The organism is Lentzea roselyniae (assembly GCF_039537795.1).
GTDB classification, from domain to species: Bacteria; Actinomycetota; Actinomycetes; order Mycobacteriales; family Pseudonocardiaceae; genus Lentzea; species Lentzea atacamensis.
The window spans coordinates 111,825-169,495 of the sequence record NZ_BAABBE010000017.1 but is presented as its reverse complement, the minus strand read 5'-3'; the positions used below and the strand labels follow the sequence as shown (position 1 = coordinate 169,495).

At 69.5% G+C, this 57,671-nt stretch carries 44 protein-coding genes (2 of these 44 cut by a window edge); 20 read left to right on the top strand and 24 right to left on the bottom strand.

What is annotated here, in order from left to right:
* The 7 genes from ABFX45_RS28615 to ABFX45_RS28585 form a co-directional block, all read left to right on the top strand.
* A protein-coding gene (locus tag ABFX45_RS28615) for a carbohydrate ABC transporter permease (RefSeq protein ID WP_346133274.1) crosses the window boundary here: on the top strand, positions 1–679 show its 3' portion. It extends 131 nt beyond the left edge of the window; 679 of the gene's 810 nt are visible here — the last part of the coding sequence; its start codon lies beyond the left edge, outside the window; the stop codon is at positions 677–679.
* The gene (locus ABFX45_RS28610; protein WP_233439481.1) at positions 676–1,692 is read left to right on the top strand and encodes a hydroxyacid dehydrogenase; all 1,017 of its coding nucleotides are present in this window, start codon (positions 676–678) and stop codon (positions 1,690–1,692) included. Before ABFX45_RS28615 ends, ABFX45_RS28610 begins: the two co-directional genes overlap by 4 nt.
* The gene (locus ABFX45_RS28605) at positions 1,689–3,596 is read left to right on the top strand and encodes a DUF2264 domain-containing protein (RefSeq protein ID WP_346133222.1); all 1,908 of its coding nucleotides are present in this window, start codon (positions 1,689–1,691) and stop codon (positions 3,594–3,596) included. Before ABFX45_RS28610 ends, ABFX45_RS28605 begins: the two co-directional genes overlap by 4 nt.
* Positions 3,597–3,766: 170 nt before the next feature.
* Complete coding sequence (locus tag ABFX45_RS28600) at positions 3,767–5,224, top strand: glycoside hydrolase (RefSeq protein WP_346133220.1); 1,458 nt, start codon at positions 3,767–3,769, stop codon at positions 5,222–5,224.
* 137 nt (positions 5,225–5,361) lie between these two features.
* Positions 5,362–6,561 carry an MFS transporter gene (locus ABFX45_RS28595; protein WP_346133218.1) on the top strand — a complete coding sequence of 400 codons (1,200 nt, stop codon included), beginning with the start codon at positions 5,362–5,364 and terminating at the stop codon, positions 6,559–6,561.
* A 14-nt stretch (positions 6,562–6,575) separates the two neighbouring features.
* Positions 6,576–8,024 (top strand): ABC transporter substrate-binding protein, encoded by a 1,449-nt coding sequence (locus tag ABFX45_RS28590; protein WP_346133216.1) that lies wholly within the window; start codon positions 6,576–6,578, stop codon positions 8,022–8,024.
* The gene (locus ABFX45_RS28585; RefSeq protein WP_346133214.1) at positions 8,021–9,709 is read left to right on the top strand and encodes an ABC transporter permease subunit; all 1,689 of its coding nucleotides are present in this window, start codon (positions 8,021–8,023) and stop codon (positions 9,707–9,709) included. The genes ABFX45_RS28590 and ABFX45_RS28585 overlap by 4 nt, the downstream gene beginning before the upstream one ends.
* A 2-nt stretch (positions 9,710–9,711) precedes the next feature.
* Here the strand turns inward: ABFX45_RS28585 and ABFX45_RS28580 are convergent, their stop codons facing one another.
* The 4 genes from ABFX45_RS28580 to ABFX45_RS28565 form a co-directional block, all read right to left on the bottom strand.
* The gene (locus ABFX45_RS28580; RefSeq protein WP_346133213.1) at positions 9,712–10,617 is read right to left on the bottom strand and encodes a PucR family transcriptional regulator; all 906 of its coding nucleotides are present in this window, start codon (positions 10,615–10,617) and stop codon (positions 9,712–9,714) included.
* 156 nt (positions 10,618–10,773) lie between these two features.
* Positions 10,774–11,448, bottom strand: coding sequence for a DUF1345 domain-containing protein (locus tag ABFX45_RS28575; protein WP_109636407.1), 675 nt, complete (start codon positions 11,446–11,448; stop codon positions 10,774–10,776).
* A gap of 79 nt (positions 11,449–11,527) precedes the next feature.
* On the bottom strand, positions 11,528–12,418 hold the full coding sequence (locus tag ABFX45_RS28570; RefSeq protein ID WP_109636406.1) for an extracellular catalytic domain type 1 short-chain-length polyhydroxyalkanoate depolymerase: 891 nt from the start codon (positions 12,416–12,418) through the stop codon (positions 11,528–11,530).
* Positions 12,419–12,425: 7 nt separating this feature from the next.
* Positions 12,426–15,443: a glycoside hydrolase family 2 TIM barrel-domain containing protein gene (locus tag ABFX45_RS28565; RefSeq protein ID WP_346133210.1), complete on the bottom strand. Its 3,018-nt coding sequence runs from the start codon at positions 15,441–15,443 to the stop codon at positions 12,426–12,428.
* A gap of 260 nt (positions 15,444–15,703) precedes the next feature.
* Between ABFX45_RS28565 and ABFX45_RS28560 the strand changes: the two genes are divergently transcribed.
* Positions 15,704–16,465: a rhamnogalacturonan acetylesterase gene (locus ABFX45_RS28560; protein ID WP_346133208.1), complete on the top strand. Its 762-nt coding sequence runs from the start codon at positions 15,704–15,706 to the stop codon at positions 16,463–16,465.
* Here ABFX45_RS28560 and ABFX45_RS28555 read toward each other — a convergent pair.
* The 4 genes from ABFX45_RS28555 to ABFX45_RS28540 all read right to left on the bottom strand — a co-directional run bounded on the left by ABFX45_RS28555 (position 16,459) and on the right by ABFX45_RS28540 (position 20,773).
* Positions 16,459–17,187: an aspartate/glutamate racemase family protein gene (locus ABFX45_RS28555; protein WP_346133206.1), complete on the bottom strand. Its 729-nt coding sequence runs from the start codon at positions 17,185–17,187 to the stop codon at positions 16,459–16,461. The two genes, ABFX45_RS28560 and ABFX45_RS28555, sit on opposite strands and share 7 nt — an antisense overlap.
* Complete coding sequence (locus ABFX45_RS28550) at positions 17,184–18,629, bottom strand: NCS1 family nucleobase:cation symporter-1 (protein ID WP_346133204.1); 1,446 nt, start codon at positions 18,627–18,629, stop codon at positions 17,184–17,186. Before ABFX45_RS28550 ends, ABFX45_RS28555 begins: the two co-directional genes overlap by 4 nt.
* Positions 18,630–18,724: 95 nt before the next feature.
* Positions 18,725–19,438, bottom strand: coding sequence for a GntR family transcriptional regulator (locus ABFX45_RS28545; RefSeq protein WP_346133202.1), 714 nt, complete (start codon positions 19,436–19,438; stop codon positions 18,725–18,727).
* A 15-nt stretch (positions 19,439–19,453) separates the two neighbouring features.
* Positions 19,454–20,773, bottom strand: a complete 1,320-nt coding sequence (locus tag ABFX45_RS28540; protein ID WP_346133200.1) for a cellulase family glycosylhydrolase — start codon at positions 20,771–20,773, stop codon at positions 19,454–19,456.
* Positions 20,774–20,797: 24 nt separating this feature from the next.
* On the opposite strand from ABFX45_RS28540, the gene ABFX45_RS28535 reads away from it, so the two are divergent.
* The gene (locus tag ABFX45_RS28535; RefSeq protein WP_346133198.1) at positions 20,798–21,556 is read left to right on the top strand and encodes a hypothetical protein; all 759 of its coding nucleotides are present in this window, start codon (positions 20,798–20,800) and stop codon (positions 21,554–21,556) included.
* Positions 21,557–21,560: 4 nt separating this feature from the next.
* On the opposite strand, the gene ABFX45_RS28530 is transcribed toward ABFX45_RS28535, so the two are convergent.
* Both ABFX45_RS28530 and ABFX45_RS28525 read right to left on the bottom strand, forming a co-directional pair.
* Positions 21,561–22,871 (bottom strand): glycoside hydrolase family 6 protein, encoded by a 1,311-nt coding sequence (locus ABFX45_RS28530; protein ID WP_346133196.1) that lies wholly within the window; start codon positions 22,869–22,871, stop codon positions 21,561–21,563.
* 320 nt (positions 22,872–23,191) lie between these two features.
* Positions 23,192–24,265 (bottom strand): SGNH/GDSL hydrolase family protein, encoded by a 1,074-nt coding sequence (locus tag ABFX45_RS28525; RefSeq protein ID WP_109636399.1) that lies wholly within the window; start codon positions 24,263–24,265, stop codon positions 23,192–23,194.
* A gap of 199 nt (positions 24,266–24,464) precedes the next feature.
* Here ABFX45_RS28525 and ABFX45_RS28520 point away from each other — a divergent pair, with 199 nt between their 5' ends.
* Together ABFX45_RS28520 and ABFX45_RS28515 are read left to right on the top strand one after the other, a co-directional pair.
* Positions 24,465–25,040, top strand: a complete 576-nt coding sequence (locus ABFX45_RS28520) for a choice-of-anchor Q domain-containing protein (protein WP_346133194.1) — start codon at positions 24,465–24,467, stop codon at positions 25,038–25,040.
* A gap of 9 nt (positions 25,041–25,049) precedes the next feature.
* Positions 25,050–27,215 (top strand): beta-galactosidase, encoded by a 2,166-nt coding sequence (locus tag ABFX45_RS28515; protein WP_346133192.1) that lies wholly within the window; start codon positions 25,050–25,052, stop codon positions 27,213–27,215.
* Here the strand turns inward: ABFX45_RS28515 and ABFX45_RS28510 are convergent.
* The 3 genes from ABFX45_RS28510 to ABFX45_RS28500 form a co-directional block, all read right to left on the bottom strand.
* Complete coding sequence (locus ABFX45_RS28510) at positions 27,197–29,314, bottom strand: family 43 glycosylhydrolase (protein ID WP_346133190.1); 2,118 nt, start codon at positions 29,312–29,314, stop codon at positions 27,197–27,199. The two genes, ABFX45_RS28515 and ABFX45_RS28510, sit on opposite strands and share 19 nt — an antisense overlap.
* A gap of 4 nt (positions 29,315–29,318) precedes the next feature.
* Positions 29,319–30,641: a right-handed parallel beta-helix repeat-containing protein gene (locus ABFX45_RS28505; RefSeq protein WP_346133188.1), complete on the bottom strand. Its 1,323-nt coding sequence runs from the start codon at positions 30,639–30,641 to the stop codon at positions 29,319–29,321.
* A gap of 125 nt (positions 30,642–30,766) precedes the next feature.
* Positions 30,767–33,454 carry an exo-rhamnogalacturonan lyase family protein gene (locus ABFX45_RS28500; RefSeq protein ID WP_346133186.1) on the bottom strand — a complete coding sequence of 896 codons (2,688 nt, stop codon included), beginning with the start codon at positions 33,452–33,454 and terminating at the stop codon, positions 30,767–30,769.
* Positions 33,455–33,590: 136 nt separating this feature from the next.
* On the opposite strand from ABFX45_RS28500, the gene ABFX45_RS28495 reads away from it, so the two are divergent.
* The gene (locus ABFX45_RS28495) at positions 33,591–34,430 is read left to right on the top strand and encodes an SGNH/GDSL hydrolase family protein (RefSeq protein WP_346133184.1); all 840 of its coding nucleotides are present in this window, start codon (positions 33,591–33,593) and stop codon (positions 34,428–34,430) included.
* Here ABFX45_RS28495 and ABFX45_RS28490 read toward each other — a convergent pair.
* Together ABFX45_RS28490 and yicI are read right to left on the bottom strand one after the other, a co-directional pair.
* A complete protein-coding gene (locus ABFX45_RS28490) occupies positions 34,418–35,359 on the bottom strand; it encodes a beta galactosidase jelly roll domain-containing protein (RefSeq protein WP_346133182.1) in 942 nt (313 codons plus the stop codon). The genes ABFX45_RS28495 and ABFX45_RS28490 overlap by 13 nt on opposite strands.
* Positions 35,356–37,584 (bottom strand): alpha-xylosidase, encoded by a 2,229-nt coding sequence (gene yicI, locus ABFX45_RS28485; protein WP_346133180.1) that lies wholly within the window; start codon positions 37,582–37,584, stop codon positions 35,356–35,358. Before yicI ends, ABFX45_RS28490 begins: the two co-directional genes overlap by 4 nt.
* Positions 37,585–37,717: 133 nt before the next feature.
* Between yicI and ABFX45_RS28480 the strand changes: the two genes are divergently transcribed.
* A complete protein-coding gene (locus tag ABFX45_RS28480) occupies positions 37,718–38,860 on the top strand; it encodes a hypothetical protein (protein WP_346133178.1) in 1,143 nt (380 codons plus the stop codon).
* Positions 38,861–38,939: 79 nt separating this feature from the next.
* On the opposite strand, the gene ABFX45_RS28475 is transcribed toward ABFX45_RS28480, so the two are convergent.
* Positions 38,940–40,172, bottom strand: a complete 1,233-nt coding sequence (locus ABFX45_RS28475; RefSeq protein ID WP_109636391.1) for an ROK family protein — start codon at positions 40,170–40,172, stop codon at positions 38,940–38,942.
* A 136-nt stretch (positions 40,173–40,308) separates the two neighbouring features.
* Here ABFX45_RS28475 and ABFX45_RS28470 point away from each other — a divergent pair, with 136 nt between their 5' ends.
* From ABFX45_RS28470 to ABFX45_RS28445, 6 genes are read left to right on the top strand one after another with little or no spacing between them, the layout of a single operon-like run.
* Positions 40,309–41,967 carry an ABC transporter substrate-binding protein gene (locus ABFX45_RS28470; protein WP_346133176.1) on the top strand — a complete coding sequence of 553 codons (1,659 nt, stop codon included), beginning with the start codon at positions 40,309–40,311 and terminating at the stop codon, positions 41,965–41,967.
* Positions 41,968–41,969: 2 nt separating this feature from the next.
* On the top strand, positions 41,970–42,968 hold the full coding sequence (locus ABFX45_RS28465) for an ABC transporter permease (RefSeq protein WP_109636389.1): 999 nt from the start codon (positions 41,970–41,972) through the stop codon (positions 42,966–42,968).
* Positions 42,965–44,653 (top strand): dipeptide/oligopeptide/nickel ABC transporter permease/ATP-binding protein, encoded by a 1,689-nt coding sequence (locus ABFX45_RS28460; protein ID WP_346133173.1) that lies wholly within the window; start codon positions 42,965–42,967, stop codon positions 44,651–44,653. Before ABFX45_RS28465 ends, ABFX45_RS28460 begins: the two co-directional genes overlap by 4 nt.
* Positions 44,650–45,405: an ABC transporter ATP-binding protein gene (locus ABFX45_RS28455; RefSeq protein ID WP_109636387.1), complete on the top strand. Its 756-nt coding sequence runs from the start codon at positions 44,650–44,652 to the stop codon at positions 45,403–45,405. Before ABFX45_RS28460 ends, ABFX45_RS28455 begins: the two co-directional genes overlap by 4 nt.
* Positions 45,402–47,855 (top strand): glycoside hydrolase family 2 protein, encoded by a 2,454-nt coding sequence (locus ABFX45_RS28450; protein ID WP_346133171.1) that lies wholly within the window; start codon positions 45,402–45,404, stop codon positions 47,853–47,855. Before ABFX45_RS28455 ends, ABFX45_RS28450 begins: the two co-directional genes overlap by 4 nt.
* Positions 47,855–48,691 carry a LacI family DNA-binding transcriptional regulator gene (locus ABFX45_RS28445; protein WP_109636385.1) on the top strand — a complete coding sequence of 279 codons (837 nt, stop codon included), beginning with the start codon at positions 47,855–47,857 and terminating at the stop codon, positions 48,689–48,691. The genes ABFX45_RS28450 and ABFX45_RS28445 overlap by 1 nt, the downstream gene beginning before the upstream one ends.
* Here the strand turns inward: ABFX45_RS28445 and ABFX45_RS28440 are convergent.
* The 5 genes from ABFX45_RS28440 to ABFX45_RS28420 all read right to left on the bottom strand — a co-directional run bounded on the left by ABFX45_RS28440 (position 48,627) and on the right by ABFX45_RS28420 (position 54,241).
* Positions 48,627–49,268, bottom strand: a complete 642-nt coding sequence (locus ABFX45_RS28440) for a class I SAM-dependent methyltransferase (RefSeq protein ID WP_346133272.1) — start codon at positions 49,266–49,268, stop codon at positions 48,627–48,629. The genes ABFX45_RS28445 and ABFX45_RS28440 overlap by 65 nt on opposite strands.
* Positions 49,269–49,302: 34 nt before the next feature.
* Positions 49,303–50,319 carry a LacI family DNA-binding transcriptional regulator gene (locus tag ABFX45_RS28435; protein WP_109636377.1) on the bottom strand — a complete coding sequence of 339 codons (1,017 nt, stop codon included), beginning with the start codon at positions 50,317–50,319 and terminating at the stop codon, positions 49,303–49,305.
* 70 nt (positions 50,320–50,389) lie between these two features.
* A complete protein-coding gene (locus ABFX45_RS28430) occupies positions 50,390–51,304 on the bottom strand; it encodes a cellulose binding domain-containing protein (RefSeq protein WP_346133168.1) in 915 nt (304 codons plus the stop codon).
* 15 nt (positions 51,305–51,319) lie between these two features.
* Complete coding sequence (locus ABFX45_RS28425) at positions 51,320–53,302, bottom strand: RICIN domain-containing protein (protein ID WP_346133166.1); 1,983 nt, start codon at positions 53,300–53,302, stop codon at positions 51,320–51,322.
* Between the two features lie 168 nt (positions 53,303–53,470).
* Positions 53,471–54,241 (bottom strand): hypothetical protein, encoded by a 771-nt coding sequence (locus tag ABFX45_RS28420; protein WP_346133164.1) that lies wholly within the window; start codon positions 54,239–54,241, stop codon positions 53,471–53,473.
* A gap of 249 nt (positions 54,242–54,490) precedes the next feature.
* Here ABFX45_RS28420 and ABFX45_RS28415 point away from each other — a divergent pair, with 249 nt between their 5' ends.
* Positions 54,491–55,273 carry an alpha/beta fold hydrolase gene (locus ABFX45_RS28415; RefSeq protein WP_211337293.1) on the top strand — a complete coding sequence of 261 codons (783 nt, stop codon included), beginning with the start codon at positions 54,491–54,493 and terminating at the stop codon, positions 55,271–55,273.
* On the opposite strand, the gene araA is transcribed toward ABFX45_RS28415, so the two are convergent.
* The 3 genes in view from araA to araB are tightly spaced (at most 17 nt apart) and all read right to left on the bottom strand, a layout consistent with a single transcriptional unit that may run on beyond the window.
* A complete protein-coding gene (gene araA, locus ABFX45_RS28410; RefSeq protein ID WP_109636373.1) occupies positions 55,243–56,751 on the bottom strand; it encodes an L-arabinose isomerase in 1,509 nt (502 codons plus the stop codon). The two genes, ABFX45_RS28415 and araA, sit on opposite strands and share 31 nt — an antisense overlap.
* A gap of 17 nt (positions 56,752–56,768) precedes the next feature.
* Positions 56,769–57,422, bottom strand: a complete 654-nt coding sequence (locus ABFX45_RS28405) for an L-ribulose-5-phosphate 4-epimerase (protein ID WP_109636372.1) — start codon at positions 57,420–57,422, stop codon at positions 56,769–56,771.
* On the bottom strand, positions 57,422–57,671 hold the 3' portion of the coding sequence (araB, locus tag ABFX45_RS28400) for a ribulokinase (protein WP_346133161.1). It continues 1,433 nt past the right edge of the window; the window shows 250 of its 1,683 coding nt (coding positions 1,434–1,683); its start codon lies off the right edge, out of view — the gene reads right to left on this strand; the stop codon is at positions 57,422–57,424. The genes ABFX45_RS28405 and araB overlap by 1 nt, the downstream gene beginning before the upstream one ends.

The window sequence follows — 57,671 nt, the reverse complement described above, 5'->3', positions numbered from 1 at the left end:
GGCCAACGTCAAGGCGTTGTTCGCCCAGGAGAACGGGATCTTCTGGCACTGGCTGCTCAACTCCGTGCTGTACGCGGGCGGTGGAGCGGTGATCGGCGCGCTGATCTGCGCCGCCTGCGGGTACGCCATCGCCAAAACGAGCTTCCCCGGCAGGAAGCTGCTGTTCGCGCTCACACTCACCGGCGTGCTCGTGCCGACGACCGTGCTGGCGCTGCCGATGTACCTGCTCGCGTCCGAGCTGCGGATCGTGGACACGTTCTGGGCGGTGTTCATCCCGTTGCTCACCAACCCGTTCGGCGTCTACCTCGCCAGGGTGTACGCCGACGCGTCTGTGCCGGACGAGGTGCTGGAGGCGGCGCGCGTCGACGGGGCGGGCCAGCTGCGCACGTTCTTCACCGTGGCGCTGCCGATGATGCGTCCCGGTGTGGTGACCGTGCTGCTGTTCCAGTTCATCGCGATCTGGAACAACTTCTTCCTGCCGCTGGTCCTGCTCACCAACCCGAAGCTCTTCCCGGTCAGCCTGGGTCTCTTCCAGTGGAGCACCCGGCAGAACCAGTTCGCGCAGTACACACCGCTGGTGATCACCGGCTCGCTGCTCGCGGTGCTGCCGCTGGTGGTGGCGTTCCTCGTGCTCAACCGGCAGTGGCGCAAGGGCCTCGCGGCGGGGAGCGTGAAGTGACGCAGCACCGGCCGGAGGTCATGCTCGCGATGAGCCCGGACGTCGCCGACCAGCAGTTCGGCGCGCTCGAGCTCGCGCGGCTGCGCAGGCTGGCCAAGCTCGGCGATCCCCTGGTGGCGCACGACTTCTCGGCACCGGCCGTGCGCCGCCGCCTGGCCTCCGTGGAGGTGCTGATCACCTCGTGGGGCTGCCCGCCGATCGACTCCGACGTGCTGGCGGCTGCACCCCGGCTGCGCGCCGCCCTGCACGCGGCGGGCAGCGTGCGGTCGCACGTGGGTGACGCCGTGTTCGACCGCGACGTCCTGGTCACGACGGCCGCGCACGTCAACGCCGAACCGGTCGCCCACTACACGGTCGCGGCGATCCTGTGGGCGTTCAAGAAGGTGCCGTTCCTGGCCGCGGACGCCCGCCGGTTCCGCGAGGACTGGAGCTACCGCGAGCGGCGCGGCGAGCTGTCCGGCCTGGGCCGCACGATCGTGCTGGTCGGGTTCTCCCGGGTCGGCAGGCGGGTGGTGGAGCTGCTGCGGCGGCTGCAGGCGGGCCGGTTGCTCGTCGTCGACCCGGTCGTCGACCCCGTGCTGGTGCGGGCGGCCGGTGCCGAGGTCGTCACTCTCGCCGAGGCACTCCCCCAGGCCGACGTGCTGAGCCTGCACGCACCGGCGCTGCCGGAGACGCGCCATCTGATCGGCGCGGCGGAACTGGCCGCGCTGCCCGAGCACGCCACGCTGGTCAACACCGCGCGCGGGTCCCTCGTGGACACCGCCGCGCTGGAGGAGGCTTGCCTGCACGGGCGCCTGCACGCCGTGCTGGACGTGACCGATCCCGAGCCGCTGCCGGCCTGGTCGCGGCTGTACGACCTGCCGAACGTGGTGATCACGCCGCACATCGCGGGGTCGCTGGGCTCGGAGACACGGCTCATGGCCGCGGCGGCGCTCGACGAGCTGGAGCGCTATGCGGGCGGGCAACCGCCGCTGGAACCGGTGACCAGGCACGGGCTGACGGTGCAGGCATGATGCTCCCGCCGGAAGACCGCCGCCTCTCCCCGCGCACGGGCTGGACCCGCGCCCACTGGGAGGCGACCGCCGACCACATGCTCGACGCCGTCAACCGGCACTGGTCCCCACGCTGCGCGCGCATCGACCTGCCCGGCGAACCGAGCCGGTACGGCCTGGTGTCCGACGGCCTCGAAGGATTCGCCCGCACGTTCCTGCTCGCCGGATTCCGGGTCGCGGGCGGTGGCGATCCCGCGCTGCTGGAGCGGTACGCCTGGGGCCTGGCCGCCGGCACCGACCCGCACTCCCCGGAAGCCTGGCCGCGCCCGGACGAACTGGGACAGGCCAAGGTCGAGGCCGCGTCGATCGCGCTGGTGCTGCAGCTGACCAGGCCGTGGCTGTGGGACCAGCTCGACGACGGTGTGCGCGCACGGGTCGTCGACTGGCTCGCCACCGTGATCGGCCAGCCGTACCCGCCGATCAACTGGGTGTGGTTCCGGATCGTCGTCGAGTCCTTCCTGCGGGAGGTGGGTGGTCCCTGGTCGCAGGAGGACATCGAGCACGACCTCGCCCTGCACGCCTCGTTCCGGCGCGAGGGCGGCTGGCTCAGCGACGGCGAGGAACGCGCGTTCGACCATTACACGGGCTGGGCGCTGCATCTGTACCCGCTGCTGTGGACGCACCTGTTCGGCATCCCGGACTCGCTGTGCTCGCAGGAAACCCGCCGGACCTGGACGGACGACCTCACCCGCTACCTGGACGACGCGGTGGCGCTGCTCGGCGCCGACGGCTCGCCGCTGATGCAGGGCCGCAGCCTGACCTACCGGTTCGCCGCCGCGGCACCGTTCTGGGTCGCCGCGATCACCGGCACGCCGGGACCTGAACCGGGGCTGCTGCGCCGCGCCGCGTCCGGTGTGCTGCGGCACTTCGTCGACCACGGCTCGCTCGAACCGGACGGCGTGCTGCGCCTCGGCTGGCACGGCGACTGGCCCGCGATCCGCCAGGCGTACTCCGGCCCGGGCTCGCCCTACTGGGCCGCCAAGGGCATGCTCGGCCTCGCACTGCCCGCCGACCATCCCGTGTGGACGGACGTGGAACGCCCGCTGCCGGTGGAGACGCAGGACTTCACCCGCGTCATCTCCGCGCCCGGCTGGCTGGTGTCGGGCCGCCTCGCCGACGGCATCGTCACGACGATCAACCACGGCACGGACCACGCGCTGCCCGGCGACCGGCGAGCGGACTCCCCGTTGTACGCCAAGCTGGGTTACTCCACGGCGACGATGCCCGCCGTCACGGACAACTCGGTGGTGCTGCTCGACTCCGCGGGTGCGGCCAGCCACCGCGCGGGCTTCGAGACGGTGTTCACCGAAGAACTGCCCGGCGGTGTCGTCGCCGGAGCGTCGCGGGGACCCGTGCGCTGGGTGGACACCAGCGCGGACGATTCGCCGGACCACGGTTCCGGCCGCGAGGGCGAGATCGTCGAAGGGCCTGCCGTGCTGGTGGTCTCGGTGGTGCGCGGCGGCGTCGAGATCCGGCTCGTGCGCGTGGACGGCGAGACGGACGCCCGGCTGCGGCTGTCCGGCTGGCCCGTCGCCGCCGACACCCGGCCACGCGCCGAGATCGCGGACGGCGTGGAAGTCTCGGTCAGCGGCGCGCGGCTGCGTTCTGAACTGTGCGTCCTGCGCGGGTTCGACCAGGCAGGCGTGCACACCGGCACCGGCACGTCACCGCTGGGCAAGTACGTCGCGACGCCGTGGGTGGCGACAGCCGGGCCCGTCGCGCGTGGTGACGTGCTCGCTGCGGCCGTGCGCCTGGACCGGGGCCACGGCGTGATGACCAACCCGCTCCTCCTCTGGCACGGCAACGAGATCGTGCTGCGGTGGAGCGACGGACCAGACACGAGGATCACCCTGCCCGATCCCTAGGTCGTGTCCTGCAGGTCTCGTCCGCGATAGCCGCGCCCGAGGGGTTTTTCTGACGGCACCGCCGCAACCCCCGAATACGCCCGGGATGAGGGGATCGCGGCGGCACCGTCAGAAAACCGCTCGGACGTGGCTCTCATCGAACGGACCTACACCACGACCCAGGAGGAGAAATGGTCACCCGCAGGACAGTGCTGTCCGGTGCGGCGGCCGCCATCGCGGCGACAGCCATCGGCACGAACGCCGGCGCCGACCAGACCATCACCATCGACCCCGCCACGAGCTACGGCACGTGGGAAGGCTGGGGCACCTCCCTCGCCTGGTGGGCCAACGTGTTCGGCGATCGGGACGACTTCGCGGACCTGTGGTTCACCACGAAGTCCGTCACCTACAACGGAACGACCCTGCCCGGCCTCGGGATGAACATCGCCCGCTACAACCTCGGCGCGTGCAGCTGGAACACGGTCGACGGGGCGAGGATGGTCGCCTCGCCGAACATCCCGCGCTTCAAGCAGATCGAGACGTTCTGGCAGGACTGGCGCAACACCGATCCGAACTCGTGGCAGTGGGGCGCGGACGCGAAACAACGCGCGTCCGTGGTGAAGGCGGTGGCACGCGGCGCGATCACGGAGCTGTTCTCCAACTCCCCCGCGTGGTGGATGTGCATCAACCACAACCCCTCCGGCGCCGCCAACGCGAGCAGCAACAACCTCCAGTCCTGGAACTACCGCACCCACGCCGCTTACATGGCCGAGGTCGCCCGGCAGTTCCGCGACCGCTTCGGCGTCACGTTCCGCACGGTCGAACCGTTCAACGAGCCCGCGTCCAACTACTGGTCGGCCACCGGAAAACAGGAAGGCTGCCACTTCGACCCCTCGCTGCAGCGGACCGTGCTCCAGTACCTGCGGCAGGAGCTGAACAACCGCGGCCTGTCGGGCATGCGGATCGCGGCGTCCGACGAGACGAGCTACGACGTGGCGCGCAGCACGTGGAACTCGTTCGACGCCACGACGAAGTCCGTCGTCAACCAGATCAACGTGCACGGCTACCAGGGCTCCGGCGGCCGCCGGGACCTGCTCTACACGGACGCCAGGGCGGCGGGCAAGGTGCTCTGGAACTCCGAGTCCGGCGAGAGGGACGGCACCGGGCTCACCATGGCCAGCAACCTGTGCCTGGACTGGCGCTGGCTGCACCCGACCGCGTGGTGCTACTGGCAGGTGATGGACCCGACCCCGGAGTGGGCGATGATCGCCTACGACCCGAACACGCTGCGGCCGGGCGCCGTGCAGCGCAAGCTCTACGTGCTGGCACAGTTCACCCGGCACATCCGGCCCGGTATGCGGATCATCTCCGCGTCCACCGGAAACGCCGCGGTCGCCTACGACCCCGCCGCCCGCAGGCTCGTGCTCGTCGGCGTCAACACCGCGACCTCGGCGCAGACGATCACCTTCGACCTCAGCCGGTTCGGCACCCTGCCGACCGGGTTGATCACCAGGTGGTCCACGTCGACGACCAGCGGCAGCGACAGGTACACCCAGCGCACCGACGTCCGGCTGGACGGCAAGCTGCTGCGCGTGCCGTTCGCGGCGGGGCAGGTGCAGACGTTCCAGCTGGACGGGACGTCTGTCTGATCCGATGCGCACGTGCGCATGTGGCAACCCGAAAAAGACGGAAGATCTTTCGGCAACCACCCAACGGTGGCCAGAACTTAGGTAACGCTCACATACGCTCGCCGTGAATCATTTCGCAGGCGGGAACGAGGCAGAGCGTGGGCACAGCACTTCGCGGTCGTTCGCGAGCGCTGGGCCGGTTCGGCGCGCTCACCGGGACCGCCCGGCTGCTGGTGCTGAGCCAGCTGCTGTTCAACATCGGCTTCTTCCTCGTGCTGCCGTACCTCGCCGGGCACCTGGCCGACGACCTCGGACTGGCCGGATGGCTGGTCGGCCTGGTGCTCGGCGTGCGGACGTTCAGCCAGCAGGGCATGTTCGCGGTCGGCGGTGTGCTCACCGACCGGTTCGGCGCGAAGCCGCTGATCCTCGCGGGCTGCCTGGTGCGTGCGGCCGGCTTCGGCGTGCTGGCCGCCGCGACCGCGTTGCCCACCGTCCTCTGTGGAGTGATGCTCGTCGGGTTCGCCGGGGCGTTGTTCTCGCCCGCGGCGGAGGCGTCGCTGGCGCGCGAGGCGGGTCCGGACGCACGGGCGGACGCGTTCGCGATCCGCTCCATGGCGGGCGAGGTCGGCACGGTGATCGGACCGCTGCTCGGCGTCGTTCTCTCCGCGAGCTTTCCGGCCACCTGCGTCATCGGCGCGGTGCTGTTCGTCCTGATCGCGTTGCTGCACCTGAGGTTTCTGCCGCGCAGGCCGGGCGAGCACCGTGACGAGGGCATCTTCGACGGCTGGCGCGAGGTGTTCGGCAACCGGGCGTTCCTGCTCTTCGCGGCCAGGTACTCGGCCTACCTCGTCTCGTACAACCAGCTGTACCTCGGGCTGCCCGCCGAGCTGCACCGCGTCGGCGCGCCGGACCAGGTGCTGGGACTGCTGTTCGCGCTCGCGTCGGCGCTCGTGGTGTTCGGCCAGCTGCCGACGACCGGGCTCGCCAGGCGGCTGCTCGGCCGCGACCGGGCGCTGGTGGTCGGCTTCAGCGTCCTGGCGCTCGCGTTCGGCGTGGTCGCGCTGCGGCCGCCGGGACTGGTGGGCGCCACCGCGTTCGTCGTCCTGCTGATCTTCGGCCAGATGCTGGTCGTCCCGTTCGCCATGGAGCTCGTGCCGATGCTCGCGGGTGACCGCAGGCTGGGCGCACACTTCGGCGTGCTGGCGTCCGCGGGCGGCGTGGCGGTGCTCGTCGGCAGCACCGCGAGCGGTGCCCTGTTGGAACACGGCCGCGTCGCGTGGCTCCTGCTCGGACTCCTGCCGCTGGCAGGCGCCTGCGTGATGGCCTTCGCAGGCCGGCGACGCGCGCACCTCTCCTGATCGAAAGGCTCACCATGTTGTTGCGACGTACCCTGCTCGCCGCGGCGGTGCTCTCCGTGTGCGGGCTGACCGCGGGATGTTTCGCCGGCAGCCAGGCGGAAGGCCCGGCGCGGTTGCGTGTCGCACTGCCGTTCCCGCCCGTGCAGTCGTTGTCGCCCTGGGGAGATGACGGCGTCACGCTCACGAGGCTCGGCATCGCGGAAACCCTCGTGCGGCTCGACCCCGAGGGCAGGCCCCAGCCGCTGCTGGCGGAGAGCTGGACGCGCAAGTCCCCGACGACGTGGTCGTTCCGCATTCGCGCGGGCGTGAAGTTCCACGACGGCACCGCGCTCACCGCCGCTGCCGCCGCGGACGCGCTCAGCCGGGCGGCGGCCGCCAGCCCGGTGCCCCGCGCGATCAAGGGCGTCGGGGTGACCGCGAAGGCCGCAGGCGACCTCGACCTCGAGGTGAGCACCACCGCGCCCGATCCCACGCTGCCGCAACGGCTTTCGACGGCGAACCTCGTCGTGCTGGCCCCCGCCGCCTACCAGGGCGAACGGGTGAACCCGGCGAAGGCGGGCACCGGACCGTTCGTGCTGGCGGATCTCGAAGTGGCGAACGGCGCGGCGCTCGCGCGGTTCGACGGCTACTGGGACGGCGTTCCCGAGCTCGCGGGCGTCGACGTCCGGTTCGTGCCCGACGGCAACACCCGCAGCGCCACCCTGCGAGCGGGCGAGGTCGACGTCGCCACGAACGTGCCGATCAGCGCGCTCGCCAACGTCACCACGGAGGAGGTGCCGCTGCCGAGGACGGTGTCGGTGCTGCTCAACACGGCCAAGCCGCCGTTCGCGGACCCGCGGTTGCGGGCCGCGGTGCGCGAAGCGGTCGATCCCGCCGCTCTCGCGAAGGGCGTCTACGAGGGCCACGCCGACGCCGCCACCGGTGTCTTCCGGAACACGGCACCGCGGCAGGTCACGCCGACCGGTGCGACCGCGGGCGGCCAGAAGATCGCCCTGGCCACCTGGAGCGACCGGCCGGAACTTCCCGGAGTCGTCACCGCCGTCGCCGAGTCGTTGCGCGGCAAGGGTTTCGAGGTCGAGCAGGTGGTGCGCAAGTACAGCCAGCTCGAGCCCGACCTGCTCGCGGGCAACTTCGACGCGGTGATCTTCTCCCGCTCGTACGCGCAGGACAACGGTGACCTGGCCGCGAACCTCAACCTCGACTTCAGCTGTTCCGGCGGCTTCAACCTCGTCAAGGTGTGCGACCCGGCGCTGGACGCCGCCATCGGCCAGGCATTGGCGATCGAAGACGTCCCCGCCCGCCAGGCGGCGGCGATGCGGGCGCAGGACGCGCTGCTCGCCACCAACGCGGTGGTCCCGCTGGTGCACGAGCGCACCATCATCGGGCGTTCGGCCGGCGTCAGCGGCCTGTCCACCGACCCGTACGACCGCCTGCTGATCACCAGCAAGACCAGCGTTTCATGAGATTGCTCGGACGGCTCTGCGCCCTGCTGGGCCTCACGGCGGTGATCGGCCTGCTGCCGCTGCTGGCGGGCAGGGACCCGGCACTCTCGGTGCTGCGGGCCCGTTCCGCAGAACGCGAGCCCGACGCCGAGGCGCTCGCGTCGGTGCGGCGCGAGCTCGGTCTGGACGGCGGGCCGTTCGAGCTGCTCGGCCGCTGGTCGAGCCGGGCACTGCACGGCGATCTCGGCACCTCGTGGGTGTCCGGTGAGCCGGTGACGGGGCAGCTGGGGGCGGCGATCGGCGTGTCCGTCACGCTGACCGCGCTCGCGGCGCTGGTCGCGATCCTCGTGATGACCGCGCTGGTCGCCCGTCCGTTCGTGCGTGGCCTGCGCGGCCAGTCCGTTGCCGGTCGCGCGGGCTTCGCCGCCGTGCTCGCGGCCCTGCCCGAGTTCCTCATCGGCTCGGTGCTGCTGCTGGTGTTCGCCGTCCGGCTCGGGTGGCTGCCGACGTCGGGCTGGCGCGATCTCAGCTACGCCGTGCTGCCCGCCATCGCGCTGGGGACGCCGGCCGGTGCGGTGCTCGCCGTCGTCGCCGGTGACGCCCTGCGCGACGCGCTCACCGCGCCGTGGCGGCGCTCGTGGACGGCCGCGGGTTTCCGGGTGCGCACGATCGCTGTGGCTGTGGTGCGCCGCGCGGGATCCGTGGTGACCGGGCAGCTCGGCATCGTGGTCGCCGGCATGTTCGGCAGTGCCGCGACGGTCGAGGTGGTGTTCGGCGTACCGGGGCTCGGCAGGCTCGCGGTGGACGCGGCGCTGGCGCAGGACGTGCCGGTGGTCCAGGCGTGCGTGCTCGTGATCCTGCTCGTGGGTGCCGCGGCGGGCGCTCTCGGTGCGGTGGCCCAGCGGTTGCTGCTCGGTCCGGCTCTCACCGACGGGGCGCTGGAGGCCGCGGCACCGCGAGAGATCACGTCCGGCCGGCTGCACCTGGCACTGCCCGCGGTGGTCGTGACCGGCGTGGTGCTGTGGGGAATCTGGCGCGATCCGTTCACAGTGGACCTCGCGGCGCGACTCCTGCCTCCGTCCGCGGCGCACCCGATGGGCACGGACGCGCTGGGCCGCGATCTGCTCGCCAGGGTCGCGCACGGCGCGCTGCACACCGCCGCGCTGGCGGCGGGAGTGACCGCGCTGGTCGTCGTGATCGCTCTGCTGGTCGGTGTCGCGGGACGCCGCGGATCCGGGGCCGCGGACCTGGTGAACGCGCTGCCGGCGGTGGTGGTCGCGCTGGCCGTGGCGGCGACGGCCGGTCCGGGGTGGATGAGCGCCGTGGTCGCGGTCGCCGCGGTGGCCTGGGCTCCCCCGGCCGCCCACGCGCGGTTGCTCGCGCTGGAGCAACGCGGCAGCGCCCACCTCACCGCCGCACGGGCGCTGGGCGCGAGCACCCGGCACATCATGTTCCGGCACGTGCTGCCCGCCGTCGTGCCTCCCGTGCTGCGCAACGCTTTCGTGCGTCTTCCCGCCATCGCGCTCGCGCTCGCGTCGCTGGGTTACCTCGGCCTCGGCGCCCAGCCACCCCAACCCGAGTGGGGTGTGCTGCTGGCTGAAGGCATGCCGAACGTCGAGCGGGCGCCGTGGGTGGTCGCGTTTCCCGCGGCGGCACTGGTGCTGATCGGCGTCGGTGCGGTGGTGGCGGCCGGGCGGATGCGCTGACGTCAGGCCACGGCGTCGGCGAACAGCGCCGCTCTCAGCAGCTGAGCGCCGTGACCGGCGGCCGGGTCCCAGCCGGTGATCTTCGCGATGCGCTGCAACCGGTAGTCCATCGTGCTGCGGTGCACGAACAGGTCGCGGGCAGCCTGGTTGCGGTTGAAGTCCGCGTGGACGAGGGAGACCAGCGTCTCCCACAGAACCTGGTTCTCCCGCACGGGTCTGATGATCTCGGCCAGCTGGGCGGTGACCGCGGTGCTGGCGGCGATCGCCTGCTCCACCAGCACATCGGACACGGCGTACGTGCCCGGCGGACGGCACCCCGCCGAGACGAGGCGCAGCACCTCGGTGGCCTCGATCCAGGCGTCCGTGAGCTCGGCGACCGGCCGCCTGGCGGTGGCGACCCACCTGCTGCCGCTAGCCAGCTGACCGGTGATCCTGTCCAGCAGCTCGGTCTCGCGTTCCGGCACGAGCAGCACGAGGAGCCCGGACCTGGTCGTGCGGAGAACGCCCTGGCACTCGTGTTCGTGCACCGGCACGTCACGCTGTTCTGAGACCAGGACCACGTAGATCGGCGCAAGCCTGGCCAGTACGTCGTGCGACACCGCCTTGCCGTCGATCAGGTCGGCGGCGAGGTCGCCGGACCGAGGTGGCACGGCGTTGCAGCAGAGCCCGTCGAGGAAGTCCTCGAGCAACTGGGCACCGGCGCGCGCGAGCCGCAGAAGCTCCGGGTCGTCGGCAGCGGCCGCGCACAACAGCTCGGTCAGCTCCACCGGCCGGTTACCGGCCCACTGCGCACCGGCCGCCCGCACCTTCGCGCGGAACTCGGCGAGCCGCTGCTCGCGGTCACCGGCCACGCGCAGGACGCGCGCGGAGTCGGCTTCCCAGCCGGGAGCGGGGTTAGGCAGGACCACCTCCGCAGTTTTGATGTGCGCGCTCACAACGTCAACCGGTCATGCGTCAAATCACCATTGGGAACCCGTCTCAATTCGTTTTCTGCGCTGTGACGTGCATTTCATTAGCCGCCGCGCATGGTTGAGCAAATTCTGTGAACGCGCGCAACACAGGACTCAGTTGCCGCTGCTGAGGCTCGCGACGAGGTTGATGGTCGTGGCGAGCAGGCCGGTGCCGAAGAGGTAGGAGAACAACGCGTGCCGCAGTGCGGTGCGGCGGATCTCCCTGGTGGACAACGACGTGTCCGACACCTGGAACGTCATGCCGATGCTGAAGGCGACATAGGCGAAATCGCCGTAATCGGGCGGATCCGCCTGGTTGAAGTCGATGCCGCCGTCGACGTCGTAGTAATACAGCCGGGCGTAGCGCAACGCGAAGATCGTGTGCACCACCGTCCACGACAGCACGACGGACAGCACGCCCAGCCCCACGCGCAGCAGTTCCGACGCGCCAGAGGTCTCCGCGGCACGGGCGAGCACGAAACCGACCGACACGAGGCTCGCGACTGCCGCGAGCAGCAGCACGATCTCCGTCACGGTGCGCGTGGGGTCGTTGCGCACGGCGTGCCGGGCGGTCTCCTCGGCGTCCATCGGCCAGATGAGGATCCACACCCAGGTCAGGTAGACCAGCGTGGCCACGTCCCAGCCGACGAGCGGTCCGAACTCGGCGTGGCCGGCGAGCGAGACCGCGAGGCCGGCGGCGACCCCCGCGGCGAGCACGGTCGCGAACTTCGCCCTCGCCAGGACGAAGCCGTCGTCGGACGGTGGGCGGGCCGGGAGATCGTCTGGCATGAGACCCGAAGGTACGACATGTCCGCCGTCTCCGCTGCGACGTGTGGGGCGGGAGCCGGCTCCCGCCCCACACCCGTGTTCACACCCGGCGGTCCAGGCCGAAGAACTGGATGGCGCGCAACGCCATCCCCGACGCCATCAGGTTGTGCCCGACGCCCTGCATCGAGATCGCCTCGACCTTGTCGCCGTACTTGCGGCGGGTCCAGTTCGGCTGCGGGTGGTCGGTGGACGTCGGCGTGGTGGACAACCGGTGGACGTTGGTCCACTGGTCGACCTCCTCGCCGAAGTTCGGGTACCTCAGCACGTCGTCGTTGGTGCCGTGCCACAACTGCATGCGCGGCCGCTTGCCGATGTAGCCGGGGTAGGCCGACCGCGCGATGTCACCCCACTGCTGCGGGGACTTCAGCACCCGGCCGTTGGCGCACTCGGTGTTCCAGAGGGAACCGTTGGTGGTCGCGAAGCAGCCGTCGGGAACGCCCGCGAACGCCGCTCCGGCGTCGAAGACGTCGGGGTAGTTGGCGACCATCACGTTGGTCGCCATCGCACCGGAGGAGATGCCCGTGACGTACACACGGGCCGGGTTTCCCTGGTACTGCCGCAATGCCCAGCGCACCATCGAGATCATCCCGACCGGATCGCTGCCACCGTCACGCCTCAGGGCCTGCGGCGACGACACGTCGAAGCACTTCTCGGTGCGGGTCGCCGTCGGGTAGATCACGACGAACCCGTACTGGTCGGCAAGCCGGGCGAACTCCGTGTTGCGGTACATGTCCGGGCCCGAGCCGGTGCAGTAGTGCGGAGCCAGCAGGATGCCCGGCCGGCTGGCGACGCGGTCCGGTTTGTACACGTGCATGCGGAGGTTGCTGGGGTTGGGGCCGAAGCCGGTCACCTCGACGAGGCTCGCCGCGGAGGCCTGCGGCGTGACCACGAGACCGAGCAGGACCGCTGCGGCCAAAGCTGCGCGGAACATGACGCTCCTAACGTCCGACCGTTGCTTCCGAGACACCCAGGAACCCCTGTGCGGTCCCGGGTGCGGAACTGGCGAGTTCGAGGCGGATGCGGTCGCTCCGCACGGGAGCGAACGTGATGCTGGTCGGCTTGCCCGGTTCGGTGGCCCACTCCACCTTCGCGTCGCGCACGGGCACGAACTTCGAGCCGTCCCAGTACGACACCGCGATCGAAGCTGGCCTCGCGTGCGATGCGTCGGTGAGGAAGGACGCCCGCACCGAGCCGGCCAGGCCGTCGCGGACCGGCAGCGACACCCAGTCCGTCGCGTGCGCGCGGCTGACCGCGGGCAGCAAGGCCGTGGCGCGCTTGAGGTAGTAGTTCGACCAGTACGTCGAAGGGTTGCCGTCGAGCATGGCGGCCGGGATCGTGCCCGGTGCACCCGAGTAGCTCGCGTCCACCGCCGGCGGCGCCACCGGAGTTCCCGGTGCGGGATCCGTGACCTGCACGCGGCCTGGGCGTCCACCGATCGCCGCGACCATCGTGGTCGCCGTGCGCAGACCGGACGCGCGCGCCGTCACCGTGATCGCGGTCGATGTCTGTCCTGATCGGACCATCGCGAGCGCCTTGCCGTTGAACGCGGTGCGCGAGGCCGCCTGGTAGTTCTCGGCGCTCTCCTGGCGCCCGTTGTCCAGCCCGGCGAGGCTGCCGCCGCGGACCTGGAACGAGATCAGGTCGTCCGCGTCCGGCACGACCACGCCCGCGCGGTCGACGACCTCGGCGGTGACGAAGGTGAGCGACTCACCGTCCGCCTTGACCACCCTGCGGTCCGGCGTCAGCTTGATCGCGTGCGGCTCACCCGCGGTGCGGACCTCGTCCCGCGCGACCTCCACTCCCCCGCGCTTGGCGACCGCGACGAGCCGGCCGGGCTGGAACGGCACCGACCAGGTCAGGTGCAGCTTGCCCGCACTGCCGTTCGGGCTCGTGTAGCTACCGGGGTACGGGCCAGTGGTGACGGTCTTGTCGTCACCGGTCGCCTCGGTGGTCTCCAGGTACTTCGCGCCGTACGTGGTGGTCTTCGTGTCGAACTTCCGCTCGCCCAACGACTTGCCGTTGAGGTACAGCTCGACGGTGTCCGCGTTGCTGTACGCCCACACCGACACCTGTTCGCCCGGCTTGTGGCTGGTCCAGTTCATCGGCAGCAGATGCACCATCGGCTCGTTGCTCCACTGGCTGCGGAACAGGTGGTAGAAGTCCTTCGGGAACCCGGCGGTGTCCACCGCGCCGAAGAACGACGACTTCACCGGGAACACGTTGTACGGCGTGGGTTCACCGATGTAGTCGATGCCCGTCCACAGGAACTGGCCGGCGAACCACTTGCGGTCGCGGTCCTTCTTCAGGCCGTACTCACCGCTGTATGTCCACGTCTCCAGGTTGTTGTCGTAGGAGGACGTGTTGCGCTTGCCCGGCGTGTGGTTCTCGCCGGTGTTGAGCTGGTCCGGGTCCTGGTAGTAGCCGCGGGTGGAGGTGGACGAGGAGGACTCGGCCTCGAAGAAGAACTTGGTGGGATAGCGCGTGTGCAGCTCGTCGATCGAGGACGCGTTGTTGTAGTTGAGGCCCAGCCCGTCGAGCATCTGCAGGATCTGGTCCTGCGGTGAGCCGACGGCGGGCACCCTGCGGTACCGGTCGGTGCCCATCACGATCGGCCGGGTGGTGTCGACGGCACGCACGTCGTCGATCAGCTTGCGGGCGATCGGCGGCCCCGCGGCCCCGCTGGAGTCCGGGATCTCGTTGCCGATCGACCACATCACCACCGCGGGCGAGTTCTTCGCGGCGTGCACCATCTCGCGGACGTCGGCGCTGCTGTGGGCGTCGAAGAAGCGGCCGTAGTCGTACTTCACCTTGGGCGCGCGCCAGGTGTCGAACGCCTCGACCTGCAGCAGGATGCCCATCTCGTCGCACGCCTTCACGAACTCCGGCGACGGCGGGTTGTGCGAGGTGCGCACCGCGTTCACACCCATGCTCTTCATGATCTTCAGCTGGCGGACGATCGCGTCCGTCGAGACCGCCGCGCCGAGCGCGCCGAGGTCGTGGTGGAGGTTGACGCCCTTGAGCTTCATCTCGACGCCGTTGAGCGAGAAGCCGTTGTCCGGGTCGAACGAGAAGTACCGGACGCCGGTGCGGGTGCTGACCCTGTCCACGACCTTGCCGTTCACCCGGACCTCGGTGTCCACTGTGTACAAGGACGGCCGGTCCACCGACCACAGCGCCGGGTGGTCGATCCTGATGTCCGTGGTCGCGGTGCTCGGTTGCGCGGCCAGTGCCGCACGCGTCGTGCCCCTGCCGACGATCCGGCCGCGCGGATCGCGCACCGTCGAGACGATCTCCGCCTCGGTGCTGTTCTCGGCCGCGGCGGTGGTCGCCACGCGCATCGTGGCGTAGCCGGACTTGATCGTGTTCGCCAAGTCCGGCGTCGTCACCTGCACGCCGTGGCGCGTGACGTGTGCGGGATCCGTCACGACCAGCCGGACGTCGCGGTAGATGCCGCTGCCTGAGTACCACCGGCTGCTCGGCACCTGATTGCGCACCTTGACCGCGAGAACGTTCGGCGTGCCATCGGTGTGCGCGTCGAGGTCGTAGGCGAAACCGGTGTAACCATATGGATGACGACCGAGCAGCACTCCGTTGAGATAGACCTCGGAGTCCATGTAGACGCCGTCGAATTCGATCGACACCTTCTTCGCCGCCATCGACGACGGCAAAGTGAACGTCTTGCGGTACCAGCCGAGACCACCGGGCAAAAAGCCCGTTCCCGCTCCGGTGTGCGGCCCCTCGACGGGGTCGAGCCCGATGCTCCAGTCGTGCGGCAGCCGCGTGTCCCGCCACGCCGGATCGTTCGCGTCCGGCTGCGGCGCGTCCTCGCCGGTCTTGTTGACCAGCGCGAACTTCCACGCACCGGTGAAGTCGACCGCTCGCCCAGCCGCGCGGACCTGCTCGACCGGCGCGGACTGCGCTGCCGTGGAGGCCGTGCACAGCCCTACCGCGACCACGCAGCCAAGAGCAAGTCCCCACAATTTGTTCGACCATCGAATCGACCGTCGAATAATCAAAACTCACCGCCCCGTCGCGAATTGCGCGCCAACTCCTGTCCGACAGGAAAGCGCTTACCGCATGTCCGCGCAAGAGGTAGCATCCACTTTCGCGATCAGCTCTGCCGGAATTTCGTACCGGATGAGAAGAGGTTCACAACGGTGAACAGCCGAATGGCGGCCACCGCCAGGGCAATGGCCGCTGCGTCATCGGCCTCGTCGTGGCCACGCTGACCGTCACGGGTGCCTCGGCGGCAACCCCGGTCCAGGTCTTCGTCGCAGGAGACTCCACCGCGTCCACTTACACGTCCTCGCAGGCGCCCCGAGCCGGCTGGGGCCAGGCGCTGCCGGTGTTCCTCACCCCCAACGCCGTGGTGGTGAACGAGGCCCTGTCGGGGGCCAGCTCCAAGAGCTTCGTCGATCTGGGCCGCCTCGACCACATCCTGGCCCGGATCAAGCGCAACGACCACCTGCTCATCTCGTTCGGGCACAACGACGAGAAGAAGGAGGACCCGGCGCGCTACACCGAGCCGTCGACGACCTACAAGTCGTACCTCTCCCAGTTCATCGACAGGAGCCGGGCGAAGGGCGCGAAGCCGGTGCTGGTCACGTCCGTGGAACGGCGCCGCTTCAGCAGCGCGGGAACCATCACCCCGACGCACGGCGCGTACCCGGCGGCGATGCGTGAGCTCGCGGCGGCCAAGCGCGTGCGGCTGATCGACCTGACCGCGTCCAGCACGGCGCTCTTCAACCGCGTGGGCGTGGAAGGCACGAAGAAGTACTTCATGCACCTCAAGGCCGGGCAGTACCCCAACTATCCCAACGGCGTGGAGGACAACACGCACTTCCAGGCCGCTGGTGCGATCGAGGTCGCCCGGCTCGTCGCGACCGCGCTGCGCAACCAGGGCGTCCTGCCGGGCGGCTCGTTCCGGCGGCTCAACGCCCAGATCCCGGACAGTGCGATCGTCTGGCCGAGTCAGTAGCCGAAGTCGCGCAACAACCCCGCGTACCGCTTCGGCCGCGGGAGAGCGAACTCGTCCCGCTTGCCGGTGCGCAGTCCCATCTCCACCAACGCCTGCACGGTGAGGACGGCGGACTGGACGCCGTCGACCACCGGCACGCCGATCGCCGCCGAGATCGACGGCGCCCAGTCCGTCATGCCCGCGCAGCCGAGCACCACCGCGTCCGCGCCGTCCTCCTCGACGGCGCGGGCGCAGGCGGCCGTGACGACGCCGAGAGCGCCCGGATCCCGGTCGAGCTCCAGCACCGGGATGTCGCACGCGTGCACGCCGCGGCACAGCCCGCGCATCCCGTAGCGCTCCGCGAGCTCCCAGGCCCGGCCGCGGGTGCGCGACAGCGTGGTCACGACGGTGAAACCCCGCCCCAGGTAGGCAGCCGTGCGCATGGCGGCTTCGGCGATGCCGACCACCGGGCCCGCCGCCAGCTCCCGTGCGGCGTCGAGTCCAGGGTCGCCGAAGCAGGCGACGACGTAACCGTCCACACCGGACTGTTCCCCGGCGGCGATCTCCGTCAGCAGCCCCGGCACGCTGAGCGCCTCGTCGTAGTGGCTCTCGATCGACTCCGGTCCCATCGCCGGGCTGACCGCGTGCACGGAGGTGCCGGCGGCGGCCACCGCCTTGGCCGACCGTTCCACCAGCGCGGTCATCTCCGCGCTGGTGTTCGGGTTCACGACCTTGATGATCACCGAGCCCGCCTGGACGCGAGCGTGTACACCACGAGACCCACCGCCATGCCGATGAACCAGCTGTACTGCGCGGCTCCGGCCAGCGCGGACACCAGGACCGGGACCACCGCGACGATCGCGCCCGCGGCCGTCGCGGCGATCGCCTTCGGGTTGTAGCCCTTGCGGTAGTGGTAAAGGCCATCGGGTGACATGGTGAACAGGTCATCCACCACCACCTTCTGCCTACGCACCAGGTAGTAGTCCGCGATCAGCACGCCGAACAGTGGACCGATGAACGCGCCGAGCACCTCCAGCGTGTAGTGGATGACCTCAGGGCTGTTGTAGAGGTTCCACGGCGTGATGAGCACCGATCCGACGGCGGCGATCATGCCGCCCGCGCGCCAGCTGATGCGCTGCGGGCTGACGTTGGAGAAGTCGAACGCGGGCGAGATGAAGTTCGCGACGATGTTGATGCCGATCGTCGCGATGGTGAACGTCAGCGCGCCCAGCAGGATCGCGAACGTGCTGTCGACGCGGGCGACGGTCTCCACCGGGTCGGTGATGAGCTCGCCGAACACCGGCAGGGTCAGCGACGTCGTCACGACCACGAGCACCGAGAACAGCAGGAAGTTCACCGGCAGGCCGAGCAGGTTGCCCCGCTTCACCGCGGCGAACGAGCGGCCGTAGCGGGAGAAGTCGCCGAAGTTCAGCATCGGGCCGGAGAAGTACGACACCACGAGGGCGATCGCGCCGAGCATGACGGGCAGCGACGCGAGCCCGGTGTGGCGGACCTCGCCGAGGCTCAGGTCGATCGCACCCCAGCCGGCCCGGTGGATCAGGTAGCCGGTGAGCACGAACATCACCACGTACACGGCGGGACCGCAGAAGTCGATGAACCGGCGGATCGTCTCCATGCCGGTCCAGAACACCGCGGCCTGCACGAGCCACAGCACGGCGAACGAGCCCCAGCCGAGCAACGGCAGCCCGAGGAACCCGTACTGCTGCACGTCCGCGTAGGGCATGAGACCGGGGAAGAGCTTGAGCAGCACGACGTTCAGCGCCGCGGACGCCAGGTAGGTCTGGATGCCGTACCAGGCCACCGCGATGAGCCCGCGGATGATGGCAGGCACGTTCGCGCCCAGCACACCGAAGGACGCCCGGCAGATGACCGGGTACGGCACGCCCGTCACCTGGCTGGGTTTCGCGACCAGGTTGCAGAAGACGTTCACGATGCCGATGCCGATGAGCAGCGCCAGCAGCACCTGCCAGCTCGAGAGGCCGAGCATGAACAGGCTGCCTGCGGTGACGTAGCCGCCGACACTGTGCACATCGGACATCCAGAACGCGAAGATGTTGTAGGAGCCCCAGGACTGCTTCTTGAGGGGCGCCAGATCCTCGTTGGTGAGGCGCGGGTCGTACTGGGGCGCCGTGGCGGTCGCCGGACGGGCGGCTGTCTCGGTCATCACCAACTCCTCGTGACCTGGGATGTGGTGCGAGCAGCCTGGTCCCGCCGTGTTACGCCCCTATGACGCGAACCGTATATCTTTCCTGGCGCGGTTCAGTCCGAGTCGACGAACAAACCCGTGTGACGGGGCAGCGCGGCGAGCGACTCCCGCAGCCGGGCGTGGTGCGCCCGCGCCGCCGCGACCAGCCTCTCCACGTCCCTGGCGAGGAACGCCGCGAGCATCTCCTCGTGGTCGCGGTGCATTCCGGCCTTCGCGCCGTCCGACACGTGCGCCATGGGCTGCACCGGCTCGGTGGTGTTCCACGCCGACTCCAGCATGGCCAGCAGCCGGTGCATCCCGCACGGCCGGACCAGCGCGAGGTGGAACCGCCTGCTGTCGCGGTGGTAGCCGCGCACGTCGTGGGCCGCGATGGCCCGACCGAGCGCCTCGTGCGTCGCTGTCGCCTCCAGGTCGTCCTGCTCGGTCGCCGACGCCACCGCGGCGGTCAGTGCCGCGATCTCCAGCACCTCCCGCACCAGGTACAGCTCGTGCAGCTCACGGGGTGTCAGCCTGGCCACGTGATAGCCGAGGTTGGGCCTGTGCTCGACCAGACCCTCGCCGATCAGCGTCTTCAGCGCCTCGCGCACCGGGATGCGGCTCACCCCGAACACCTGTGCGACCTCGTCCAGGGGGATCGGGGTGCCCGGCGGCACCTCGCCGTCGAGCAGGCACCGGCGCAGTTCTTCGAGGATCGCGGCCTGGGAACCGCCCGGCTGGCCGCTCACCAGCCGGGCGATCAACGCAGAACGTTTCCGCGGGCCCGCCACGCCGTGGAGCCTATGTCACCACCGTGCCGTGCACGTCACAGCCGGGACGGGGTTGGAGCCGTTCCACGAGCCGATGAACCCGAACGTGGCGCTGGCGCCGGCACCGAGGTTGCCGTTGTAAGCCATGTTCACCGCGGTCACGTCCGCCCCGCTGCGAGTGACCGTCGCGCTCCAGGCCTGGTTGACGGTCTGCCCGCCCGTGAAGGTCCACGTGATCGTCCAGCCGCTGATGGCCGCACCGCCCGCGGCGACGCGGACGTCGGCCTGGAAACCGCCCGGCCACTGGTTGGCGACGGAATAGGTTGCCGTGCAACCCTTTTCGGGTTCCGGTGTGGTCGTCGTGGTCGTGGGCGGTGTGCCGCCGAAGATCGTGGCCTCCTTCGACGTCGCCTTGATGCCGTTGGCACCGTTGAAGATCCGCTGTCCCCACGTGGTGAGCTGGGTGGCGTCGAAGTTCGTGGCCATGTCCAGGATCGGATCCGTGTTGCCGCTCCACGACCAGCCGAGATAGCCCATGCCGCGCCGCTGCGTCTCCGCCAGGATCGTCTCGTGGTCGACCTCGCCGCTCGCGAACCGCCAGCCGAACTCGCCGACCACCAGCGGCAGCCCCATGGTCTCGAAGGCGTCGAAGTACGAGATGATGCTCGACGCCTGGTTGTAGACGCTGTACATGTGGATCGAGAACACCGTGTTGCGGCGCTCGTCGGCGTTCCACACCGTCTGCGCGGTGGTGCGCATGACGTTCTGCCAGTCCTGGCCCCAGTTCGGCGCGTCGACCATCAGCAGGTGCTCGAAACCGTTGGCACGCAGCTTGCGCACGGCGTTCGCGGTGGCGTCGGTCCACTGGGCGGCGTTCGTGTTGCCGATCGGCTCGTTGCCGATGTTGATGATGACGTAGTCCTCCTGGCCCGCCAGCACGTCCTTCTGGCCGATCCAGTAGTCCGCGGCCTCGTCCAGGCTCGCCGCCGCCTGCTCCTCGCCGTAGCCGGTGGTGTCGTGCACCTCCAGCACGCAGATCATCTTGTTCTGCTTGCACAGCGAGATCACCTGGGCGACGTCGTCCGAAGGGCCCCACCGCTTGCCGGTGCCCAGAACGACTCGAACGGTGTTGGCGCCCAACGCCTTGATGTCGGCGAACGAACCGGTGCGCGACTCGTACCAGACGTGCGGGTGGTTCACCCCGCGCATCACGAACTTCTCGCCGTTCGCCTCCACGACGTCGCGGCCGCTGATGTGCAGCCCTGTCGCCGCGGGCGCCGGAGCCGCCTGGGACACCAGTGCCGACGCGGCCACCGCCACCGCGGCGACGCCCAGCGCCAAGTAGTTCCTTCTCATCCGGTGATCTCCTAATCTTCAGGCATGCCAAAGTGGAAAGCGTTGTCCGTGTTCCTGGCACTCCAGCTCGCGACGGGGGCGACGCCCGCCATCGCGGATCACTCCCCCTCCTGCGCACGCCCGAACGTGCTGTTCTGCGAGGACTTCCAGTCCGTCCCGCTCGGTGGCGCGACCAGTCTCAAATGGGGTGTCGACACCAGCCACGGCACCCTCACCGTCGAAAAAGCGCCGCGCGGCCAACGGGTTCTGCACGTGCACACCGAACGCAACGGCCGGGCGTTCCTCCGGGTGGAGGACTTCGCGCCGCCCGGCAACAGCTTCTACGGCCGGGTGCGGCTCAAGGTCGACGCGTTCCCGCGCCGGCCCGACTGGGCCCACTACACGCTGATCGAGGCCACCGGCCAGGGCCCGGAGATCGTGCGGCCACTGGGCGGGCAGTACGCGCCCACCGCGCCGGGTGTGTTCTGGGGCGTCGGTGCCGACGGCGGACCGACCGGCGACTGGACGAACTGGCGCGAGTCGGCCCCGTCCCGTGAGGACGTCTGGCAGTGCGTCGAGTGGCGGATGGACGCCGCCGACAACAGCGTCGAGCTCTGGTTCGACGGCGTCCCGCAGCCGGATCTGACCGTGTCGACGCGCAACCACGGCGGAAACCCGGTGGACTTCGTGTTCCCGCGCTTCGACACCGTCAAGTTCGGCTGGCAGCTCTACCAGCCGAACGACGGCGCCTACGACCTCTGGCTGGACGACATCGCGTTGGCGACCAAGCGGATCGGTTGCTGATCTCTCACACGCAAACCACCCCGTTCAGCATCGGGGAGAGGAACGGCGGGGTGCCGCCGCCATGGGTCGCGTTGTAGCCGATGGTGGCGGTCCCGCCGGTGCCGAGAGAGCCGTTCCAGGACGCGTTCGCGACCTCCACGAGGTCACCCCGGTCCGCCCACGTGCCGTTCCAGCCCTGCGACACCGTCACGCCCGGCGCGGAGAAGGTGAACTTCCACCCGTTGATCGCCGCCGCCCGGTTCTCGATGACGATCTCCGCGCTGTAGCCGCCGTTCCAGGTGCTCGTCACCCTGTGCGTGGCCTTGCACCCGCCCTGCGCCGGTGGGGTCGTGGTCGTCGTGGTGGTCGTCGTGGTGGTCGTCGGCGGCCTCGCCGCGTTCGCGAGCTCGTACGCCCGCTGCGGCACGAACTGGCCGGCGCCCGCGATGCAGCCGTCCGCCTCACCGGGCAGCTTGACCCACAGGAACGCGGCGATCTGGCCGTCACCGGTCTGGTCGGTGCTCGGTGTGCCGATCGCCCGCCCCGGCGGGTCGCACCACTCGCTGCCCGCGGGGCCGTTGCCGTTGCGGCTGGTGTCGATCACCGCACGCAACCGCGAGTCGCCCAGCGAGCTCAGCACGGCCTTGGCGAACGCCACCTCGTCAGCGGTCCAGCGGTAGTTGGACACGTTGGTGGAGATGCCGTCCGCGCTGTTCGAGATGTCCGCGCCACGCAGCCGTGACGCCGCCTCAGCGGGCGAGAGCCACGCCGAGTGCCCGATGTCGAAGTAGACCTTGGCCTGACCGGACCCGGCCTTGAGCTGCTTGCCCGCGTACGCCATCGAGGCTCTGGTCTCGGCCTGCTGTCCGGCGTTCTGGCAGTTCGTCATCAACGGCAGCACGTCGGGCTCCAGCACGATCACCGCCGGCCGTCCCGCGAGTCCCGCTGCCACCTGGTCCACCCACGCCCGATACGCGCTGTGCGAGGGCGCGCCGCCGCCGCTCGCCCCGCCGCAGTCGCGATTGGGGATGTTGTAGACCACCATGATCGGCACCTTGCCCGCGGCAGCCGCGGCACCCACGAAGGCGTCCACCTCGCCCCGCACCGTGCTGGTGTTGGTGGTGGTGAACCACCTCGCCTGCGGCACATTCGCGATGCGGTCGCGGATCACCGGGGTGCGCGAGTCACCGGGGTTCGCCGCCACCCACCGGGCCGCGCCGGTGTTCGGGTCGACGTAGAACGGCGACGCGGCCGCCTGCGCGTTGCCCAAGACCGCGGCCGCGGTGGCCGCGAGCACGGTCACCGCGATGCCGGCGGCAACTCCTTTGTTGCGCATCCTGCCTCCTCATTCTGGGAGCGTTCCCAGACTGGCGGCACACTCTATTCACCGATCAGCCACCCGAAAAGTGCTCGTCGAACGTCCTCGACTAGCCGGTTTGCACGATCCGTGAGCGCCGGACACCGGCCGATCCGCGTGTGGCGCCTGAAAGACGAGCGCAAGACGACCCGCAGTGGCACGTTTCTCAGCTTCGTGGACCGTTCCGGTGGCCGGGAGCTCAGGAAGCCACCGGTTCGAACACCTTCGAAGCTCCGTGCCGGATTGCGGCGCGGGGAGCAGTCATCGTTGCACCGGATGGACCGGGAGCGTTTCCACGATCACCAGGCCAGTCCCAGCCGTGCGATGTAGTCGTTGAGCAGCCCGGAGATCAGCCGGTGGTCGCGCTGCGAGAAGTGCCAGTCGCAGCCGAGCCGGTCCAGCGCGGGGTCGGCGTAGTTCCAGTACCGGATCCGGCTGTCACCCCGCTCCTGCGCGACCTGCCGGACCGCGTCGGCGAACGTCCCCGAGGCCTCCGGCACGCTCACCACGATCGTCGTGCCGGAGCCGTACCGTGCTCGCAGCTTGTCCAGGAACCCGTGGTACGCCGACTTGTACGCGGCCACAAGGCTTTGCTGGGTGGGCCACTGCTCACCTGGCCTGAGCGCGGTCGAGAAGTCGTTGGTGCCCAACCCGACCACGACCAGCTGCGGGCGCCACGTACCGGGGTTCTGCCACACATCGCCGTTGACGTTGAGCAACGCCCGGTCGTAGTAGGTGCGGTAGCTCGTGCCGGGCTCGCCGCCGTTGTAGTTGCGCACCATGCCGCGGCCGGAGAACGCGTTGATCTGGTAGTCGGCGTTCAACGTGCGGGCGGTGAGCGCGCCGAAGCTGATGTCCGCGTTGGTGTTGCGGTCGACGCCGCCGTTCGCCGAACAGTCGCGCGTGGTGGACAGGTTGCCGTAGCCCGCGGTCAGGGAGTCGCCGATGAACTCGATCTGCCGGGTGCGGGCCGCGGGCTTGGTCAGCACGTTGCCGACGAAACCACCGAACTCACCGGTGGCCCAGGGGCTTTCCGACCGCTTGACCAGCCGGACGCGGTGCTCGGCGTTGCTCAGGTTGCGCACCCAGTAGGTGGTCCGGCCCGGTTTCGCCAGTGTCGCAACGGTTCGCCCGTCGATCTGCACGTCGTAGTAACTCGCCGCGTCGTTGAGCGTGACGCCGACGCTGGTGCCGCGGAACCTGCCCTCGAAGTAGACGCCTGGCCAGGAGTACTGACCGGACTTCGTGACCCTGCCCGCGGTGTGAGCCTGGTCCAGGGGCGCGGCCTGTGCCGCGGGCGCGCCGAGCAGCGCGGCGACGAGGACGACCAACGCGGGCCGGATCGACCGCGTACCAACGGATAAACGCGACATGAACCGAAAACTGGCACGGCGCCCGAGCGACCGTCAAGACGGCCTGCCAGAAAACGAGGTGCTTCGACGAATTCGACCAGCCGCGTCGTCGAACGGCCGCCGCGACGGTTGTTGAAACGTTCAATCCTTTTGGAGGCAAGGGCATCGACGTCGATTCGATGGGATTGTCCGCATCGACGCATCACCCTAGCCTCGTCACATGCGGCGATTCAAACGATTCAAGACAGGTGCTGCGATCGTGCTCGCGCTCCTCGCGGTGGCGCCGCAGACCGCCCACGCCGAACCGGCACGGCAGGCGGGCACCGCGTACCACGTCGACGCCCAGAGCGGCAACGACTCGGCCTCCGGGCTCGACAGCGCCCACGCGTGGCGCACCCTCGCCCGCGTGAACAGCACCGTCTTCCAGCCGGGCGACCGGATCCTGCTGCGCGCGGGCAGCCGCTGGACCGGCCAGCTGTGGCCCAAGGGATCCGGCACCTCCACCGCGCCCATCACGATCGACAGCTACGGCACCGGCGCGGCTCCGCGCGTCGATGGCGGCGGGCAGGTCGCCGACGCGGTCCGCCTGGCCAACCAGCAGTTCTGGACCATCCGCGGCCTGGAGGTCACCAACCAGGTACCGGCCACGGGTACTCCCGGCCAGAACAGGGTGCGCTCCGGCTCGCCGGCGATCGACTCCGGCACGCGGATCGACAACCCCGGCGGGCGCGACTTCGCCGGTGGCCCGCTCTACCAGGGCAAACCCGACATCGGAGCCTTCGAACGCACGCTCTAGGAACACGACTTGCTGTCACTGCACGCCTACCCGACCAGAGTGGACAGCCACTTGGTGCGCCGGGACGGGAGCCCGTGGCTGCCCGTCTCCGGTGAGTTCCACTTCAGCCGCTTCCCCGCCGCGTTCTGGCGCCGGGAGCTGCTGCTGATGAAAGCCGGCGGGATCGACCTCGTCACCACCTACCTGTTCTGGAACCACCACGAGGAGGTCCGCGGGCAGCACCGCTTCGACGGCGACCGCGACGTGCGGCGGTTCACCGAACTGTGCGCGGAGCTCGGCCTTTCCGTCGTGCTCCGCATCGGCCCGTGGACGCACGGCGAGTGCCGCAACGGCGGTTTCCCGGACTGGTTGTCCGACGTGGACTGCGAGCCGCGCACCGACGACCCCGCCTACCTCGGCATCGTGCGGCCGTACTACGCGGCGATCGCCCGGCAGCTGAAGGGGTTGTGGTGGGACGACGGCGGGCCGGTCATGGCGGTGCAGGTGGAGAACGAGCTGCGCCACCAACCCGGCCACCTGGCCACCCTGCGCGCCCTCGCCGAGGTGGCGGGCATGAGCGCTCCACTGTGGACTGCCACGGCGTGGGACGGCGCTCGGCTGCCTCCCGATTTGCTGCCGGTGCACAGCGCCTACCCGGAGGCGTTCTGGGAGGACGCCTCGGACGGGTGGGCCCGTGACGTGCGGCGGCACTACTTTCCTGCCCCGATACGGGGTGAGCACGCCCACCGGCCGCACATCACCTGCGAACTGGGCGGCGGCATGGCCATCGCCTACCACCGCCGGCCCCTGATCCGGGCGGCGGACGTGTCGGCGCTGGCGCTGTGCCGGCTCGCCAGCGGGTCGGTGTGGCAGGGCTACTACCTCTACCACGGCTGCTCGCAACGCCCCGCGAACCAGGAGTCGCACGCCACGGGCTACCCCAACGACCTGCCCGCGGTGAACTATGACTTCCAGGCACCGCTGGGCGAGTACGGCCAGGTGCGCCCGTCGTTCGCGGCGCTGCGCCTGCAGCACCTGTTCCTGCGCGACTGCGGTGCCGACCTCGCCACGGCCGCGCCGCACCTGCCCGTCGCCCAGCCGGTGAACCTCGACGACCGTGCGACGTTGCGCTGGTCCGTGCGATGGGGCGGTGGGGCGGCGTTCCTGTTCGTCAACAACCACCAGCCCCACGAACGGCTTCCCGCACACGCCGTGCGGTTCGAGGTGGTGCTGGGTGAGCGGAAGGTGCGGCTGCCCGCTGTGACGGTTCCGTCCGGCGCGCACTTCGTCTGGCCGATCGGGTACCGCGTCGGCTCGGTGAAGCTCGCCTGGGCGACCGCGATGCCGGTGGGGCGGACGAGGTGGGACGGCGTGTCCACGGCCGTGTTCGTCGCGACTGCCGGGATCATCCCGCGGTTCGCTTTCCCCGCTGGGACAACGGTGTCCGGCGCCGCGGTCGACGGGGAGGGCGTGGTGACCGTTTCCTGTCCTGGACCGGAGGCCGTGGTCACCGCCACTGCACCTGACGGCGCGAGGGTCCGGTTGCTGGTGCTGAACGAGGCGGATGGGCTGCGGTTGCAGTGGCTGCCGCCCGGCACACCGGTGTTGTGCGACGAGCCCGTGGTGGCTGACGGCGACTCGATGTGGGTGGAGACGACGGCATGCCACCTGGACGTGTCGTTCCCTCTCGCCCCGGCCGCCGGAAAGTCCCGCGTCCGCCTCGCCACAGGAGTCACCCCACAGGCCCCCGCGCTCCGAGCCGTTCGCAACGAAGCCAAGACGCCACCGGCACGAACCGGTGGCCCACGCAGGCGTGCCTCGGCACCGCTGGACGAGGACTTCGAACACGCCGCGATCTTCCACGTCGACGTGCCCGGCACCGCGCTGGCCGGTGACGACGAGGTGCTGCTCGTGCTCGCCTACACCGGCGACGTGGCACGCGCGTACGTCGGCGGCCGGCTGGTGGCCGACCACTTCTGGTACGGCCCGGAATGGGAGATCGGCCTGCGCCGGTTCGCTCGCGAGGTGCGCGAGCACGGCGTCGAGATCAGGGTGCTGCCGCGCCCGGCGGACAGCGCGGTCCACGTCGACCCGGCGGTGCGGGTGCAGTACCAGAAGGCACTGCACACCGCCTCCGTCGACGCGGTCGGGCTGGTCGGCCGGGCGCGCGTGCAGCTCTATCCCACGTCGAGGTAGTCCACGTTGGGCAACCCGTCCGCCGAGGTCGGATCCAGCCGCACGGTGTTCTCGCCAGCGGTCAGGGGCACGTTCAGCGCCTTGGTCGACCAGGAGGTCCACGCCCCGGTGGGTTCGAAGGAGACCGTCCCCACCGTGGTCCCGTTGACGATCAGGTTCGCCGGCCGCGCGGTGGTGGTGCCATTGGCGAACCGCACACCAATGGTCGCCGTGCCCGCCGCGGTCACGGTGAACTGGGCGTGGGCACCGACGGCGTTGGTGCCGTTGCAGAACCCGCCACCGGAGAAGCCGGCCTGGTTCGAGTCGATCGTGCCCTGGCACTGCGCCGGGGCGTTCTCGGCCTCGTACCGCGATCCCGGCTGGGTGCCGCCGGAGGTCCGCACGAGTGAGAGGGCGTCGGCGAAGAGATAGCCGTTGCCGCTCGCCGCCCGGATCGTCACGGTGGCGGTCCCCGCGGCCAGTGGGATGTCCGTGAGCTCACGCCGGGTCCAGCCGGACGAGGCCGGAACGTTCAGCGTCCGCGACGTACCGGCAGCGTCGGTGACCGTCACCTGCGCGGCGCTGAGCGAGCCGGAGGTCTTGGCGTGCAGGCCCAGCCTGTAGGTGCCCGCCGGCACCGTGACCCGCTGCCGCACCCCGCCCGCGTACGACGAGGAGGCACCGATCCGCAGCCCGAACCGGCTGCCGTTCGCGCCACCGTCCACATTGGTCACGATGCTGCTCGCACCCGACTCGCGGAAGTTCGTCCAGCCCGTCAGCGTCGAGACGATGATCCGGTCGGCCTGGAAGTCGGGGTTGAGGACGTAGTTGTTCTGCGGCCCGACCCGCCACTCGCCGGTCGTGGCGTTGAACTGCCACTGGCTCACCGAGTGGAACCGGGGCCGCGCGCCGGCCCTGGTCACCGGCATCCACTGGTTGTAACCGTGGCCGTTCCAGGCGAAGTCGGCCCAGCGGTCACCGGCGAAGATCACGGTGTTCTGCCTGGTGCCCTTGACCGTCACGAAGAACCCGGTCTGGGTCACGTGGCTGTAGTCCATCTCCGTGCCGGCGAGGGTGTACTCGCCCGAGTAGCCGCTCTGGATGCTGTTGGACTCCAGGACGTGCGTGACCGAGGTGTTCCAGCCGTGCAGGTCCGACGCCGCGTGGTAGTACTTGCCGTCGAGTTTGAACATCGCGTTGCCCTCGCGGCCCGCGGCGTTGTAGCCGATCTGCACAGCCGGCTCGATCCGCAACGAGTCGGACTCCCGGAACTTGGCCACGAAGGCGCGCGAGCGGCCTTCGCGGTTGGAGAAGATCAGGTAGTCCTTGCCGTCGTCGTCGGTGAAGACGGTCTGGTCGCCCGTGCCGGTCGTCGGCGAGTTGGTGATCTGCGTCTGGAAGTAGCCGTAGTCGAACGTGTCGGTGGGCGAATCACCCTGCAGCAACAACACCCCGTGCCCGCCCCTGCCCGTGTGCCACATCTGCACGGCGAGCACGTACTTGCCGGTGTTCTCGTTGTAGGAGACGCCGAGACGGCCGACCCAGCCGGCGCCGCCCAGGTTCGCACCGCCGCCCACCCCGGTGGACCGCGTCGCGACCCGGTTCTCGAACTTCCAGTTCACCAGGTCCTTCGACGAGTACACCGGGATCGACACGAAGGTGACGTCACCGTCGTACTTGCGTGTGGGGTTGGCCCGGTAGAGCTCGGCGCCGGTGTAGTGGACGCCGTACCAGTAGTAGGTGTCGCCGAACTTGAAGACGCCACCGCCCTGCGAGTAGATCGGGTTGCCATTGGTGTCGTTCCAGAACGTGTTGTTCGTGATGGTCTGGAACGTGCCCTCGTCGGCGGCTTTCAGGTCGCCGGCCGCGGTCATCAACGCGGTCTTCGCGGCGGCGACCTCGGACGCGCTCGCCCTCGCGTCGTCCGCGACCTCGGACGCGGCGGTCAGCGCCTTGGCGAACGGTGCCCAGGAGTCGGTGGTGTACTTGGCGGGCAGGCGCGTCCGGTAGTCCGCCACCAGGTGCGCGAGTCCGTTGTCGACCGGTGCCGCCACGGCGGGCAGCGGGATCAGTGTTGCCGCCGCCAGAACCACGGCGGCGGACAGCTTCCAGTACCTCAAGATGTCACCTTCCATCGCTCTCGAACGCTCCGAGGTCCGGCGCGCTCCCGCTGTGGGGCAGGCCGACGTCGGTGCCTTTGTCGATCAACGTGCTGGTGGCGGTGAGGCGGAGGTGTGGCAGGACCGGCAGGCTGCCGCCGGCTTGGCGTGGTGCGTCCAAGCCGGACGTCGACACGCTCCGGAACTGCGCGTCGGACAGGAGAATGCCGAGGTTCCACGAGTTGTGCGAGGCGGTGGTGTTGTTCATGTTCGCCAGCAGTGTGCCGGTGTAGGCGATGTTGTTGCGCAGGTTTCCGCGACCGACGGAGGCTCCGCTCGAGTTGATCCCCCGCATGTCGAAGTCGGGACGGTTGCCGTAACTGGTGTTGCTGAAGTAGTCGTTCGCCACCGGGTGGTGGTTGGAGTAGAAGCCCGCAGCCTTGTTGAACGCCACGGAGAAGCGCACGGTGTGCTTCACCGCCCTGGCGTCGTAGTCGCCGCCGAAACCACCCATCTTGAACCCGGCGCCGTTTCCGGCACTCGTCGTCGTGCCCGGCACGTAACCGTTGCGCCAGGACCACGAGTTCTCGATGAGCACCGGCGAATAGGTCGAGATGAGGTCGAACCCGTCGTCGGCGTTCCACCACGCACGGCAACCGCGGAACACGTTCGCGGGCCGCCCGGCCGGGGTGTAGTGCGAGCCGAACCCGTCACCGCTCTCCCCTGCCCCGTTGGAGCTGCGCAGGTCGTAGTTGTCGTGCGAGTCCGAGTTGAGGACGAGGTTGCCGGACCCGCCGCTGATGAACAGCCCGGCGCCCATGTGGTGATGGGTGTCGATCTGTTCGAAGACGTTGTTGCTTCCCGAGATCCAGAGTCCCCACGATTCGTGGTTGCGGTTGTTGTTCTGCGGTACGCCGACGACCTCCAGCCCGCGCAGGTGGAGGTGGCTTCCGGTGACGTCGAAACCCTTGATCCGGCAGTCGTCCCCCATGCCGGAGAAGGTGAAGACCGGTTTCTCACCAGGATGGGCCCAGTAGCGGATGGAGTTGCCCGCGCTGCCGCTCTTGTTGAGGGTGATCGCGTCCACGGTCGCCGTCTGGCTCGCACAACTGCTGGTGGCGCGGGTGTACGCGTACGTGCCGCAGCGGAAGTACACGGTGTCCCCGGGTTTGGCTGCCCTCTGTGCGCGGGCGATCGTGGCGCACGGCGCGGTCTGCGTGCCAGCCGCGCCGTCGTTGCCGTTCGGTGCCACGTAGTAGGTCGTCGCTGCGTGACTCACCGGGACGACGAACGCCATGGGGAGCAATGAGATCAGCAGGGCACGCCGAACAGTCGTGGCAAGGATCATGATTCGCTCCACGTCGTTGGAAAGCGCTTTCCCCATGCGACACCCAGTCTTGCCAGGGCAGCAGAAGGTGTCAACGATCGGAGTGCGCTGTGGTCGAACCGTTCGACGGCGAGCTCGCGGTGGGACTAAGGCATTCGATCACCGACCAAAGCCAGGCACTGGATCGCGGCGAGCCCGTACTGGGCGGTCGCGTTCGTCGACACCCACGTCGCCTCGTCGACGGGATTCAGCACGGCAGGGCCGGTGATCCCGGTGCTGCGCCACGGGCTGTTCGCCGGATAGCCCGCCTCGCCGCGGCCGAGCTCCGTCCACGCGCGAGCGGCCAGGACAGGGTCGCCGGTACTGGCTGCGGCGTAGGCGGTGAGCCTGGCGTGTGCCTGCTTGAGGTTGAGGTTGCCGAACGACTGCCCGACCGCGGCGATCTGTTCCGCGGCAGTGGCGTTGTACAACGTGCAGTACTGCAGCCACGCGCGTTCGAACCCCGGCACGTCGGCAGCGGAGATGATCTCACTGCAGATCTCCGCGAGCCCGAACACCGCGCTGAGGTGCGACACCGAGACCTTGACGGTGTCGGTGGCGAACGTGCCGGTGGTGAGGTCGTAACGGCCTTCCCCGGTGATGAACCCGTTCTTCAGCGCGCCGATCGCGGTGCAGGTGTTGAGCAGCTTGGTCCTGGCGATCGGATCGCCGCCGCGTTCCCACTCGGTGAACCACGCGGCGGCGAGCGCGCCCCAGTCGGTGCCGAGGCCGACCGCCAGCGCCTTCGGGTCGGGCTCGTACGGCTCGGTGCGGATCTTGCGCAACGGGTCGAGCGCGAGGAACGTCTTGTCCGCGTCGACCAGGTCGCGCAGCAGGTCGCCGACGCGTTCGTCCGCGGTGAGGAAGTAGAGGAACCGGCGGTTGGCCGCCGTGCTGATCCGCAGCTGTTTCGCGCTGTCGGCCCAGTGCTGCACGCCGTGCCGGGTGCCGAGGTCCGCGTACTTGCCGAGGTGGTAGACGTCGACCTCGCCGGTGTGGCGCGTCATCGCCTCCGCCATCCGGAAGACGTCCGCCCGCCCGGACCGCAGGTAGCTGTACCAGAGCCACAGATCCGTGCTCAGCTCCGAGTTGTCCCACGCGTAACCGCCGACGTCGTAGCGCCACTCGTGGCGGTCGTTGTCGTAGGTGTGCATGACGTCGCCGTAGTCCCAGAACCCGTACCAGCGCCGCTGCTCGACCTGCCTGCGGTAGAAGTCGAAGAGGAAGTCGAGCCGGTCCTCGAGCACCGCCTTGGCCGGTGTCGACCTGTCCACCGGGGACCAGTCGCCGAACACGCCGGCGGCCCGCATCCGTTGCGGTGTGGTGACCAGCAGCGGTGGTGTGCGCACCGTGGCCGCCTGCGCGGCCAGCCGTTCCGCGGACGGGGTGGCGTCCAGCGCCCAGAACATCAGCTCGCTGGTCCTCGCGATGCCGTACGGGTCACCGAAGCCGGGCTCGTAGTCCTCGTAGGTGATCTCCAGTCCCTCCAGCTGCTCGGGATGGGTGTCCATGCCCATCCCGTCGTGGTAGAACCGCAGGTCCATCGGCCTGGCGTCGGGCGACCAGAGCCACAGCGTCACCTCGGCCGACTCACCCGCCGCGCCGCGGATGTCGAGCTGGGTCGGGTGCGTCTGCCAGAAGTCGCGCAGGCCGAACGCGAAACCGCCGCTCACGCCACCGATGTAGCCGAACCCACCGGCCCTGGTGCCCGCCGCGGCGTGGACCCACCCACAGCCCTGCCTGGTCCGCTTGCGGATCTCGAACCCGTCGGCGGTGAGCTGGCTGAGCGTGTAGTCGCCCCAGGCCGGGATGAGGTGCAGCCGTGAACTCACCCTGGTGTCCCAAGTGGACACGGCCGGGGTTGCCCGCCCCGCCACCTGGGCGGCTCTGACCGCGGCGCCCGGATCCCTGCGCAGCCCGGTGATGCCGCGCACCGCCTCGGTGAACAGGCCGCCGTCCGCACTGGCGAACCTGACGTGCCGGTTGTGCGGCTCGTCGGAGAGCGGCACCTGGAAGCGCACGCCGAGCCCGCGGATGAAGTCGTCCACCGCCTTGCCGTCGAAGACGAAGCTGTGCACCATCCGGAAGTTCTCCGCGCCAGCGTGGAAGTACAGCCGGACGGTGAACGGCAGCCACGCCCGCGCACGGCGGTCGGCCCTGTGCTTGCCCTCGATGCGCACCACCGCGCGCACCGGTCCGTTCTGCTCGACGGTCACCTTGTGCACCTCGCCGGTGAACCGCTCGTCCTTCCCGCCTCGCTCGTCGGAGGCGTTCTGGCGCAGGCAGACCAGCTCACCCTTGCGCGCGACGACCCTGCCGCCGCGGGACACCGAGTCGATCAGGGCCCGCCCGCTCCGGTTGATCACGCACCGCACGACGCCCGTGTCCACGACGATCCGGCCGGCCTGCCGGGACACCGTGACCGCTTTCGCCGGTGCCGCCGCCGGACCGGGAGCCAGCAGGTACCGCTCGGCCGACGGCGTTCCGGCGCCGATCGCGTGGGCGCTCCACTTCAGCGAGCCGTCGGGCCAGAAGCCGATCGGCCACGTCTGCACAGGAACCGCCGTGCCATCGGGCGTGCGCAGCCCGAACGACTGGTCCGGCCGCACGTGCCCCTTCGACCACGGCACTCCCCACGTCACGCCGGTCATCTCCGCGGGGACACCGCCTTCGAGCCAGTGCACCTCGGTTGGTTCGCCGGGTTCCGTGGCAGCGGCTCTGCCGACCGAGGCGGACACCGCCAGAGGCAGGGCGGTACCGCCGACCAACAGGGTCCGCCGGGTGAGTGGGGACATGCTTCAACTCCCTTTCGGGTACGAGGCTGACGCCCTGGAAAGCGCTTTCCAGCCTGAGACGCAAAGGGTATGCTCAATTATGAGATCGTTTTCTGTTCCGTCCGAATCAGACAAACCCTGCCGTCTGGAGAGAATTGTGCGGAAACGTGTTCTGACCTTGGTCGCCCTGGCTGTCCTGCCGTTCCTCGCCGCTGCCGGTCCGGCGTCGGCCGCAGAGCGGCCCGACTGCTCCCCCGCCGCCGAGACGTCCGCCGCCGCCGCGAGCGTGAAGGTCTGGCTCGCCGGCGACTCGACGATGTCCAACCCGCAGTCCAGCTGCCCCGTCGGCTGGGGCAGCCAGTTCGACCCGCTGTTCTCCGACGACGTCACCGTCGTGAACAGCGCGGTCGCCGGCCGGAGCATCCAGACCTGGCTGTACGAGTCCAACGTGAAGAACACCAAGGACTCGACCGGAGAGTGCGTCGTGAGCCCCAGGACGTTCCACCAGCGCTGGCTGAACATGCTCAACCCGACCACCGGCATGAAGGCCGGCGACTACCTGATGATCCAGTTCGGAATCAACGACGGCAGTCGCGACTGTCCGCGGCACGTCGGCGGCGCCCGGTACAAGGAGCTCCTCGGCATGATGGCCAAGGCGGCCAAGGACCGCGGTGTCACCCCGATCTTCCTGACGCCCGTCTCGGCGATCAGGTGCAGCGGCAGCACGGCCGTCGGCACCCGAGGCTTCCTCACCGAGACGTTCGACGCGGGCCGCGCAGGTGGAGTCACCGTCATCGACCTGCACAAGCTGAGCTACACGCTCTACAACACGCTCAAGCTGTGCCCCAACAACGGTGACTACACCAGGGGCCCGGTCGGCGCCTTCTTCTGCAACGACCACACCCACTTCGAGGCGGCCGGAGCCAGGCAGATCGCCGGTGTCGTGGCCAAGGCCCTGCGCGACCAACGCATTCCCCTCTCCGGCTACCTGAGGTGACCTGACGTGCGGTGGTTGTCCAGAGCCACCAGGCTGACCGGCGCGAGCTCACCGGGTTCGGTCGCGACCACCGCCAGCACCACCGCGTTCTTCTTGCGCAGGATCCCGGCGGGAACCACGAAGTCCCGCTGGGGCGCGCCGGTCATGTAGTGGCCGGCGTTCCAGCCGTTGACGAACACGAACGCCCGGTACTTGCGATCCGGCTGCTCACCGAACCGCAACGCCACCGGCACGTCCTGGTTCTCCGACAGGTCGAGCCGGAACGTGCTGCGGTACCAGGAAACCCCTGCGGGCATGGCCGCCGGCGCTTCGGACCACGGGCCGTCGCCGCCCGGCAGGTGCCAGCCGGCCAGCTCGCCGTACAGGCCACCGGTGTTCAGCGGGCCGCGTTCGACATCGTCGTAGCGCGAGCCCCGAATCTGCCACGAGATCTTCGCGTCGCCCACCGTCACGCCGAACAGCCCGCGCGGCTGCTTGAACCTGACGTCGTCGGCGGTCCAGTTGTCGTTGTGGCCCATGTTCGTCACGAGCACGGGCAACGTGGCGGTGCTCCCCGGCTTCAGCAGACCGTCCGGGATCGCGAAGTCACCGCGGCCGGGGTCGGGGTTGACCGGCTCGGCGTCGGCCTCGGTGCCGCCGGCGGCAGAGCCGAGGTGCTGGCCGTTGAGCCACACCAGGTAGTTGCCGCGCCTGCCCGTGATCGCGTTGACCGACACCGTCTTCTCGCTCCTCTGCAGCACGTCGCGCCAGAGCTCGGGACTGGGCAGCCGGAAGTAGTGGAACTCGCCGGGCCACAGCAGCACCCGCTTCCCGTCCACGGTGAGCGAGTACCTGTCGTACCCCACCTGGTGCCTCTCGGCAGCGACCGCCGGTACGACGGACACGCCCAGCACCACCAGCAGGGCGAGCAGGATTCTCGGTGTTCTCATCGGACTCCCTCAACGGTGAGAGCGTTGCCGCTACCCGCGATCGGGTCGGCGCCGGGGAACTGGACCTGCCACGCCGGTGGCGGCGACTCGACCTCGACTTCGATCCGGTCGCCGCGGCGGCGCGTGTGGAACGTGGAGCCGGCGACCTCGGTGGTGATCGAGGCGCCGTCGTCGAGCTGGTGGATCCGCAGCGTGACGCCGTCGGCGTAGTCGTAGTCCGGGCGGTCGTCGACGACGCCCAGCGGGAGAACCGTGTTCGGCCGCACCAGCAACGGCACGGTGAGGAAGTCGCATGTCATCGTTGTCCACCGGCCGCCAGGCACCTCGGCGCCGGTGAAGAAGTCGGTCCAGGTGCCCTCCGGCACGTAGAACGACACCTCGCCGCCGTCGGAGAACACCGGCGCCACCAGCAGGCTGTCGCCGAGCATGTACTGGCGTTCGAGGTGTGTGCACGCCGGGTCGTCCGGGAACTCCAGCGCCATCGCCCGCATCATCGGCGTTCCCTCGGTGGCCGCCTGCAGTGCCGCGTGGTGCAGGTACGGCATGAGCCGCGCCTTGAGCTTCGCGAACACCCGCAGCACGTCGACGGCCTCTTCGTCGAACAACCACGGCACCCGGTACGACCTGCTGCCGTGCAGGCGGCTGTGCGAGGACAGCAGGCCGAACGCGATCCACCGCTTGAACAACGCCGGATCAGGGGTGCCCTCGAAGCCGCCGATGTCGTGGCTCCAGTAGCCGAATCCTGACAGTCCCAGGGAAAGGCCGCCGCGCAGGCTCTCGGCCATGGCCTCGTAGGTCGACTCGCAGTCCCCGCCCCAGTGCACCGGGAACTGCTGTGATCCCACGGTGGCGGCGCGGGCGAACACGACCGCCTCACCGTCACCCCGGCGTTTGCGCAGCACGTCGAAGACGGTCTTGTTGTAGAGGTAGGCGTAGTAGTTGTGCATCCGCTCGGGATCGGAACCGTCGAAGTACACGACGTCGGTGGGGATACGTTCGCCGAAGTCGGTCTTGAAGCAGTCCACGCCCTGGTCGAGCAGAGCGTCCAGTTTGGACGCGTACCACTCGCGGGCGGCCGGGTTGCTGAAATCCACCAGCGCCATGCCCGGTTGCCAGAGGTCCCACTGCCACACGTCACCGCCCGGCCGCTTCAGCAGATAGCCGCCCTCGACTCCCTCGGCGAACAGCGGAGACCGTTGTCCCACATAGGGGTTGATCCAGACCGAGATCCGCAGGTCCCGCGACTTCAACCGCTCCAGCATGCCGACCGGGTCCGGGAACGTGCGCGGGTCCCACTCGAAGTCGCACCAGTTGTACTCGCGCATCCAGAAGCAGTCGAAGTGGAAGACGCTCAACGGCAGATCGCGCTCGATCATGCCGTCGATGAAGCCGGACACCGTCTGCTCGTCGTACGACGTCGTGAAGGACGTCGACAGCCACAGACCGAACGACCACGCCGGCGGCATCGTCGGCCTGCCGGTCAGCAGGGTGTACTTGCGCAGGATCTCCTTGGGGCTGGGGCCGTGGATCACGAAGTACTCCAGCGACTGCCCCTCGACGCTGAACTGCACGCAGGACACCTTTTCCGACGCCACTTCGAACGAGACGTGGCCCGGATGGTTGACGAACACGCCGTAACCCGAGTTCGTCAGGTAGAACGGCACGTTCTTGTACGCCTGCTCACTGCTCGTTCCACCGTCGGCGTTCCAGATGTCCACCACCTGGCCGTTGCGCACCAACGGCCCGAAGCGCTCGCCGAGCCCATACACCACGTCGCCTACGCCGAGAGCGAGCTGGTCGCGGACGTAGTGCTTGCCGTCCAGCGTCATGAAACCCATGCCCTTGGCCGAACTCGACGTCAGCACCTTTCCGTCGACGACGAACTCGACCTGCCAGTCGCGGCTGACCTTCACCTGGAGGTCGCCGGACGTGAGGGAATCGTCAGTGAGGTGCACGTACGGTTCCGAGGTGGTCAACGGGAACTCCGGCTGCCTGCGCAGCTCGCCCTCGAAATGCGTCAGCTTCACGCCGATCACGTCCGCCATCGGCGAGGAGAACCGGACGGTCGCCACCGGCCCCTGCAGCAGGTCGCCCCGATGACGGATCGGGCGGGTCGGCGCGTGCACCACCAGCTCCCCCGCAGCCTGGGTGATGTCGTAGACCTCGACCGGATGAGCCGCCTGGACACCCTCGCGCAGGAGCCAGTACCCGTTGCTGAATTTCATTCGACCGCTTTCGCCGTTCGAATTCGAATCGAATTGCTTCGATTGCTTTTCCTGTGAAGAACGTTAGCGATAACGTGCCTGACGAGGAAGCCCCAGTCGATTCCCTGAATTAGGTTGACCTAGGGAGATTCCCATGTTCTCGACAAGGCTGTCGGTGGGCGTGGCCGTAGCGGTGACAGTGCTCGGCGGGATGTCATCGGCGAACGCGGAACCGCGGATCATGGCGTGCGGCGACCGCACGTTCAACGCCGAGGCGGTGCTGAGCGGCAGCACGTGGACGTCCCGCAACGGCGGCAGAACCGTCTACACGGGCGGCGACATGCGCGCCGCCGTCCAGGCCGCGGTCGACAGTCTCACCGCGGGACGCACGTCGAAACAATGGGTCCTGGTGCGCGGCAACGGTTCGGTCAGCGCCGGCTCGCGGATCTCGTTGCCCAGCTACACCGGCATCGACGTCTGCGGCACGATCAACGTGACCGGCAGCGGTTCCGGTGACCAGGCGCCGATCTACTCCAGGGGCACCCGTGACGTCGAGGTGCGCTACCTCAGCCTCACCGGCCGTCCGCTGTACGGGATCTTCATGCGCAACGTCGAGAACGTGGTGCTCGGCCAGATCGACATGCGCCTGTCCGGCGGCCTCGGTGTGCGCATCGACAACCGCGGCAACACCAGCGTGCGCAGCCGGAACATCCGGATCGACAACGTGTTCGTGTCCGGCGCGGGCAGCCACGCCGTCGAGACGTACGGTGTGGACGGACTCAACGTGGGCACGGTGACGGCCCGCAACGTCGGCGAGTCCGGGCTGCTGCTCAACGACACCATCAACGCCACCGTCGGCACCGTGGACGCGGAGAACGCGGGCACGGGCACCGGGTACGCGGCGTTCCGCACGGCCAACCACAACGGCCGCGTCGGCAGCAGCTATCCCACGAACATCCGGGTCGGCACGGTCCGGGCCCGTGGCGGCGGCCGGGGTGTCTTCTGCGTCTCGGAGAGCGGCGGGCTGACGATCGACCGGATCGACCTCGCGAACACGGGCAACAACGCGGTCCTGATCGAGAACTGCTACAACGTCAACCTCGCGGCGCAGAGCGGAACCGTGACCGGTGGCGGCGAGATCCGGCTGGCGGCGCGCTCGGAATTCCCCAACAACCGCGACATCATCGTCCAGAACCTGACGGTGACGAACTCGTCGATCCGCGAAAGCCCTTGTGGCACCAACACGACGTTCCGCAACATCAGGCTGAACAACAGCACGTCGAACGTCTGCGCCTGACCCACTCGAGTGATGAGGGGAGCTTTCATCAACCTCAGGTTTGGGAAAGCTCCCCTCATCGGCGTCGCGGGCCGGGCCGTCAGCGGGCGAGTTGCTGGAACACCGGCGGCTCCTCTGCCGCCAGGTCGTCCGGCAGGCGCAGGCCCTTCTGCCGCGGCACGAGCTCGGACTGCAGCACGATCGCCGCGGCACCGATCGCCGAGGCGGACGCCGCGGAGGGCGACAGCCGCACGGAGAGCCGATGCGCGTCACGGGCGATGAACGCGCTGTCCAGCTCCGCGCGCAGGACCGGCAGGTAGACCGAGCCCGCGATGGCGAAGCTCGGGCCGGTGAGAACCAGCACCTCCAGGTCCAGCACGTTGGCCAGGGTGCGCGCCCCCACCGCGAGGTACCGGGCGGACCGCTCCAGCAACGCGAGCGCCCGCGCGTTGCCCCGCCGGGCCGCCCGGCTGATCGCCGCGAAGTCCGCCGCGACGGGTGCGGCGGCGCGTGTCCTGCCACCGGCCAGACCGGCGGCGCGGCTCAGCGACCGGTCGGCCCGAGCCTGCGCGACGACAGCGGCCGGGCCGGCCAGGGCCTCCAGGCATCCCCTGGCACCGCACCAGCACTCCGGGCCGTCGAGGTCGAGACAGGCGTGGCCGATCTCGCCGGCGTGACCGCTCGGACCGCGGTAGGTCGTGCCGCCGAGCAGCACTCCGGCACCGACGCCGGTCCCCAGGTACAGGGCGGCGAACGTCGACGTGGCACCGACACCGCCGGACCAGTGCTCGCCGATCGCCGCCGCCGTCGCGTCGTTGTCGAGCACCACCGGCAGACCCGTCGCGCGTTCCAGGGCCTGACCGAACTCGTGGTGCTCCGCCGGCCGTGCCGACACCAGGCCGAGCCCCAGGACTCGATCGCGTTCGACACCGACGCTGTCGATCAGCGCGTCCACCTCGCGGGCCATCCTCGCGATCACGGCGGACGTCTCCGCGGCCCCGCACCCCGCGCGCGAAATGCGAGCCACGACCGCGCCACCGAGGTTCGTCAGCACGTAGGTGATCCGGGCCTCGTCGAGGTGCACGCCGACGGCGTAGCGCGCGAAGTGGTTGAGCTGCAACATGACCCGGCGTTTGCCGCCGGTCGACTCCGCGTGCCCGGTCTCGGCGACCAGGCCCTCGTCGATCAGCCCGCGCACGACCGTGGAGATCGTGCCACCGGTCAGCCCGGTGGCGTTGACCAGCCCGACGCGGCTGATCACGCCGGCCGCACGGATCAGGTCCAGCACGGCCGCCCTCGTGCTGGCGTGGGTCACCCGCGCCGGTCCGCTCACTGCGCTCCTCCGTCGAACGACGAACTTCGCTCATCGACAAGTCACGACCAGTAAACCATCCGGAGGCGTTGACTTTCTTTGTTTAGTAACTGAAGAATCCTCGCCGCGAACCACCCAGCGGCGGGGAGGATCAACGATGCTCAGGCAGATTTGCGCACTCGGTCTGGCGGTGGTCGTCGCGGCCACCGCGGCGTGCTCCGGATCCGGTGGCGGCGGCAAGGCCAGGGACACGCTCGTCGTCTACACCGGGCAGGCGGGCGACTTCCAGCTCAACTTCAACCCCTACGCCCCCACCCAGATCGAGGGGCCGGGCACGATCTACGAGTCGCTGTTCTTCTTCAACATCGCCAAGGACACGCCGCCGAAGCCCATGCTCGGCACCGAGTTCAAGTGGAACGCGGACGGCACCGAGCTGTCGATCACCCTCAGAGACAACGTGAGCTGGTCCGACGGTCAGAAGTTCACCGCGAAGGACGTCAAGTTCACGCTCGACATGGTCGCGAAGACCCCTGCCATGAACAGGACCGGCTTCAAGGGCGAGACCACCGTTGTCGACGACACCCACGTGGTCATCAAGTTTCCCGAACCGTCCTACATGGACGGACCGCAGGTGCTGGGCCAGCTCTGGATCATGCCGGAGCACATTTGGAAGAACTACGGCAACCCGGCGACCGAGGTGAACCAGAACCCGGTCGGCACCGGCCCGTTCCAGCTCGGCGACTTCAAGGCGCAGTCGTTCACCCTCAAGGCCAACCCGACGTACTGGGGCGGCGAGCCCGCGGTGAAGCAGGTCCGCTACCTGTCGCTGTCCGGCAACCAGGCCGGTGTGGACGCGCTCAAGGCCGGGTCGATCGACTGGCAGACCGGCCCGATCCCCGACATCAAGGACATCGAGAAGAACTACCCCGGGTACAAGGCGATCACGTTGCCGCTCAACCAGGTCGCGCTGTTCACCTGCTCCAACGCGCAGCTGGGCTGCCAGGGCGCACAGACCGACCCCTCCGTGCGCCAGGCGATCTACTACGGCATGAACCGGACGCAGATCAACTCGCTGGCGTTCCAGAACGTCAACAGCGAGATGTCGCCCGGCTTCACGCTGCAGCCGCGCGACGCCCAGCTGCTGTCGAACAAGCTCACCGACCGCATGGCTCCGATGAACCCGGACACCGCGAAGTCCGACCAGATCCTCACCTCGGCCGGCTACGTCAAGGGCGCGGACGGCATCTACGCCAAGGACGGCAAGCCGCTGGCGCTGACGGTGAAGGTGGTCGCCGGCTGGACCGACTACATCACCGCGCTGGAGACCCTGAGCCAGCAGCTGCTCAAGATCGGCATCAAGATCACGCCGCAGCAGCTGTCGTGGAACGAGTGGGCCGACGCGCGCGGCCGCGGCCAGTTCGAGCTGCTGATCGACTCCGTGGAGCAGGGCCCGGCACCGGACCCGTACTACACCTACAGCTACTTCTTCTCGACCGCCACGACTGCACCGGTCGGCCAGGCGGCCAACCCGAACTTCGCCAGGTTCAGCAACCCGGTCGTGGACAACGCACTGGCCGAGCTGAAGAAGACCGACCGGGGCAACCCCGCGCGGCAGCCGCACTACGACGCCATCCAGGTCGAGCTGGAGAAGTACCTGCCGTACATCCCGGTGCTGACCGGTGGCATCCCCAGCGAGTACAACGCCAAGGCGTTCACCGGCTGGCCGGGCAAGGACGACCTGTACGCGTTCCCGGCGGTGTGGAAGCGGCCGGACGCCTCGCAGGTGTACATGAAGCTCAAGCCCGCCGGTAACTGACGATGGGCTATTACCTGCGCAAGCTCGCTTTCTACCTGACGGCGCTGTGGGCGGCGGTGACGCTGAACTTCGTCATCCCGCGGATGCTGCCGGGCAACCCGGTGGACATCCTGATGGCCAAGCTCCAGCAGCGCGGCGGGAGCGTCGATCCCGCCGCGCGCACGGCCTACGAGACGTTGCTCGGCACCGGCGGGCGCGAGTCGTTCGCCGCGGAGTACTTCGCCTACCTGGGCAACCTGCTGCGCGGCGAGCTCGGGGTGTCGGTCAGCGCGTTCCCGGCCAAGGTGTCGGACGTGATCGGCGACGCACTGCCGTGGACCGTCGTGCTGGTGGGGCTCGCGACGCTGCTGTCGTTCCTGCTCGGCGTGGGGCTCGGCGCGGTCGTCGGCTGGAAGCGCGGCACCTGGCTCGACGCGCTGGTGCCCGCGACCACGGTGCTGTCGGCGGTGCCGTACTTCTGGCTGGCGCTGATCCTGGTCGCGCTGCTCTCGTCGGGGCTCGGCTGGTTCCCGCTCAACGGCGGCTACGACGTGGTGCTGGATCCCGGCTGGAGTCCCGAGTTCATCGGCTCGGCGATCTACCACGGCACGTTGCCCGCGCTGACGATCGTCATCTCGTCGATCGGCGGGTGGTTGCTGGGCATGCGCAACATGATGGTGTCGGCGATGTCGGAGGACTACGTGCTGACCGCGCGGGCCAAGGGTCTCACCGACAGCCGGACGATGATCCGGTACGCGGCACGCAACGCGGTGCTGCCGTCGGTCGCCGGGTTCGCCATCTCCCTCGGGTTCGTGGTGTCCGGGTCGATCGTCACCGAGCAGGTGTTCTCCTACCCCGGCATCGGGTCGAAGCTGCTGCAGGCCGTGCAGAACAACGACTACGCGCTCATGCAGGGGATCTTCCTGGTGATCACCATCGCGGTGCTCGGCGCGAACCTCGTCGTGGACCTGCTGTACGGGCTGATCGACGCCCGCACGAGGGATCGGAGCACCGTGTCGTGATCAGATCCGGAAAGCTCGCCACCGGCCTCGGTCTGGCGGGCCTGATCGTCCTTTTCGGACTGGCCGGTCCGCTGCTCACCGGCGACCCCGCCACGATCAGGGACATCGGCCTCACGCCACCGGGCGGTGAGCACCTCCTCGGCACGACGCTGACCGGCCAGGACGTCCTCGCCCAGCTCGCCCATGCCACCCGCGGGTCGCTGTGGATCGGCGTGCTGGTCGGGGTCATGGCGACCGTGCTGTCCGGCGTCTTCGGCATCGTCGGCGCCTACGCGGGCGGCATCGTCGACGAGATCTTCTCGCTGTTCTCCAACGTCATGCTGGTGATCCCGGGCCTGCCGCTGGTCATCGTGGTCGCCGGGTTCGTCCCGGCGGACCAGCGCGGCACGTGGACGATCGCGCTCGTGCTGGCGATCACCGGATGGGCCGCGGCCGCCCGTGTGCTGCGGGCGCAAACGCTGTCGTTGCGCAACAGGGACTACGTCGCCGCGGCACGGGTGTCCGGTGAGAGGACCTGGCGGGTGATCTGCGTGGAGATCCTGCCGAACCTGCTGCCGATCCTCGCCTCCCAGTTCGTGTTCGCCGTCGTGCTGGCGATCCTCAGCGAGGCGGGGCTCTCGTTCCTCGGTCTCGGCGCCGCCAACTCGTCGACGCTCGGCACGATGCTCTACTACGCCCAGAACGGCTTCGCGCTGCAGCGGGAAGCGTGGTGGTGGTTCGTGCCGCCGGGGCTCGTCATCGCCCTGTTCGGCGGGGCGCTGGCGCTCATCAACTTCAGCATCGACGAGATCATCAACCCCCGGCTGCGCGACCGTGCGCGGCGCGGGCGGGACGTGGTGGCGGTCGAGGCGGAGATCGCCCCGGTCGACGACGACGCCGTGCTCACGGTCAGGAACCTCAACGTCGTGTACCAGGCGGCGACGCCGGTGCACGCCGTGAAAGACGTGTCATTGACCCTGCGCCGGGGCGAGATCCTCGGCCTGGCCGGGGAATCCGGTTGCGGCAAGACCACGCTCGCCTACGCGATCAACCGCCTGCACCGGCCGCCGGCCGAGGTCACGTCCGGATCAGTCGTCTTCCACAACGGTGCCGACGTCGACGTTCTCGCGCTGGAGCCCGAAGAGCTCAGGCAGTTCCGCTGGGCCCAGCTCTCGATGGTGTTCCAGGGCGCCATGAACTCGCTGAACCCGGTCACCCCGATCCGCGCGCAGCTGCAGGACGTGTTGCGCACCCACCGGCCGTCGATGCCCGCCGCGGAGCGGGAGGAGCGGTGCGCGGAGGTGCTCCGGCTCGTCGGCGTCGACCCGGCCAGGCTCGGTTCCTACCCGCACGAGCTGTCCGGCGGCATGCGGCAACGGGTCATGATCGCGATGGCGCTGCTGCTCGACCCGCAGGTGATGATCATGGACGAGCCCACCACGGCACTCGACGTGCTGGTGCAGCGGGAGATCCTGAACGAGATCAGGCGTTTGCGCGACGAGCTGCGGTTCGCGGTCATCTTCATCACCCACGACCTGCCACTGCTGCTGGAGCTGAGCGACCGGATCGCGGTGATGCGTGACGGCGAGGTCGTGGAGTACGCGACCGCGGAGGACGTCTACCTCCGGCCGCAGCACCCGTACACGCGTCAGCTGCTGGCTTCGTTCCCCAGCCTGACCGGCGAACGAGGAGCGCTGATCACATGACCACGCTGGAAGTCCGCGGCCTAACCAAGAAGTTCCACAGGTTCCAAGCGGTCGACGACGTCTCGTTCACGCTCACCGCCGGCAGGACCACCGCGCTCGTCGGCGCGTCCGGCTCCGGCAAGTCGACGATCGCGAGGATGATCGCCCGGCTCGTCCGTCCCACCTCCGGGGAGATCGTGCTGACCGGTCCGGACGGTGAACCCGTGCCACGGCGGGCTTATCGCGACCACGTGCAGATGATCTTCCAGGACCCGTTCGCCTCTCTCAACCCGTTCCACACCGTCGAACACCACCTGGCCCGGCCTTTGCGGCTGCACGGGCGGCCGCGCTCGGAGGTGCCGCGGCTGCTGGAGAAGGTGAGCCTGACCGCGGACTTCGCGGCCCGGCGGCCGCACGAGCTGTCCGGCGGGCAGCGGCAACGGATCGCGATCGCCCGCGCGCTCGCACCGGGTGCCAGGGTGATCATCGCGGACGAGCCCGTGTCCATGCTGGACGTGTCGATCCGGCTGGGCGTGCTCAAACTCCTCGCCCGCCTGCAGCGCGAGGAGAACCTCTCCGTCCTCTACATCACGCACGACCTCGCCACGGCACGGCACTTCTCCGACGAGGTCCTGGTGATGCACCAGGGCCGGATCGTCGAACGCGGGCCGAGCGACGACGTGCTCATGCGTCCGCAGGACCCGTACACCCGCCGGCTCGCCGCCGCCGCACCCGACCCAGAAGCCCGCTTCCGCCAGGGAGGACAGCCTTGATCCGCCAGTACCTGCACGACGGCTGGCAGCTGACCGCGACGACGACCGAGGTGCCGGACAACATCAGGGGCAGGACGGTGCCCGCGACGGTGCCCGGCAGCACCCACCTCGACCTGCTGGCGTCCGGGCTGATCACCGACCCGTTCCTCGACCAGGCCGAGGCGGAGCTGACGTGGATGCACCGCGCGGACTGGCGGTACAGCACCACGTTCCTGGCCGCCGCGGTGACGTCCGGCCAGCGGGTGGACCTCGTGTTCGACGGACTGGACACCGTGGCCGCCGTCGAGCTCAACGGCCATCTCCTCGGCCACACCGCGAACATGCACCGGAGCTACCGCTTCGACGTCCGGCGGTTCCTCGTCGACGGCGGCAACGACCTCACCGTGTCGTTCTCGTCCGCGCTGGCGCACGCCGAGAAGATCGAGGCCGGGCTCGGCAGCCGTCCGCACGTCAACGCCCACCCGTTCAACATGATCCGCAAGATGGCGTGCAGCTTCGGCTGGGACTGGGGACCGGACCTGCAGACCGCGGGCATCTGGCGGCCGGTCCGGCTGGAACGCTGGCACACCGCCAGGCTGGCTCAGGTGCGCCCGGTCGTGACGGTCTCGCCGGACGGCACCGGCCACGTCGAGGTCCACGCCGTCATCGAGTGGGCCGACGACGCCGGCGAGAACCTGACGCTGGAGATCACGGTGGGTTCGTGCGAGCACACCGTCGTCATCCCGGCCGGGCAGGACACCGTGACCGCCCGCGTCGACGTGCCGGACGCCGAGCTGTGGTGGCCGGTGGGGTACGGCCCGCAACCGCTCTACGACCTGGAGGCCGTCCTGCGCGGTCGATCGGGCGCAGTGGACGGTGTGACGCGGCGGATCGGGTTCCGCACGATCACCGTCGACACGACGCCGGACGACATCGGCACGCCGTTCACCATCGTCGTCAACGACAAGCCCGTCTTCGTCAAGGGCGTCAACTGGATTCCCGACGACCACTTCCTGACCCGGATCACGCGCGACCGGCTGGCGCGGCGCGTCGACCAGGCCGTGGACGCGCACGTCAACCTGTTGCGCGTGTGGGGCGGCGGGATCTACGAGTCCGACGACTTCTACGACGTGTGCGACGAGCGCGGTGTCCTGGTGTGGCAGGACTTCCCGCTCGCCTGCGCCGCGTATCCGGAGGAGGAGCCGGTGCGCGGCGAGCTGGAGGCCGAGGCCAGGGAGAACGTCGTCCGGCTGATGTCGCACGCCTCGCTGGCGTTGTGGAACGGCAGCAACGAGAACCTCTGGGGGCACGCCGACTGGGGCTGGCCGTGGCAGCTCGACGGCAGGACCTGGGGACTCGGTCACTACACCGAACTGCTGCCGCGGATCGTCGCCGAGCTCGACCCGACCCGGTTCTACTGCCCCAGCAGCCCGTACAGCCCGGTGCAAGGCCTGCACCCGAACGACGAGAACCACGGCACCCGGCACGACTGGCAGGTCTGGAACGAGGTCGACTACACGCACTACCGCGACCACGTGCCGCGGTTCTGCTCGGAGTTCGGGTTCCAGGGGCCGCCGACGTGGTCCACTCTCACGCGGTGGATCCACGACCAGCCGCTGACGCCGTCCTCGCCGAGCTTCCTGACCCACCAGAAGGCCGAGGACGGCAACGGCAAGCTCGACCGCGGTCTCGCCGCGCACCTGCCGGTGCCGCAGCGGTTCCCGGACTGGCACTGGGCGACGCAGCTCAACCAGGCGCGGGCGGTGAGCTTCGGCATCGAGCACTTCCGCTCCTGGTGGCCGCGCACGGCGGGCGCGGTCGTCTGGCAGCTCAACGACTGCTGGCCGGTCACGTCGTGGGCGGCGATCGACAGCGAGGAACGCCTGAAGCCGCTGTGGTACGGGCTGCGGCACGCCTTCGCTCCCCGCATCCTGACCTTCCAGCCACGCGACGGCCGGCTCGTGCTCATCGCCGTGAACGACCACGACGAGCCGTGGGACGCGCACATCACCCTCGACCGGCAGACGTTCCGCGGCGTCACGTTGCACCTGACTAGACTGCGCCGAACGGTGCCGCCCCGGTCGGCCGTCGAGCTGGACCTGGACGAACCGCTGCTGGAGCCGGTGCACGAGGACGCGGAGGTGATGGTGGCGACCACCGCGGACGCCCGCGCGATCCACGCGTTCCGGCCGGACTCGCAGCTGGCGTACCACCCGGCTCCCCTGGTCGCCCAGGCGGAAGCCGTGCACGGCGGCTACGAGGTCGAGGTGCGTGCCACGTCGTTCGCGCAGGACGTGGCGATCCTGGCCGACCGCGTCGCACCCGACGCCGTCGTGGACGACATGCTCGTGCCGATGCTCGCCGGAGAGGTTCGCGTGTTCGGAATCCGCACGGACGCCGTGGTCGACCCCGCGGCGTTCACCGACCCGCTGGTCCTGCGCTGTGCCAACGACCTCGGCGTGGTGCCGTAGTGGGCGGCTCGCCGACCGGCGCGGTCGGGCTCGTGCTGGCCAGGCCCGCGCGGCTGCTGGGCGTCGAGCCGTTCTTCATGGAGTTCATCGCGGGGATCGAGGAACGGCTGGCCGAACGCGACCTCTCGGTGCTGCTGCACGTCGTGGCCGACCACGAGGCCGAGATCGCCGCGTATCGCCGGTGGGCCGGACGCGGTCTGGTCGACGCGACCGTTGTGGTCAATCCCGTGGTGGGCGATCCACGCCCGGCCGTCCTGCGCGAACTGGGGCTGCCGGCCGTGGTCGTCGGCGACGATCCGGACCTGCCCGCCGTCCGCACCGACCACGCCGGTCCGGTCGCCGAAGCCCTCGGGCACCTGCTCGAACTGGGCCATCGGCGAATCGCCAGGGTCACCGGGCCTTCCGCGTTGCAGCACACGCGAGCCCGCACGGCCGCGTTGCTCTCGGGCTGCGCGGAGGCCGGTGTCGAGCCGGTGATCGTCGAGGGCGACTACTCGGAGGAGGCGGGCGCCAAGCTGACGACCGCGCTGCTGAGCGGGCCAGAGCCGCCCACCGCGATCCTCTACGACAACGACGTGATGGCCGTGGCGGGTCTGGCCGCGGCCGCGTCGCTGGGCGTCGCCGTGCCGGCGCGGCTCAGCCTGGTGGCGTGGGACGACTCGACGTTGTGCCGCCTGGCCTCCCCCGCGCTGACCACGATGAGCGTCGACGTGCACCAGTTCGGCGTGTCGGTGGCGGAGTCGGTGCTGGAACGCATCGGCGGCGACCCCGTCACGCCGCGCTGGTCCCCCACCGCCCGCTACGTCCCGCGCGGCACCACGGCACCGGCCCCGTAGGGCCGGTGCCCCAGGACGGTTTGCGGGCCAGCAACGTGAAGGTGTTCGGCAGCTGTCCCCGCCACGCCGCCGCGTCGAGATCACCCCACCGCCAGAACGGTTCCGGGTGCTCGGCCACGTGCCGCAGCTCCAGCCCGGCGCCGAGCACGGCGGTGATGATCCCGGCGAGCGTCGTCTGCCACTCCACCGCGCCGTTGGCGGGAAACGTGTCGTTGACGTGCGACCGCTCGAAGTACCCGCGATCCGGCCGGATCCTCGGCTCGTCCTCGTCCCACGTCCACAGCGGCACCATCGGATGGGCCTCGTGCACGAACAGGTGCCCGCCGGGTCTCGCCAGCCGAGCGACGTCCGCGGCCCAGGCGTCGAGGTCCGGCATCCAGATCAACGCACCCTTGCCGGTGTAGACCAGATCCGCGCACCCGTCCCGCAGCGGGGCACCCGGCAGTTCGGCGACCACGTAGCGGCAGTTCGCGCCCAGCTCGTCCGCCCGGCGTTGCGCCGCGGTGGCCGCCACCGAGCTGAAGTCGACACCGACGACGGACCGCGCACCTTCCGCGACGAGGGCGATGTCGTCCAGGCCGTGGCCGCTCTGCAGGTGTGTTACCCAGTTGTTACGGCGGGGGTGCGGTGGACTCGCGAACGACGAGCTCCGGCGGCGCGAGCGCCGTCACCTGCCGGGGCTCACCCGCCACCTCGGCCACGATCGCGGCCAGGCACGCCCGCCCCAGCGCGGCGAAGTCCATCCGCACGGTCGTGAGCGCCGGTGTCCAGTACGCGGCGCCGGGCACGTCGTCGAACCCGATGATGCTCACGTCCCCCGGCACGTCCCGGCCCGCCTCGTAGAGCGCGCGGCGGACCGCCAGCGCCGTGTCGTCGTTGCCGCACAACACCGCCGTCACGTCCGGGTCGGCCGCCAGCCGCGCTCCCGCGAGGTAGGCCGACCGCACGTCCCACCCGACCGGCACCACCCCCGGCACGGGCGCGCCGGCCGCCTCAAGCGCGGCGCGCCACCCCGACTGGCGGGCGCTCGTGCCGCTCTCCGACGGGATCGCGACGTGGTGCACGGTGCGATGCCCCAGCTCCAGCAGGTGCCTGGTCGCGTCGACAGCCGCTTGGCGTTCGTCCAGGAAGACCATCGACCGCGTGACACCCACGAGCCCACCGGCTTCCGTCGCGGCCACGGCGGGCACCTTCGCGGGCAGTGCCCGCAGCACCTCGGCACCGGCGGTGTCGAACGCGATCACGACGACGCCACCGGCGTTGGGATCGCTCACGTGCTCGACCGCGTGCTGGACGTCGGCCGGTGCGTCCGACTCCACCACCCGCACCCCGACAGCGAGGCCCGCCGATCGCGCGGCCTCCTCGATGCCCTGCAACGTCGCGGCATAGCCGTAGAGCGTGGTGTTGGCGACCACCACCGTCACCGTGCTGGAGAGCCCGGACCCGAGTGCGCGAGCCGCCCGGTTGGGGCGGTAGCCCAGCCGTTCGATCGCGTCGAGCACCTGCCTGCGGGTGTCGGCGTTCACCCTCGGCGAGTCGTTCAGCACCCGTGACACGGTCTGGTACGAGACGCCGGCGGCCGCCGCGACGTCGCGGATGCTCGGCGTGGAGGAAGATCGTCGTGTCACGCCGCCATCGTGATCGCTGCCGGTCGCGCCGTCAAAGCCGGCCGTGGAACGTGCCTGCTCCGGCGATCGGTCATTCGACCGAGCACTGCTCCCCGTTGAACGTGAACGCCGTCGGCGCCGAGTGCGGTCCGCGCGAGTTGCCGTTGAACCCGACCTGCACCGAACCGCCGGGGGCGATCTGCGGGTTGTAGCCGACGTTCACGGCGCTGACGGTCGCGCCGAACTGCCGCGCCGAGGCGTTCCACATCTCCCTGACGCTCTCGCCGGCCGCGAAGTTCCAGCGCAGCGTCCAGCCGTTGGCCGTCTTGGTGCCGGTGTTGCGCACTGTCACATTCGCCTGGAATCCGCCGTTCCACTGGCCCGTGATCCGGTAGGCGACGGCGCACCCTCGTGCGGGCGGCGGCGGTGGCGGCGGCGGAGTGGTCGTGGTGGGCGCCGCCGGGCTGGACGGCGTCGCCGGAGAAGAAGGCATGGTCAGCGCCTGCGAAGGCGAGGGCTTGGACGTGGCGGAGCCGTTGCAGGGCGGGCCCCACAGGCCCCGCTTGGCGGCGGAGGCCTCAGCCTCGGCGTTGATCAGCGGTCCGCCGTCGACGCCTTCCGGGCGCAGCGCGCCCTGCTGCACGGCCAGGACGGCGTAGTCGGTGCCGTCCTCCAGCTCCATGTGCACCTCGCCGGGGGTGAGCCCGGTGAAGCGGACGGACCTCGCGAGCAGTGTCGTCCTGGCGAACGTGAGCGCGCTCTCCGACCAGCACGCGGCGGGCGCGGCGAGCAGCGAGATGCGGACGCGGGAGCCGTCGGCCAGTTCTACCGTGCGGCCGTCGATCACGTCGCGCACCACGGTGAGCACGTTCTGCGGGGGCACCACCTCGTTGATGAGCGTGGGCGGTTTCTGAGGGGACCGGGAAGACGGTGGCGGCGCGGCCGGGTCAGCCGTGCACGCTCCGGTGAGCAGTACCAACAACACCAGCAAATGGCTGCGCGCCACCGTCAACTCCTGAAACTATCGGGCCTTGGAAGCCGTCCACCGCTGGTTCGCACCGGAAGTGGCGTGGTACAAACCGATTCTGGCGCCGTCCTCACGCGACTCGCCGACGACGTCGAGCAGCGATCCGGTCGCGGCGTTGACGAACGTCCAGCTGTCGTCGCCGGTCGACGACAACACCCACCTCGCAGCAGGACTGTCGGTGGAGATCAACGTCGCGTTACCGTCCACAGCGGCGATCCGCTGGCCGGTGGCGGCGTTCACCACGGAGAACTGGACGTCGTTGCCGTAGCCGCCCGTGCGCCGCTCCAGCCGCCACACCTGGTCGCGCGCAGCCGCGTTCGTCGTGCGCTGGACCAGCGAAGTGCCGGAAGGCGCAAGGGACTTGTCGCTCTGCACACCGGTCAGGCGGTACTCGCCGGCCAGTGCGTCATCGCGGTTGAGGCCGCTGACACCGCTGACGTCGAACGTGACGACCGACCGCGCGGGCACGGTGAGGGTCGCCTTGCGGTCCTTGACGCGCACCGCGGCGCCCTTCACCAGCGCGCCGAACATGTCGGTCACGATCGGCCGCACGGAGGCGTTCGACCGCACCGACGCGAAGCCCGAGAGGTCCAGCGTCACGGACTGCGGCTGCTCGGACTGGTTGAGGTGCACGACCGTCTTCAGCTCGTTGTTGCGCATCGCCGCAACGTCCGACTTGGTGTTGACCTTGATCATCCGGTCGCCGGGCTTCACGTAGTGGGTGAAGTTCCGCAGCGTGTGGAACTTGGTGTTGACGCGGGCGGGACAGGTCGCGAGCGTGTCCTGCTGGCCGCAGTTGAACGGGATCTGGACGACACCCCAGTTCATGCCGTTCGGCGACTCGCCACCCGGCTTCATGTTGTCGTAGTCCTCGATCGCCTGCCACAGCAGCCAGGCGCGCGGCTCGAGCTCGCGGATGTCGTCGATCACGCGCGCGGCGATGCCCAGGCCGGAGTCCATGGCGGTGAAGCTCTGCCCGGAACCCCAGGACCCGTCGACCTCGCTCATCCACAACGTCTTGTCCGCGGCCTTGGCGATGTCACGGGCGGACGTGCGGCGGTCCTGGCCGTAGGTGTGCACGTTCAACTGGCCCACCTGCGCACGCACGGAAGCCGGGTAGCCGGCCCAGTCGTCCGCGAAGAGGCCGGGGTTGGTCTCGTCCGGCGCGGAGACGACGGCCTTCAACCGCTTGGCGCGCAACGCTTCCGCGACTGCGGGCACGACCTTCGCCTGCAGCGCCGGACTCATGTGCGCGCCCTCCTGGCGGCCACCCGTCGGGTTGCCGTCCGGGCCGAGCTTGGTGCTCCAGTACGGGGTGTTGGGCTCGTTGAACGGGTCCAGCGTCTGGACCTTGATGCCGTGCGCGCGTTCCAGCTCGGCGGTCGCCTGCGTCAGGTACGCGGCGAAGTCCTTGATGCGGTCCTCACGGAGCTGGTCGGCGGTGGCGTCGAAGCCGCCCGACACGTAGCCGCTGACCGTCTGGAACCACGGCGGGGAGTTGCTGAACGTCTCCCACTTCGTGACCTTCGACTTGATCCGGTCGACCCACCAGCGCTGGTGCGGGTCCGCCGACGCGTCGAAGTACCGGGGATCGTTCGGCTTCCACCAGTCGGTGTCGGTGCGCTTCGTGCCCTCCGGCGCCTTCCACCAGCCGGGCACCGCCGCGCCCGCGCGCAGGTACGACGGCACGTCAGGAGCGTTGCCGCCGCCGATGTTGTAGCGGGCGATGTTGAGGTTCAGCCCGTCCTCGCCGAACAACAGCTCCGCGAGCTGGTTGCGGATCTCGTCGGGGTAACCGCCGGTGGCGTTCGCGAACCAGACCAGGCTCGTGCCCCAGCCCTGGAACGATTGTTGCTGATAGGTCGGATCCGGCCGCACGGTCACGGATTCCACGGCGGCCGTGGCGGGTGCCCCGCTGGAGACCACAGTGGACATCGTGAGCGCCGAGGCGGCGAGAAATGCAGGGAATCTGGTCATCGGTTCTCCGTCGAACAGGCGATGTGCGCGCTAACATCTACCGAGGACCACCTGGTGCGTCAAGGCCGGAAAGGTCCTGCCGAACGGTGGCGCGTCCGTTCGGCAGGCCCCCTGGGAACGCTCACCCCCGAGGAGAGGCGGCTCTGAACGCTCAAGCCCCGAGGAGGGTCACTTGAGCGAACAGGTAGCGAAACGCTCCAGGCCTTCCGGCTTGGCCGCGACCCGGCCGATGGCGGTCTCGATGCGGTTCAGCGCCGCAACGCGCTTGTCCTTCAGCGGCCCGAGGATCGCGTTCTGCACGAAGTTCGGCCCGCCCTGACCGACCGACGTGCGCAGCCGCTCGTTCGCCTCCGCCTGCTGCTTGCTGAGATTCGCGAGCTCCCGGTCCACTTCGGCCTTGGCCTGGGCGGGAACGTTCTGCACGACGGGCAGCGGGCACTCGATCGTCTGGCCGGCCGCGGACGATCCGCTGTTCGAACCATTTCCTGCGTTCGAGTTGTTTCCGTTTCCGGTGCCGGACGACGCTCGCGACGTCGTCGGCGGCGGCGCGGACACCGCGGGTGCCTGGCCGAGTCCGCAGGTCGCGAACCTCTCCAGGCCCTCCGGCTTCGCCGCGACACGGCCGATGGCGGTCTCGATGCGGTTCAGCGCGGCCACCCGCTTGCTCGCGAGTGGACCGAGAATCGCGTTCTGCACGAAATTGGGTCCGCCCTCGCCCGCCGACGTGCGCAACCGGTTGTTCGCCTCGGCGATCTGCTTGTCCAGATTGGCCAGTTCACGTTGCACCTCCGCCTGCGCCTGAGCAGGGACAGCGGGGACGACGGGCTGCGGACAGGCGATCGACTGGCCACCGCTGTTGTTGCCCTCACCTGCGGCGAACGCGGCGATCGCGGTCCCGGCGGTCAGGGTCGCGGCAACGGCGACTCCGGCAATGAGCACTCGCTTGCGTCGCTCTGGTTTTGCATGTGCTCTCGACATTTCGAACCCTTACGAATCAGTGGATGTGATCTGCCGGCATACCGGGATACGGACCGGGACCGTCAAGGGTTCAACCACTTGTGAGCGTTCACAGCAGATGCCATGCTGGCGACCTCTACCGCAGACCCGCACCTGCGCAGAATTCGGGGACAAGCCATGCCATCCGGGCACAGAGCCGTGCACGAACAACTTCGCCTGAGAGTCCACGGCGTGAACCTCAAGATCGCCGCGGTGCGCCGCGGCGGCGCCGACGAGCCGATCGTGTTCATGCACGGCTTCGGCACGAGCAAGGAGGACTACACCGACATCACGCAGCGGCACGACTTCGCGGGCCGCTCGTTCCTCACGTACGACGCACCGGGCTGCGGTGCGTCGGAGTGCGCCGACCTCGGGGCGATCGACGTGCCGTTCCTGGTGGACACCGCACGCGCGGTGCTCGACCGTGCGGGCATCGGCCGGTACCACGTCGTCGGGCACTCACTCGGTGGCCTCACGGCACTCCTGCTCGCACACCGCGAGCCTGGCCGGGTGCTCAGCTTCGTCAACATCAAGGGCACGCTGGCTCCTGAGGACTGCGCGGGGATCAGGCACGTGCTGTCCCACCAGGAACCAGGCGACGCCTTCCTCCGGTTCGTCGAAAGCCTGCGCCTCGCACCGGGTTACTCGGGCGGGCTGTACGCGGCGAACCTGCCGCACAAGGTCCGGCGCGGAGCCGTGGACAGCATCTTCAGGTCCGTGATCGAGCTCGCCGACCACGGAGACCTGCTCAACAAGTTCATCGCACTCCCCATCCCGAAGATGTACCTCTACGGCGAAGAGTGCGCTTCACTGTCCTATCTGCCGTTGCTCGACGCGCACGGGGTGGAGCTCGCCGAGATCCCCCACAGCGGGCATCTCCCGATGTACTCCAACCCCGTCGCGACGTGGAAGCGGATCGCCGTGTTCTACGCCGGCGACCTCAGTCAGCGCATTCCGGCCGCCAGGCGGTGGTAGGCCGCGTTCCAGCGCAGCCGGTCACCGAACTGGGCGGGCGTGGTCGACGAGTCGATCAGCACCAGTTCGGTGGCCGCCATCGTGGCGAAGTCGTGCAGCGTCTCGGGTCCGACGGCCTGGGTCAGCACCGTGTGGTGCGGGCCGCCGGCCGTGAGCCAGCACTCGGCGGACGTCGAGAGCGACGGCGCCGGCCGCCACACCGCCCGCGCGACGGGCAGGTTCGGCAGCGGCTCGTCCGGTGCGACGACCTCGATCTCGTTGGCCACCAACCGGAAGCGGTCGCCGAGGTCCGCGAGACCGATCACCACGGCAGGGCCGGGCGACGCGTCGAACACCAGCCGCACCGGGTCTTCCCTGTCGCCGATGCCGAGCGCGTGGATCTCGCAGGACGGCACCTCTTCCGCGATCGTCGGGCACACCTCCAGCATGTGCGCGCCCAGCACCTTCGGCTCACCCGGCCCGAAGTGGTAGGTGTAGTCCTCCATGAACGAGGTGCCGCGGCCGGTGCCCGCGCCCATCGCCTTCACCGCGGCGAGCAGTGCCGAGGTCTTCCAGTCGCCCTCACCGCCGAAGCCGTAGCCGTCGGCCATCAGCCGCTGCACCGCGAGACCCGGCAGCTGCCGGAGCCCGCCCAGGTCCTGGAAGTTCGTCGTGAACGCGCCGAAACCGCCGTCGTCCAAAAAGGACCGCAAACCGATCTCGATGCGGGCCGCGTACCGCAGCGACGCGTGCCGCTCCGCCCCGCGCGCCAGCTCGGGAGCGAGCCGGTACGCCTCGGCGTAGTCGGCGACGAGCAGGTCGATGTCCGCGTCCGACACGGCATCCACGACCTCGACGAGGTCGTTGACGCCGTAGGTGTTCACCGAGACACCGAACCGCAGTTCCGCCTCGACCTTGTCGCCCTCGGTCACCGCGACGTCGCGCATGTTGTCGCCGAACCGCGCCAGCCGCAACGAGCGCATGTGCGCGTAGCCGGCCGCGGCACGAGCCCAGCCGTCGATCCGCTCGGCCAGCTGCGGGTCGCTGGCGTGCCCGGCAACGGTCTTGCGCGCCACGCCGATGCGCGTCTGGACGTACGCGAACTCCCGGTCGCCGTGGGCGGCCTGGTTGAGGTTCATGAAGTCCATGTCGATGGTGGACCACGGCAACGCCTCGTTGAGCTGCGTGTGCAGGTGCAGCAACGGCTTGCGCAGCAGGTCGAGACCCGTGATCCACATCTTGGCCGGCGAGAACGTGTGCATCCACGCGATCACACCGACGCACGACGGGTCGTTGTTCGCGGTCTGCATGATCGAGCGGATCGCGGCGGCGTCGGTGAGGACCGGCTTCCACACGATCTCGGCGCTGATCCGGCCGGAATCCGCGAGCATTCGCTGGATCTGCTGGGACTGCGCGGCCACCTGGTCGAGCGTCTCCTGGCCGTAGAGGTGCTGGCTGCCGGTGAGGAACCAGACCTGCGGCTTGCCCGCGAACGACATGTGCTCTCCTCGTGGGCTCACTGCCCGTAGACGTTCTGGTAGCGCTCGTAAAGCCGGTCGACGTCCTGCTGGTCGATGACGGGGGCCTTGCCGAGCTGGAGTGCGAAGTGGACGGTGCGCGCGACGTCCTCCAGCATCACGGCCGACTTCACCGCGGCACGCGCGGTCGGGCCGACCGTGAACGGACCGTGGTTGCGCATCAGCACGGCGCTGGACCTGCTGGTGCTCAACGTTTCCACGATGCCGCGGCCGATCGAGTCGTCACCGATCAACGCGAACGGCCCGACGGGGATCTCGCCGCCGAACTCGTCCGCGATCATCGTCAGCACGCACGGGATCGGCTCACCCCGGGCTGCCCACGCTGTGGCGTAAGGGGAATGCGTGTGCACGACACCGTTCACCTCGGGCATGTGGCGGTAAACGTATGCGTGCGCCGCAGTGTCCGACGACGGCGCGAACTCACCTTCCACCAGGTTGCCGTGCAGGTCGGTCACGACCATCGCGTCCGGCCCCAGCTCGTCGTAGGACACCCCGGACGGCTTGATCACCATCAGGTCGTGGCCGGGAACCCGCGCGGACACGTTGCCCGCGGTCCAGATCACCAGCTCGTACTTGGTCAGTTCGCGGTGCAGGTCGGCGACCGTGCGCCGCAGCTCTGCCGTGGCGGACATCAGTTCTTCCCCTCCAGCGCGTCACGGCGGTACCTGCGCAGCCGGCGCATGACATCGTTGCCACCTCGGCCGAAGTGGTCGTGCAACTCCTGGTATTCGACGAAAAGCCGTTCGTAGGCTTCTACGTTCTCCGGGATCGGCGTGAAGACGTTGCGCCGCACCGAACCCATGGCGGCCGCGGCCGCGCGGATGTCCTCGTACGCGCCCGCGGCGACCGCCGCGTGCATCGCCGAGCCGAGCGCCGGTCCC

Bases quoted from the DNA above. Each gene is read 5' to 3' on its own strand.
- ABFX45_RS28605 (WP_346133222.1), top strand. From the start codon at position 1,689: ATGATGCTCCCGCCGGAAGACCGCCGCCTCTCCCCGCGCACGGGCTGG.
- ABFX45_RS28600 (WP_346133220.1), top strand. From the start codon at position 3,767: ATGGTCACCCGCAGGACAGTGCTGTCCGGTGCGGCGGCCGCCATCGCG.
- ABFX45_RS28590 (WP_346133216.1), top strand. From the start codon at position 6,576: ATGTTGTTGCGACGTACCCTGCTCGCCGCGGCGGTGCTCTCCGTGTGC.
- ABFX45_RS28585 (WP_346133214.1), top strand. From the start codon at position 8,021: ATGAGATTGCTCGGACGGCTCTGCGCCCTGCTGGGCCTCACGGCGGTG.
- ABFX45_RS28575 (WP_109636407.1), bottom strand. From the start codon at position 11,448: ATGCCAGACGATCTCCCGGCCCGCCCACCGTCCGACGACGGCTTCGTC.
- ABFX45_RS28570 (WP_109636406.1), bottom strand. From the start codon at position 12,418: ATGTTCCGCGCAGCTTTGGCCGCAGCGGTCCTGCTCGGTCTCGTGGTC.
- ABFX45_RS28550 (WP_346133204.1), bottom strand. From the start codon at position 18,629: ATGACCGAGACAGCCGCCCGTCCGGCGACCGCCACGGCGCCCCAGTAC.
- ABFX45_RS28540 (WP_346133200.1), bottom strand. From the start codon at position 20,773: ATGAGAAGGAACTACTTGGCGCTGGGCGTCGCCGCGGTGGCGGTGGCC.
- ABFX45_RS28535 (WP_346133198.1), top strand. From the start codon at position 20,798: ATGCCAAAGTGGAAAGCGTTGTCCGTGTTCCTGGCACTCCAGCTCGCG.
- ABFX45_RS28530 (WP_346133196.1), bottom strand. From the start codon at position 22,871: ATGCGCAACAAAGGAGTTGCCGCCGGCATCGCGGTGACCGTGCTCGCG.
- ABFX45_RS28525 (WP_109636399.1), bottom strand. From the start codon at position 24,265: ATGTCGCGTTTATCCGTTGGTACGCGGTCGATCCGGCCCGCGTTGGTC.
- ABFX45_RS28520 (WP_346133194.1), top strand. From the start codon at position 24,465: ATGCGGCGATTCAAACGATTCAAGACAGGTGCTGCGATCGTGCTCGCG.
- ABFX45_RS28505 (WP_346133188.1), bottom strand. From the start codon at position 30,641: ATGATCCTTGCCACGACTGTTCGGCGTGCCCTGCTGATCTCATTGCTC.
- ABFX45_RS28500 (WP_346133186.1), bottom strand. From the start codon at position 33,454: ATGTCCCCACTCACCCGGCGGACCCTGTTGGTCGGCGGTACCGCCCTG.
- ABFX45_RS28490 (WP_346133182.1), bottom strand. From the start codon at position 35,359: ATGAGAACACCGAGAATCCTGCTCGCCCTGCTGGTGGTGCTGGGCGTG.
- yicI (WP_346133180.1), bottom strand. From the start codon at position 37,584: ATGAAATTCAGCAACGGGTACTGGCTCCTGCGCGAGGGTGTCCAGGCG.
- ABFX45_RS28480 (WP_346133178.1), top strand. From the start codon at position 37,718: ATGTTCTCGACAAGGCTGTCGGTGGGCGTGGCCGTAGCGGTGACAGTG.
- ABFX45_RS28470 (WP_346133176.1), top strand. From the start codon at position 40,309: ATGCTCAGGCAGATTTGCGCACTCGGTCTGGCGGTGGTCGTCGCGGCC.
- ABFX45_RS28465 (WP_109636389.1), top strand. From the start codon at position 41,970: ATGGGCTATTACCTGCGCAAGCTCGCTTTCTACCTGACGGCGCTGTGG.
- ABFX45_RS28455 (WP_109636387.1), top strand. From the start codon at position 44,650: ATGACCACGCTGGAAGTCCGCGGCCTAACCAAGAAGTTCCACAGGTTC.
- ABFX45_RS28425 (WP_346133166.1), bottom strand. From the start codon at position 53,302: ATGACCAGATTCCCTGCATTTCTCGCCGCCTCGGCGCTCACGATGTCC.
- araA (WP_109636373.1), bottom strand. From the start codon at position 56,751: ATGTCGTTCGCGGGCAAGCCGCAGGTCTGGTTCCTCACCGGCAGCCAG.
- ABFX45_RS28405 (WP_109636372.1), bottom strand. From the start codon at position 57,422: ATGTCCGCCACGGCAGAGCTGCGGCGCACGGTCGCCGACCTGCACCGC.